This window comes from Amycolatopsis acididurans, assembly GCF_012328925.1.
GTDB classification, from domain to species: domain Bacteria; phylum Actinomycetota; class Actinomycetes; order Mycobacteriales; family Pseudonocardiaceae; genus Amycolatopsis_E; species Amycolatopsis_E acididurans.
This window is the reverse complement of record NZ_JAAXLS010000020.1, coordinates 1-56,435: the sequence shown is the minus strand read 5'-3', so window position 1 is coordinate 56,435 and position 56,435 is coordinate 1. Positions and strand designations below refer to the sequence as shown.

General features: G+C 66.5%; 56 protein-coding genes and 1 pseudogene. 40 read left to right on the top strand and 17 right to left on the bottom strand.

Annotation, left to right across the window (positions count from 1 at the left end; translation table 11 throughout):
- The first annotated feature begins 14 nt into the window (after positions 1 to 14).
- The 4 genes from HFP15_RS24930 to HFP15_RS24915 all read left to right on the top strand — a co-directional run bounded on the left by HFP15_RS24930 (position 15) and on the right by HFP15_RS24915 (position 3,786).
- Entirely contained in the window at positions 15 to 851 is an 837-nt protein-coding gene (locus HFP15_RS24930; protein ID WP_168519170.1) for a mycofactocin-coupled SDR family oxidoreductase, read from the top strand.
- A 24-nt stretch (positions 852 to 875) separates the two neighbouring features.
- Entirely contained in the window at positions 876 to 1,616 is a 741-nt protein-coding gene (locus HFP15_RS24925; RefSeq protein ID WP_168519169.1) for a class II aldolase/adducin family protein, read from the top strand.
- Between the two features lie 63 nt (positions 1,617 to 1,679).
- On the top strand, positions 1,680 to 2,894 hold the full coding sequence (locus tag HFP15_RS24920) for an amidohydrolase family protein (RefSeq protein WP_168519168.1): 1,215 nt from the start codon (positions 1,680 to 1,682) through the stop codon (positions 2,892 to 2,894).
- 58 nt (positions 2,895 to 2,952) lie between these two features.
- Positions 2,953 to 3,786, top strand: coding sequence for an enoyl-CoA hydratase/isomerase family protein (locus HFP15_RS24915; protein ID WP_168519167.1), 834 nt, complete (start codon positions 2,953 to 2,955; stop codon positions 3,784 to 3,786).
- A 3-nt stretch (positions 3,787 to 3,789) separates the two neighbouring features.
- On the opposite strand, the gene HFP15_RS24910 is transcribed toward HFP15_RS24915, so the two are convergent.
- A complete protein-coding gene (locus tag HFP15_RS24910) occupies positions 3,790 to 4,551 on the bottom strand; it encodes an enoyl-CoA hydratase/isomerase family protein (RefSeq protein ID WP_168519166.1) in 762 nt (253 codons plus the stop codon).
- 36 nt (positions 4,552 to 4,587) lie between these two features.
- The gene (locus tag HFP15_RS24905; protein ID WP_168519165.1) at positions 4,588 to 5,532 is read right to left on the bottom strand and encodes a dihydrodipicolinate synthase family protein; all 945 of its coding nucleotides are present in this window, start codon (positions 5,530 to 5,532) and stop codon (positions 4,588 to 4,590) included.
- A gap of 194 nt (positions 5,533 to 5,726) precedes the next feature.
- Here HFP15_RS24905 and HFP15_RS24900 point away from each other — a divergent pair, with 194 nt between their 5' ends.
- The 4 genes from HFP15_RS24900 (at position 5,727) to HFP15_RS24885 (ending at position 9,035) form a co-directional block, all read left to right on the top strand.
- On the top strand, positions 5,727 to 6,953 hold the full coding sequence (locus HFP15_RS24900) for a cytochrome P450 (protein ID WP_168519164.1): 1,227 nt from the start codon (positions 5,727 to 5,729) through the stop codon (positions 6,951 to 6,953).
- Positions 6,954 to 7,087: 134 nt separating this feature from the next.
- Entirely contained in the window at positions 7,088 to 7,882 is a 795-nt protein-coding gene (locus HFP15_RS24895; protein ID WP_168519163.1) for a FadR/GntR family transcriptional regulator, read from the top strand.
- A gap of 62 nt (positions 7,883 to 7,944) precedes the next feature.
- Complete coding sequence (locus HFP15_RS24890) at positions 7,945 to 8,283, top strand: hypothetical protein (protein WP_168519162.1); 339 nt, start codon at positions 7,945 to 7,947, stop codon at positions 8,281 to 8,283.
- Positions 8,280 to 9,035, top strand: coding sequence for an SDR family NAD(P)-dependent oxidoreductase (locus tag HFP15_RS24885; protein ID WP_168519161.1), 756 nt, complete (start codon positions 8,280 to 8,282; stop codon positions 9,033 to 9,035). Before HFP15_RS24890 ends, HFP15_RS24885 begins: the two co-directional genes overlap by 4 nt.
- Positions 9,036 to 9,123: 88 nt before the next feature.
- Here HFP15_RS24885 and HFP15_RS24880 read toward each other — a convergent pair whose 3' ends face one another.
- Positions 9,124 to 9,888, bottom strand: a complete 765-nt coding sequence (locus HFP15_RS24880; protein ID WP_312871739.1) for a glucose 1-dehydrogenase — start codon at positions 9,886 to 9,888, stop codon at positions 9,124 to 9,126.
- Positions 9,889 to 10,201: 313 nt separating this feature from the next.
- Between HFP15_RS24880 and HFP15_RS24875 the strand changes: the two genes are divergently transcribed.
- The 14 genes from HFP15_RS24875 (at position 10,202) to HFP15_RS24810 (ending at position 25,176) form a co-directional block, all read left to right on the top strand.
- Positions 10,202 to 11,359, top strand: a complete 1,158-nt coding sequence (locus tag HFP15_RS24875) for an acyl-CoA dehydrogenase family protein (protein WP_246272014.1) — start codon at positions 10,202 to 10,204, stop codon at positions 11,357 to 11,359.
- Positions 11,360 to 11,404: 45 nt separating this feature from the next.
- Positions 11,405 to 12,229: an SDR family NAD(P)-dependent oxidoreductase gene (locus HFP15_RS24870; RefSeq protein ID WP_168519158.1), complete on the top strand. Its 825-nt coding sequence runs from the start codon at positions 11,405 to 11,407 to the stop codon at positions 12,227 to 12,229.
- A gap of 11 nt (positions 12,230 to 12,240) precedes the next feature.
- Positions 12,241 to 13,152 (top strand): CoA transferase subunit A, encoded by a 912-nt coding sequence (locus tag HFP15_RS24865; RefSeq protein ID WP_168519157.1) that lies wholly within the window; start codon positions 12,241 to 12,243, stop codon positions 13,150 to 13,152.
- A gap of 15 nt (positions 13,153 to 13,167) precedes the next feature.
- Positions 13,168 to 13,992 (top strand): CoA-transferase, encoded by an 825-nt coding sequence (locus HFP15_RS24860; RefSeq protein ID WP_168519156.1) that lies wholly within the window; start codon positions 13,168 to 13,170, stop codon positions 13,990 to 13,992.
- Positions 13,989 to 15,575: an AMP-binding protein gene (locus HFP15_RS24855; protein ID WP_168519155.1), complete on the top strand. Its 1,587-nt coding sequence runs from the start codon at positions 13,989 to 13,991 to the stop codon at positions 15,573 to 15,575. Before HFP15_RS24860 ends, HFP15_RS24855 begins: the two co-directional genes overlap by 4 nt.
- The gene (locus HFP15_RS24850) at positions 15,572 to 16,363 is read left to right on the top strand and encodes a citrate/2-methylcitrate synthase (RefSeq protein WP_168519154.1); all 792 of its coding nucleotides are present in this window, start codon (positions 15,572 to 15,574) and stop codon (positions 16,361 to 16,363) included. Before HFP15_RS24855 ends, HFP15_RS24850 begins: the two co-directional genes overlap by 4 nt.
- A complete protein-coding gene (locus HFP15_RS24845; protein ID WP_168519153.1) occupies positions 16,360 to 17,379 on the top strand; it encodes a 3-keto-5-aminohexanoate cleavage protein in 1,020 nt (339 codons plus the stop codon). The genes HFP15_RS24850 and HFP15_RS24845 overlap by 4 nt, the downstream gene beginning before the upstream one ends.
- Complete coding sequence (locus HFP15_RS24840; protein ID WP_168519152.1) at positions 17,376 to 18,296, top strand: TIGR03619 family F420-dependent LLM class oxidoreductase; 921 nt, start codon at positions 17,376 to 17,378, stop codon at positions 18,294 to 18,296. Before HFP15_RS24845 ends, HFP15_RS24840 begins: the two co-directional genes overlap by 4 nt.
- Entirely contained in the window at positions 18,293 to 19,927 is a 1,635-nt protein-coding gene (locus HFP15_RS24835) for an FAD-dependent oxidoreductase (protein WP_168519151.1), read from the top strand. Before HFP15_RS24840 ends, HFP15_RS24835 begins: the two co-directional genes overlap by 4 nt.
- Positions 19,928 to 19,967: 40 nt before the next feature.
- Complete coding sequence (locus tag HFP15_RS24830) at positions 19,968 to 20,534, top strand: SRPBCC family protein (protein WP_168519150.1); 567 nt, start codon at positions 19,968 to 19,970, stop codon at positions 20,532 to 20,534.
- The gene (locus tag HFP15_RS24825; RefSeq protein WP_168519149.1) at positions 20,531 to 21,316 is read left to right on the top strand and encodes an HpcH/HpaI aldolase family protein; all 786 of its coding nucleotides are present in this window, start codon (positions 20,531 to 20,533) and stop codon (positions 21,314 to 21,316) included. Before HFP15_RS24830 ends, HFP15_RS24825 begins: the two co-directional genes overlap by 4 nt.
- Positions 21,294 to 23,027, top strand: a complete 1,734-nt coding sequence (locus HFP15_RS24820; protein ID WP_168519148.1) for a thiamine pyrophosphate-binding protein — start codon at positions 21,294 to 21,296, stop codon at positions 23,025 to 23,027. The genes HFP15_RS24825 and HFP15_RS24820 overlap by 23 nt, the downstream gene beginning before the upstream one ends.
- A gap of 169 nt (positions 23,028 to 23,196) precedes the next feature.
- Complete coding sequence (locus HFP15_RS24815; RefSeq protein ID WP_168519147.1) at positions 23,197 to 24,126, top strand: TauD/TfdA dioxygenase family protein; 930 nt, start codon at positions 23,197 to 23,199, stop codon at positions 24,124 to 24,126.
- Positions 24,127 to 24,213: 87 nt separating this feature from the next.
- Entirely contained in the window at positions 24,214 to 25,176 is a 963-nt protein-coding gene (locus HFP15_RS24810; protein WP_210717816.1) for an aldo/keto reductase, read from the top strand.
- 44 nt (positions 25,177 to 25,220) lie between these two features.
- Here HFP15_RS24810 and HFP15_RS24805 read toward each other — a convergent pair whose 3' ends face one another.
- Positions 25,221 to 25,805: a TetR/AcrR family transcriptional regulator gene (locus tag HFP15_RS24805; RefSeq protein WP_168519146.1), complete on the bottom strand. Its 585-nt coding sequence runs from the start codon at positions 25,803 to 25,805 to the stop codon at positions 25,221 to 25,223.
- 143 nt (positions 25,806 to 25,948) lie between these two features.
- Between HFP15_RS24805 and HFP15_RS24800 the strand changes: the two genes are divergently transcribed.
- From HFP15_RS24800 to HFP15_RS43935, 4 genes are read left to right on the top strand one after another with little or no spacing between them, the layout of a single operon-like run.
- Complete coding sequence (locus HFP15_RS24800) at positions 25,949 to 27,139, top strand: acyl-CoA dehydrogenase family protein (RefSeq protein WP_168519145.1); 1,191 nt, start codon at positions 25,949 to 25,951, stop codon at positions 27,137 to 27,139.
- Positions 27,136 to 28,170: a phosphotransferase family protein gene (locus HFP15_RS24795; RefSeq protein WP_168519144.1), complete on the top strand. Its 1,035-nt coding sequence runs from the start codon at positions 27,136 to 27,138 to the stop codon at positions 28,168 to 28,170. Before HFP15_RS24800 ends, HFP15_RS24795 begins: the two co-directional genes overlap by 4 nt.
- Positions 28,167 to 28,514 (top strand): SDR family NAD(P)-dependent oxidoreductase, encoded by a 348-nt coding sequence (locus HFP15_RS43940; protein ID WP_312871738.1) that lies wholly within the window; start codon positions 28,167 to 28,169, stop codon positions 28,512 to 28,514. The genes HFP15_RS24795 and HFP15_RS43940 overlap by 4 nt, the downstream gene beginning before the upstream one ends.
- Positions 28,511 to 28,933, top strand: a complete 423-nt coding sequence (locus HFP15_RS43935) for an SDR family NAD(P)-dependent oxidoreductase (RefSeq protein WP_312871737.1) — start codon at positions 28,511 to 28,513, stop codon at positions 28,931 to 28,933. Before HFP15_RS43940 ends, HFP15_RS43935 begins: the two co-directional genes overlap by 4 nt.
- 124 nt (positions 28,934 to 29,057) lie before the next feature.
- Here the strand turns inward: HFP15_RS43935 and HFP15_RS24785 are convergent, their stop codons facing one another.
- Complete coding sequence (locus HFP15_RS24785; RefSeq protein WP_168519143.1) at positions 29,058 to 29,699, bottom strand: TetR/AcrR family transcriptional regulator; 642 nt, start codon at positions 29,697 to 29,699, stop codon at positions 29,058 to 29,060.
- Positions 29,700 to 29,908: 209 nt separating this feature from the next.
- On the opposite strand from HFP15_RS24785, the gene HFP15_RS24780 reads away from it, so the two are divergent.
- From HFP15_RS24780 to HFP15_RS24725, 12 genes and pseudogenes are all read left to right on the top strand, one after another.
- Positions 29,909 to 31,333, top strand: coding sequence for an MFS transporter (locus HFP15_RS24780; RefSeq protein ID WP_168519142.1), 1,425 nt, complete (start codon positions 29,909 to 29,911; stop codon positions 31,331 to 31,333).
- Between the two features lie 44 nt (positions 31,334 to 31,377).
- Complete coding sequence (locus tag HFP15_RS24775; RefSeq protein ID WP_246272007.1) at positions 31,378 to 31,857, top strand: FAS1-like dehydratase domain-containing protein; 480 nt, start codon at positions 31,378 to 31,380, stop codon at positions 31,855 to 31,857.
- Entirely contained in the window at positions 31,854 to 32,306 is a 453-nt protein-coding gene (locus HFP15_RS24770; RefSeq protein WP_168519140.1) for a MaoC/PaaZ C-terminal domain-containing protein, read from the top strand. Before HFP15_RS24775 ends, HFP15_RS24770 begins: the two co-directional genes overlap by 4 nt.
- Positions 32,307 to 33,503: an acyl-CoA dehydrogenase family protein gene (locus tag HFP15_RS24765; RefSeq protein WP_168519139.1), complete on the top strand. Its 1,197-nt coding sequence runs from the start codon at positions 32,307 to 32,309 to the stop codon at positions 33,501 to 33,503.
- A gap of 27 nt (positions 33,504 to 33,530) precedes the next feature.
- The gene (locus HFP15_RS24760) at positions 33,531 to 34,658 is read left to right on the top strand and encodes an acyl-CoA dehydrogenase family protein (protein ID WP_168519138.1); all 1,128 of its coding nucleotides are present in this window, start codon (positions 33,531 to 33,533) and stop codon (positions 34,656 to 34,658) included.
- On the top strand, positions 34,655 to 35,410 hold the full coding sequence (locus HFP15_RS24755; protein WP_168519137.1) for an SDR family NAD(P)-dependent oxidoreductase: 756 nt from the start codon (positions 34,655 to 34,657) through the stop codon (positions 35,408 to 35,410). The genes HFP15_RS24760 and HFP15_RS24755 overlap by 4 nt, the downstream gene beginning before the upstream one ends.
- Positions 35,411 to 35,417: 7 nt before the next feature.
- Positions 35,418 to 35,771, top strand: a complete 354-nt coding sequence (locus HFP15_RS24750; RefSeq protein ID WP_168519136.1) for a nuclear transport factor 2 family protein — start codon at positions 35,418 to 35,420, stop codon at positions 35,769 to 35,771.
- 48 nt (positions 35,772 to 35,819) lie between these two features.
- Entirely contained in the window at positions 35,820 to 37,010 is a 1,191-nt protein-coding gene (locus HFP15_RS24745) for a thiolase family protein (RefSeq protein WP_168519135.1), read from the top strand.
- Between the two features lie 35 nt (positions 37,011 to 37,045).
- On the top strand, positions 37,046 to 37,474 hold the full coding sequence (locus HFP15_RS24740) for a Zn-ribbon domain-containing OB-fold protein (RefSeq protein WP_168519134.1): 429 nt from the start codon (positions 37,046 to 37,048) through the stop codon (positions 37,472 to 37,474).
- On the top strand, positions 37,467 to 38,654 hold the full coding sequence (locus HFP15_RS24735; RefSeq protein ID WP_168519133.1) for a CaiB/BaiF CoA transferase family protein: 1,188 nt from the start codon (positions 37,467 to 37,469) through the stop codon (positions 38,652 to 38,654). Before HFP15_RS24740 ends, HFP15_RS24735 begins: the two co-directional genes overlap by 8 nt.
- Before the next feature lie 95 nt (positions 38,655 to 38,749).
- Positions 38,750 to 40,122, top strand: a pseudogene (locus HFP15_RS24730) (aldehyde dehydrogenase family protein).
- Positions 40,123 to 40,157: 35 nt separating this feature from the next.
- Positions 40,158 to 40,907, top strand: a complete 750-nt coding sequence (locus tag HFP15_RS24725; RefSeq protein WP_168519132.1) for an SDR family NAD(P)-dependent oxidoreductase — start codon at positions 40,158 to 40,160, stop codon at positions 40,905 to 40,907.
- A 13-nt stretch (positions 40,908 to 40,920) separates the two neighbouring features.
- Here the strand turns inward: HFP15_RS24725 and HFP15_RS24720 are convergent, their stop codons facing one another.
- The 9 genes from HFP15_RS24720 to HFP15_RS24680 form a co-directional block, all read right to left on the bottom strand.
- Positions 40,921 to 42,141: an alpha-hydroxy acid oxidase gene (locus tag HFP15_RS24720; RefSeq protein WP_168519131.1), complete on the bottom strand. Its 1,221-nt coding sequence runs from the start codon at positions 42,139 to 42,141 to the stop codon at positions 40,921 to 40,923.
- Positions 42,138 to 43,124, bottom strand: a complete 987-nt coding sequence (locus HFP15_RS24715) for a hypothetical protein (RefSeq protein WP_168519130.1) — start codon at positions 43,122 to 43,124, stop codon at positions 42,138 to 42,140. The genes HFP15_RS24720 and HFP15_RS24715 overlap by 4 nt, the downstream gene beginning before the upstream one ends.
- Positions 43,121 to 44,704, bottom strand: coding sequence for a class I adenylate-forming enzyme family protein (locus tag HFP15_RS24710; RefSeq protein ID WP_168519129.1), 1,584 nt, complete (start codon positions 44,702 to 44,704; stop codon positions 43,121 to 43,123). Before HFP15_RS24710 ends, HFP15_RS24715 begins: the two co-directional genes overlap by 4 nt.
- Positions 44,701 to 45,957, bottom strand: coding sequence for an aromatic ring-hydroxylating oxygenase subunit alpha (locus HFP15_RS24705; RefSeq protein WP_246272001.1), 1,257 nt, complete (start codon positions 45,955 to 45,957; stop codon positions 44,701 to 44,703). The genes HFP15_RS24710 and HFP15_RS24705 overlap by 4 nt, the downstream gene beginning before the upstream one ends.
- 138 nt (positions 45,958 to 46,095) lie before the next feature.
- The gene (locus HFP15_RS24700) at positions 46,096 to 46,482 is read right to left on the bottom strand and encodes a RidA family protein (protein WP_168519128.1); all 387 of its coding nucleotides are present in this window, start codon (positions 46,480 to 46,482) and stop codon (positions 46,096 to 46,098) included.
- Positions 46,479 to 47,639 carry an alpha-hydroxy acid oxidase gene (locus HFP15_RS24695; protein WP_168519127.1) on the bottom strand — a complete coding sequence of 387 codons (1,161 nt, stop codon included), beginning with the start codon at positions 47,637 to 47,639 and terminating at the stop codon, positions 46,479 to 46,481. Before HFP15_RS24695 ends, HFP15_RS24700 begins: the two co-directional genes overlap by 4 nt.
- Positions 47,636 to 48,448 carry an ABC transporter ATP-binding protein gene (locus HFP15_RS24690; RefSeq protein WP_246272000.1) on the bottom strand — a complete coding sequence of 271 codons (813 nt, stop codon included), beginning with the start codon at positions 48,446 to 48,448 and terminating at the stop codon, positions 47,636 to 47,638. Before HFP15_RS24690 ends, HFP15_RS24695 begins: the two co-directional genes overlap by 4 nt.
- Positions 48,448 to 49,401, bottom strand: coding sequence for an ABC transporter permease (locus HFP15_RS24685; protein ID WP_168519126.1), 954 nt, complete (start codon positions 49,399 to 49,401; stop codon positions 48,448 to 48,450). Before HFP15_RS24685 ends, HFP15_RS24690 begins: the two co-directional genes overlap by 1 nt.
- Before the next feature lie 6 nt (positions 49,402 to 49,407).
- Positions 49,408 to 50,421, bottom strand: a complete 1,014-nt coding sequence (locus HFP15_RS24680) for an ABC transporter substrate-binding protein (protein WP_168519125.1) — start codon at positions 50,419 to 50,421, stop codon at positions 49,408 to 49,410.
- A 131-nt stretch (positions 50,422 to 50,552) separates the two neighbouring features.
- Between HFP15_RS24680 and HFP15_RS24675 the strand changes: the two genes are divergently transcribed.
- Positions 50,553 to 51,179, top strand: coding sequence for a TetR/AcrR family transcriptional regulator (locus HFP15_RS24675; RefSeq protein ID WP_168519124.1), 627 nt, complete (start codon positions 50,553 to 50,555; stop codon positions 51,177 to 51,179).
- A 6-nt stretch (positions 51,180 to 51,185) separates the two neighbouring features.
- Here the strand turns inward: HFP15_RS24675 and HFP15_RS24670 are convergent, their stop codons facing one another.
- From HFP15_RS24670 to HFP15_RS24660, 3 genes are all read right to left on the bottom strand, one after another.
- Entirely contained in the window at positions 51,186 to 51,830 is a 645-nt protein-coding gene (locus tag HFP15_RS24670) for a TetR/AcrR family transcriptional regulator (RefSeq protein WP_168519123.1), read from the bottom strand.
- A 29-nt stretch (positions 51,831 to 51,859) separates the two neighbouring features.
- Positions 51,860 to 53,275 (bottom strand): MFS transporter, encoded by a 1,416-nt coding sequence (locus HFP15_RS24665; protein WP_168519122.1) that lies wholly within the window; start codon positions 53,273 to 53,275, stop codon positions 51,860 to 51,862.
- A gap of 164 nt (positions 53,276 to 53,439) precedes the next feature.
- Positions 53,440 to 53,958: a PaaI family thioesterase gene (locus HFP15_RS24660; RefSeq protein ID WP_210717815.1), complete on the bottom strand. Its 519-nt coding sequence runs from the start codon at positions 53,956 to 53,958 to the stop codon at positions 53,440 to 53,442.
- Between the two features lie 354 nt (positions 53,959 to 54,312).
- Here HFP15_RS24660 and HFP15_RS24655 point away from each other — a divergent pair, with 354 nt between their 5' ends.
- A complete protein-coding gene (locus tag HFP15_RS24655) occupies positions 54,313 to 56,295 on the top strand; it encodes an acetoacetate--CoA ligase (RefSeq protein WP_168519121.1) in 1,983 nt (660 codons plus the stop codon).
- The last annotated feature ends 140 nt before the right edge of the window (positions 56,296 to 56,435 follow it).

Below are 56,435 nucleotides of genomic sequence, written 5' to 3'. Positions count from 1 at the left end.
AAGGAAGTGGGCCAGTGGGGCGACTGACCGGCCGGGTCGCGCTGATCACCGGCGCCGCGAGAGGGCAGGGCCGAGCGCACGCCGTGCGGCTCGCCACGGAGGGCGCGGACATCATCGCCATCGATCTGTGCGAACAACTGCCTGGTTCACCTTACGAACTGGCCACCGCGCAGGACCTCGCCGATACCGCGAAGCTGGTGACGGAGATCGGCCGGCGGATCGTGTCCGTCAAGGCGGACGTGCGAAAGCAGGCCGAGCTCGAGGCCGCCGTAGCGGAGGGTACGGCCGCACTCGGCCGGCTGGATGTCGTTGTCGCCAACGCCGGATACCTGTCGTTCGCATCGTTCGTCGAGATGACCGACGACCTCTATCACGAGATGATCGACGTTCAGATGCACGGCATGTACTACACCTGCAAGGCGACGGTGCCCTACCTGATTGAGCAGGGCACGGGCGGCTCGATCGTCATCATCAGCTCGATCGCCGGACTCCGTGGATTTCCGAACCAGGTGCACTACAACATGGCGAAGCACGCCGTGGTCGGGCTGATGCGTTCGCTCGCGAACGAGCTGGCGCCCCATTTCATCCGCGCGAACTGTGTCCATCCGAGTTCGGTCAACACGAAGATGACGCAGAACGAGGTCATCTGGCGGCTGTTCGCGCCGGACCGGCCGGATCCGACCGCCGACGACGTCCGGGCCGCCTTCACCGAGCTGAACCTGTTGCCCGTCCCTTGGCTCGAGGCCGAGGACATCGCAGGCGCGGTGGCGTGGCTCGCGTCCGAGGATGCTCGCTACGTCACGGGAGTCACGCTGCCGGTCGATGCCGGCTGGACGGCCAAATTCAATTAGCACGACCGAGGGAGATGACGGTAGATGGTCAATGCCACTCAAGTCGAGATCGCGGCCGGTCGCCGGATTCTGTTCGCGGAGGGTTGTGACAGCCAGTCGGCGGGGCATGTGACGGTACGCGCTGCCGACATCGACAATGCCATGTGGACGACGGTGTTCGAGTATTTCGACGAAACGCTCCCGGACGGTGTCGTGAAGATCGGCTACGACTTCACGTTGCTGGAAGGCGATCTCGGTGGGCGGATGCTCGCTCCGGTCCTGGACTTCCATGCCTCGATCTACCGTCAGCGGCCCGATGTCAACGCGATCGTGCACCATCATGGTCACTACACGGCTGTGGTGGCCAGCACGGGCGGCACTATCGGCATGTTCAACCTGTTGTCGTACCTGTTCTACGACGACCAAGCGGTCATCGTGGAGGAGGAGGCGAGTGACGTCACCGATGCCGAGCGGATCGCGCGGACGCTGGGCCGCAAGAGCGTGCTGCTGATGAAGAATCACGGTTGCATCGTCGTCGGTGCGACCCTGGGCGAGGCAATCGTGAAGTCGTTCCTCCTGGAGAAGGCGGCCAGGTACCACTACGAGGCAAAGCTGATCGGCGGCACGGAGCTGACGGACGAGCGTCATCTTCGTAACTACCAGCGCGATCTCAACCGGCTGGTGGTGGGCGAGACATGGGCCGCTCAGCTTCGCAGGCTGCGCCTGGCATCCCCGGAGGTTTTCGCCGAAGACGCCGCGCTGCAACCGGCAGGCGCGGCAGGCTAGTGCCGTGCGCGCGGCGCGTCCGCCGTATCCCGACCAGAAGCCCTTTCCCATGGGAGGTCTGCCATGCCCGATTCCACTGCCGCAGGTTTGCCCCTGATCGTCTCGGTGGACGATCACGTGTTCGAGCCGCCCGACCTGTGGAGCGCACGGCTGCCGGCGAGATACCGTGACAGCGGGCCGCGCGTCGTCCGAGAGGTGAGTGGCGCCGCCGCCGACCCGCGCGCCGACCGTGTCCCGGTGGATGTCTGGTGCTATGAGGATGTCCGGATTCCACTGAACTCCTCGTTCGCGGCCGCCGGCAAGGGCGCGGCGGAGGTGGACGGAACACCGATCACATTCGATGCCATCCGGCCTGGCTGCTACGAAGTCACCGCGCGCCTGGCCGACATGGATCTCGATGGGGTGGAAGCGTCGCTGTGCTTCCCGAACATGTTCGTTCGATTCTGTGGCCAGCGGTTCCTGGAAGCGCGCGACAAGAAACTCGCGAAGCTGTGCGTCGAGATCTACAACGATTGGGCCATCGAAGAGTGGGCTGGTGCGTCGGCGGGCCGGCTGCTCGCCTCGCCGATCGTCCCGTTGTGGGACGTCGATCTCGCTCGCGCGGAAGTTTTCCGCAACGCCGCGCGCGGTGTGACCTCCGTGTGCTTCTCGGAGATTCCCGCGAAACTCGGCCTGCCGTCGATGTACTCCGGATATTGGGAGCCGTTATTCGCCGCGTGCGCCGAGACCGAGACCGTCATCAATCTTCACATCGGTTCGAGTTCCACCACCAACAAAACGTCCCCCGACGCACCCTTCATCATCCACACCAGCAACCATTACGGCAATTCGTCGCTGTCGCTGAGCGACTGGCTGATGTCCGGCGTGTTTCTCCGGCACCCGACATTGAAGGTGGCGTTCTCCGAGGGACAGGCCGGCTGGATACCGTACCTGATGAGCCGCCTGGACGGGATCTGGCGCGCGGGCAACGCGTTCATGGGCGGGGACGCATTGCCCGACCCGCCGAGCAGCTATCTCGCGGAGCACGTCTACGCGTGCGTATTCGACGATCCCGCGATTTTGCGGTTCCTGGACGACGGGCCGCTCCCACTTGACAACATCTGCTTCGAAACCGACTATCCGCATCCGGATGGATCATGGCCGAACTCGCGAGCCTCGGCGCAGGCCCAGACTCGGACACTGTCCGCGGAGGACCAGCTGAAGGTATTGCGGCTCAATGCCGCGCGTCTCTACCGCATGGAGCGGATCACGGCCGACGCCGCCGAACCGGCCAGATAGCGCGTGCTCGAGCTGCCACCACCGGTCGGCCGTACTGTCCCGAAGACGGGGTACCCAGGTGACTGACGACCTCATCGTGGAAAAAATCCGCCACACCACGGTTTTCACCATCAACCGGCCGGAACGCCTGAACGCGCTCGGCGGGACCGTGCTGACCGATCTCACAGCGGGAATCAAGGAGTTCCAAGCTGATCCCGGTCAATACGTCGCGATCATCACCGGCACCGGAACTCGAGCTTTTTCCTCCGGTGCCGATCTCAAGGAGATGGCCGGTCAGGTGCCTGACGGCGCGGGCCTGCCGTTGGCGGCATCACCGGACATGTGCGGCCTCGGCTCCTGCAACAAGGTGACCATCGCCGCGGTCAACGGTCTCGCAGTCGCCGGCGGGCTCGCGTTGTGCATCAGCTGTGACATCAGGATCGCATCGGATCGCGCCTGGTTCGCACTGCCCGAGGTGCGGCACGGCATTCTCGCCGGGCGTGCGCTGACGGCACTGCCACGCCTGCTGCCGTTCGGCACCGTGGCCGATCTGATGCTCACGGGTGACGGGCTCGATGCCCAGAACGCGTTGCGCCTCGGCCTGGTGCAGCAGGTGGTCCCACAACACGCGGTGCTGGCGGCCGCGGTGGAAAAGGCCGATACGATCGCCCGGAACTCGCCCGCCGCGGTCTGGGGTACCAAACAGGTCCTCAACATGTGGCGGAACTTCCTGAGCGCCGAGACGCACAACTACTACCAGGCCATCGCACACCAGGTCTTCGGCAGCGGTGACGTCATCGAAGGATCGCGAGCATTCGCCGAGAAGCGACAGCCCGAGTTCGTTCAGGCGTGGCCGGGGACCGCCGCGCGCGGAATCGCGAATGGCCGCGCTGGGGAGCGGCAGACCTGGTGAAGATCACGAGTATGGATTGCTCGCCAGCTTCGCCAGGCCTTGTAGCCCCAAGCCAGTGCTGATCCCCGCTTGCAGCAGCCGCTTGTATTCCAATGTCAGCACCTCGCGCGCATAGCGGCGGGTCAGGAACGGCCTGGCCGCGAATTCTCGGGCGATTTCGCGCGCGCGGGGGAGTACCTCCGGCGTGGGCAGCACCTCGTTCACCACGCCGAAGGAGAACGCGGTTCGCGCGTCGAGTTCTTGCCCTGTCAAAAGGAAGTAGCGCCCGCGATTCGGGCCGAGCAGGTGCGTCCACACCACGTGCGATCCGTCGCCCGGAACCACCCCGGATTTGTAGTGAAGGTCTTGGAAGGCAGCGGTTTCGGAAGCGATCACGATGTCCGACATGGCGGGAATCTCGGCGTGGAACCGAGCGGGCCCATTCACGGCTGATATCACCGGGACGTTGATCGCCAGGAGGTTGGTGAGCAGGCGTCGGCCGTCGTAAAGGATCCGGTCCCACTCCTGCGGGGTGGATGACGAGAACGTCGCGTGATCGAGGCTATCGCAGAACGCGTCGCCGGCGCCGGTGAGGATCACGACCTTGTTTTCCCTGTCCGCCGCGATTTCGTCGAACAGGTAGGCCAGTTCGTCGTGAATGCGCAGCGTCCACTGCAGACTCTCGCCATCGGTGTGGAAGGTGAGTTCAAGGATGCCGTCGCTGCGCGTCATCGCCACATTGGCGTACTTGTCCGCGTAGTCCTCGAACTTGGGTGTGACCGCCATTGTTTCCCTTCATGACCAAACCCCTCGGTGGGCGTTTCACCTGGCGGCGTACTCCGTCTCCCATGCCGGGACACCGAGTTCCGCGAGCTGGGTTCGCATCCTTGCCTCGGCCTGCTCGTCGGGGAACAGATAGGGACGCCGGATGACTCCGTTGCCGCCGGGTAGCCCGAGGATCTTCAGGGCCAGCTTCTCCCACGCCGCGCCGGCCATCGTGTGGACGAAGGCCGAGTAAAAACGCTGCAACCGGGTGGCTGCCAGCGACGCCGCCTTGAGGTCCCCAGCGGCGAAGCATCGGCCGAGTGCGGCTGTCGTATGCGGTACGACGTTGGCCGCCGCGGAGAGCATGCCGGTCGCGCCCAGCAGCCACGCTTGCACAGCCGTGGTCTGGCCACAGAACAGGCGCACGTGATCGGGCAAGCGGTCCCGGCACTCGGCGACATATCCCAGCGGCGTCTCGAATACGTTGACCGCGACAATTCGCGGAAACTCCCGGCAGAGCCGTTCGAGAAGATCGACCGACGCGAGGTAACCGGCCACGGGATTGCAGCCGATGATCACCGGATGGTCGGTTTCCCGGATTACGTCCCGGAAGTAGGCGTACAGCTCGGGCGTCGTCGGCGTGAACCCGTGCCCACCGTCGATCTGGTAGATCTGGACAGCGTCGACGCCGGCCGCCACGGCGATGCCGGCGATTTCGAGCATGCTGTCGACGTCGCGCGACTCACGGGGATTCGCGCACACCGGTACTTTCCCCCGGCACTCCTCGACACCGATCTCGTAGACGCGACGTGTTTCGGTGACGGTGAGGGCGTGACCTTCACCGGAACCAGGGCTGGCCAGGTAGACCCCGACGTGAGCGTCGATCAGCCGGCGCAAATGAGCGCGCAGTGCGTTCTCGTCGACGTTCCCATCGGGGGTGAACGGCGTGATGGACATGCACATGATCTGCGGTTCATCGGGGAAGAGATCAGCGGCCGTCACGAATGACCTCCTGCCTTTTCGCGTTGCGGCGCCTGCCAGGACTCATCATAAGTCGATCGTCCGGGCCGGTGTCAAACGTAAGACGTTAGCAGCGCGCTCGGTTCCAAGCGCTGTCTCACCGGGTGGTTGCCCGCGTTGACCGGGAGTTGTCAGACAGTTTATCGTTGGATGACGGATAGGTCTTGGAGGTTCGCATGACATCCCAGCCTGAGGTGGAGATCGGCTACTTTCCCCCGCCTCGTGACATCGGCGGATGCCCGTTCGATCCGCCACCCGAGGTCATGCGCCGTCAGCGGGAAGAGCCCGTCAGCCGGATGCGGATCTGGGACGGCCAGGAAGCCTGGGTGATCACCCGCTACTCCGACGGCCGAGCGGTCCTCAGTGATGACAAGCGGTTCAGTGCGGATCCTGTTCATTCCGGTTTCCCCGAGAAGAACGTGGCCTACAAGACGACCCTCGGCAAGGACCGCACGATCCGGGCGATCGACAACCCGGAGCATGATCGTCAGAAGCGGATGATGATCCAGGATTTCACCGTCAAGCGGGTCGCCCAGATTCGCTCGAAGGTCGAGGACCTCGTCGACCGGCTGCTGGAGGAACTGCTCGCCGGCGAACAGCCCGCTGATCTCGTCTCGCGGCTCGCGGTCACCATTCCGACGATGGTGATCTGCGAACTGCTGGGCGTGCCCTACGGTGACCGCGAGTTCTTCGGTCGTCGTGCCAAGGCGCTCCTTGCCGCACCAACTGCCGAGCGGGCGGCGGCCGCCGAAGCCGATCTGCTCGACTACTTCGAGCGGTTGATCGACCTCAAGACCGACTCCCCGGCGAACGACCTGATCAGCCGCATGGTCCACCAGCAGGTGCGGCCCGGCCATTTCGCCCGCGCCGATCTGGTGCGGCTGAGCCGGCTCCTGCTCGTCGCCGGGCACGACACGACCGCCGGCATGATCAGCCTCAGCGTGCTGCTCCTGCTCACCAGGCCGGAAGCGCTCGCGGAGGTCCGGGACAGCGACGATCCCGCGTTCATCGCCAATGCCGTTGACGAGATGTTCCGCTATCTCGGCACGACGCACGCCGGCCGCCGGCGGGTGGCGATCGCGGAAGTCGCGATAGGAGACAAGGTCATCCGGCCCAACGAGGGTGTCATCGTTCTCAACAACGTGATGGATCGCGACGAGACGGTTTTCGAAAATCCGAACGAGCTGGATTTCCATCGCCCGAACACCCGGGCCAATGTCGCCTTCGGGTACGGCATCCACCAGTGCCCCGGCCAGTTGCTGGCGCGCATGGAATTGCAGGTCGTGCATGCCAAGCTGTGGAAGCGGGTGCCGACACTGGCGCTCGCGGTGCCCATGAGCGACCTGACCTTCGTCGAGGATGGATCGAATTTCGAGGTCGAAACGCTGCCGGTGACGTGGTGACTGGTGGAGGTGGTCGGGAGCCGGCCCCGGTGGCTGACGTCACCGTCGCCCTTGGCCTGCTTTGGTCAGACTATAGACTACGATGACATGGGCTGAACGTCGTACAGATGAGGGCCGTGCCGGAGGAGGCACCGATGAGGACCAATGCCGCAGCCGACGCTGTGGGTGTTTCGGACGGATTCCGGCCCGAACCGGTGATGCGGCCACGCCAGCAGGTCGAAGCGCAGCTTCGTGCCGCCATCCTCAGTGGAGTCTTCGGTCGCGGCGAGCGTTTTCCCAGTGAGGCGAAACTTGCCGAGCAATTTCAGGTCAGCAGGGCCACGATCAGGGAAGCCTTGCGGGCACTGGTCTCCGCGGGACTGATTTCGACCGTTCCCGGCGCGAGCGGTGGATCCTTCGTCACTTATCTGGACCATCACAAACTCGGCGAGCTCGTTTCGGAGCGGCTCAACAACACGTTGGAACTGGGCAGCATCCGATACGACGAGGTGGCCGAGTTCCGGAACATGCTGGAGATTCCGGTCGCGCGTCTGGCCGCGGTGAATCGCACCGAGGCTCACCTCACGCGCCTGCACGACATCATCGAGCGCGAGAAGTATGCCAGTGTCGACGATCCGGAAGTACCGAACTTCAACGCGGAGTTCCACGGCGTCGTCGCAGATGCGTCCGGCAACCGGCTTGTCGCGACCTTCGTCGCGGCTCTGCACCGCGTGGCGCATCCGCTCGGCTTCATCGAGACCTCCGAGGAGGTCGGCCGGGACGCGGTGCGTCACCATATCGCGATCGTCTCCGCGATCAAGGCTCAAGATCCCGACCTCGCGGAGAAGCGCATGACTCAGCATCTGGAGTATCTGCGCGAGCACGTCACGCCTCCCGCGGATTCGCGTCCCCGTCGCAAAGCCGCGCGTGTGGCTCCATCCGCGGAGTGACACGGGATAATCGCCGGGCGTTGTGGGATTGAACCAGCACACTGTCGTGTAGAGGAGGTTCCGTGGGCACACAGCCGCCGGCACCGTTTGTCTACGTTGTGTGGTGCGAGTTCGCACCTGGAGAAGATCTGCCCGATTGGCATCGGTGGTACGACGAGGTGCACATTCCTGGGATGTTGTCGGTGCCAGGGATCAGTGCCGTTCACCGCTGTCAGCTGCTTGGCCGGGAAAACCAGTTCCTCGCGATTTACGACATCGAATCGCCCGCGGTGTTCGACCATCCACGGTATGCGGAGGTCCGGGGCTGGGGTCCGTGGCAAGGGCACATCGTGTCCTGGAGCCGTGAGGTGCTGAGCCGGACCGGTGCGATCGGCGAAGCGACCGGCCGGCAAGCGACATGATGCAGTGCGATCTGAGCGGGCACGTTGCCGTTGTCACCGGTGCCGGTTCAGGGCTCGGTGCGAGCACGGCGATCGCTCTGGCGCGATCGGGTGCCACGGTCGTGTGCGTGGGCCGTCGGCGCGCGCCGCTTGAGCACACGGTCGAAACGGTGTGCCAGGGCGGCGGGCGCGGCGTCGCGTACAGCCTGGACGTGCGCGATCAGGATGCCGTCGCCGCGGTATTCGGGCAGATCATCGACCGGTTCGGCAGCCTCGACGTCCTCGTGAACAATGCCGCGGTCGTGCACGAGGCCGATGCGGTCGAGGTCAGTCCCGGCGATTGGCGGCAGGTGGTCGACATCAATCTCACGGGCGCCTTCTTCTGTGCGCAGGCGTTCGCGCGCCAGTCGCCGGATCGCGAACGCACGATCGTGAACATCTCGTCGATCGCCGGCGCATCGGGGGTGGCCGGCCAGGCGGCCTATTCGGCCAGCAAGGGCGGCATCGAAGCATTGACCCGCTCGCTTGCGATCGAGTTCGTGCGGCGGCGCATCCGGGTCAACGCGGTGGCGCCGGGTTATCTCGACACCGAGATGCCCGCGGCCATCGTCGCGGATCCCGAGCAGAACAGGCGGCTGATGCGCAAGATCCCGATGTACCGGCTCGGCCAGCCGGACGAGGTAGCGCCGGCGGTCGTATTCCTCGCATCACCGCTCGCGAGCTACGTAACCGGTGCGGTCCTTGCCGTCGATGGCGGCTACGCGGCCAGATGACCGGGCCGACCCTCAGACGCGAGAAATGGGCCCAGGCGCAATGAGTCGCGGCTGAGGCCTTCATCTCGGCGGCGGTGTGCACGACCGGTCACGAGCGACGTACGGGGCCCGCGAGCGCGCCACCATCGGCAACGAACTCGCTGCCCGTGCAGAATGACGATTCGTCGCTCAACAGGAATGCGGCGAGGCTCGCTATCTCTTCGGGCTGTCCGATCCGGCCGAGTGGAACGTAGGTGAAACCGCCGGGGGAGTGCGCTGCCCAGTCTTCGTTGCCGCGGCTCATGGCCGTGTCGACCGCGCCGGGATGCAAAGAGTTGACCCGGATATTGAACTGACCCAGTTCGACCGCGGCGGCCTTCGTCATTCCCCGCACGGCCCATTTGGCGGCCGTGTACGCGGTGATTTCCGGCAAACCCCAGAACCCGCTTGTCGAGGAGATGTTGACGATCGATCCGCCACCTGCCTCGATCATCGGACGGACGGCCGCCCGCATACCGAGGAACGTGCCGGTCTGGTCGACCGCGATCACCGTGTTCCAGTCCTCCAACGTCGTGTCCGCGAGCGGCGAGTACCGCAGGATTCCCGCGTTGTTCACCAGCCCGTCCAGCTTTCCGAATGCGGCAATGGTCTTCGCGACCGCGGCGGACCAGTCGTGCTCCGACGTCACGTCGAGGTGGAAGTACCGTGCCGAGCCGCCGAGTTCCCGAGCTGTGGCCTCACCTTGTTGGTCGCGTACGTCGGCGAGCACGACGTTTGCGCCTTCGGCGACGAAAGCCCTTGCCTCGGCCGCGCCTTGCCCTTGGGCGGCGCCGGTGACCAGAACAACTCGTCCCGCCAGCCTGCGTGAAGACACTCGTTCAGCCTCCGGAAACTCATGGACCAAGGCCAAGAAGCGGTCTAACATTAGACTTCTGGACGGTCAGACGTCAAGGTGGCGGCGTGCGGCGCCGGAAGACCGTTTACTGCTGGTTCATCGGCGACTACGGAAACAGTGCGGTTGTTTTGGCAACTCCGCCGACGGCGACGTGCGGGCCGGCCAAGGCCGTGCTGTATCAGTCAGACAATTGTCAGATGTTGCATTGTCCTGCTATTGTCGAAGCCGCTGCTCGGTCAGAACTCGTTCGCTCCACGCCGTGCGGGAGCCATAGGGTCGAGGTGATTGCGTGATGTGGTGGTCCGGCTCGCTCGATTCGGAACATCGGGCCATCGTCAAATCACTCGACGCCCTCGCGGCGAGCCACATCACTTCGGAGCAGTGCGCCGACTGGGATGAGCGTGGGGCTTATCCGCACGAAGCGATGGATGCCCTCGCCGCGGGATCGTGGGCCCGGCTGCCGGTGCCCGAGTCCTACGGCGGGGCCGGCGCGAGTGCCCTGGATCTCGCCGTCGTCCATGAGGCCTTGGCTCGGCACAGTCTGGCCGTCGCCCAGTCCTATTACTCGCTCTGGGTTCTCGGCGCCGAGGCGATCAATCGCCTGGGAACGGAGCAGCAGCGTGCGCACTGGCTGCCACTGCTGGCCGACGGGCGAGCTCGCATCGCGTTCGCATTGACCGAGCCCGGCTCGGGGTCGGACGCATCCGCCATGCGCACCCGGGCCACCGTGACGAATGGTGGCTTCTCGGTCACCGGGCAGAAGGTCTTCATCACCGGGGCGAAAGTGGCCGACCGCATCATTACGGCGGTCCGGACGAAAACCGGGGAGCGCCCGCAGGATGGCATCACGCTCCTGATGATCGATCCGAACTCCTCCGGTGTCACGATTCGGCCGTTGCGGAAGGTCGGACTGCGGGCGCTGGATCTGTGTGAGGTCTTCTTCGATGACGTGCCCGCGTCCGAGGCGGACATTGTCGGGCCACGGCATGACGCATGGCGCGCGCTACGGGCCGGGTTGAGCAAGGAGCGGCTTTTCCTCGCAGCCATCTCGGCCGGCGCGCTGTTCGACCTCGTGGGTCGTACGCTCGAGCATGCCCGGACGCGCACCACGTTCGGCAAGACGATCGGTTCACACCAGCTCGTCGCGGAGAAGATCGTCCGTATGCGGCTTGCCGCCGACGCCGCGGCCGCCATGGTCAAGGAGGCGGCGGTCGCGGTCGATCTCGGCGACCGCGATGCGGCAGCTACCGCGTCGGCGGCGAAAATGTACGCAAGCGAAGCGTATGTCAGCGCCGCACGCGAAGCCGTCCAGATCTTCGGCGGTTATGGCTTCACCGAGGACTATCCCGTCGCACGTCACTACCGCGACTGCAAATACCTCGAGATCGGGGGCGGCACCTCGGAAATTCAGACCATTGTCATCGCTCGCTCCATGGGGCTCCTTGCCTGACTCGGCGATTGAGCCAGAACATGCTGGCGGGAACGGGAGTACGAAGTGACGAATTCGCAAAAGCGGCGCGTGATCATCACCGGTGCCGGCGGCGACATCGGCTCGGCCGCCGCCCGGCGCTTCGCCGGCCCGGCCACCTCGCTGGCACTGTTCGACCGTAAGGACACGCTCACGGTCGCGGTCGCGGACGAATGCCGAGAGCTTGGCAGCGAAGTGATCACGATCGCTGCGGACCAGACGGACCGGGACACGGTCGACGACGCGGTTTCGGCTGTCGTCGCCAAGTTCGGCGGGATCGACGTCCTTTTCGCGAACGCGGGGTTTGGCAAGTTTCAGGGCTTTCTGGACCAGAGCGACGCCGACTGGCGGCGGCACGTCGACGTGAACCTCAACGGCACGTTCGGGGTTTGTCATGCGGTGGCACAGCAGATGACGAGTCAGAACGAGGGCGGGTGCATCGTTGTCAACGCGTCCTCCGGCGCTGTTCAGTACACCACGCTGCTTTCGGCCTACTGCGTGACAAAGGCGGCGCTGGGCATGCTGGTACAGGCGATGGCGGCAGAACTGGCCGCGTTCGACATCAGGGTGAACGGCGTCATGCCGGGCGTGATCGAGACAGGTATGACAGCTCCGGTCCTGGACCACAACGAGCGCCAGCGCCGGGGTTTGATCCGGCGTACCCCGGCCGGACGGCTCGGCCGCCCCGAGGACATCGCCAACGCTGTGGCCTACCTGTGCTCGCCAGAGGCCTCCTTCGTCACCGGGCATTCGATCGCCGTCGACGGCGGGCAAACGGTGCTCGGGCAGCCGCAATGGTATGTCACCGATTACAGCCAGAAGCGCGAAATGAATTGGAGCCCGACGGAATGACGGGGAGTCAGGTGTCCACAGTGGAGGGTCACGCCCGCCGGTCGCGGCTCGTTTCGGAGGCCGATGCGGTTGCCGCGGTCGCGGATGGGATGACCATCGGTATCGGCGGCTTCATCAATTCGGGACATCCCATGTCGATCGTTCGTGAGTTGATCCGATCCGGGCGGCGTGATCTGACCGTCGTCGGCGCCGCGTCGGCCGGCCTCGAGATCGATCTGCTCATCGCCGCCGGCGTGGCCGCCAAGGTGGTGACACCGTATGTCGGCGCCGAGGGGCTCGCCGGGGTCGGGCCGGCGTTCCGGCGGGCGGCGCAGACCGATTCCATCGAAGTGTTCGAACTCGACGAGGCTCACTACTACGCCGGGTTGCGGGCATCCGCGCAACGCGTTCCTTTCAACCCCTGGGTGGCCGGCGTCGGCACGTCCTTGCCCGAGGTGAATCCGGCGTTGAAGGTCTTCCAGGACCCGATCAAGGGAACACCGGTGATCGCGGTTCCTGCGATCGAAATCGACGTCTGCTTCCTGCACGTCGCCTGTTCCGACGCTTACGGCAATGTGCAGCACAACGGAACCGCATATGGTGACGTCGCGATCTCCGCCGCGTCGGAGCGTACCTTCGTGTCCACGGAGCGGATCATTCCTTCTGAGCAGATCCGTGCGGCTCCGTGGCTCACCACGATCGATGGCGTCACGGGAGTCGTCCGCGCTCCGTTCGGCGCGCATCCGTTCTCGGCGGAGGGGTATTACCGGCCCGACGAACAGCATATTCGTCGCTATATCGCGGCGGCGGAATCATGGCTGCGGAAAGATTCGCGTGACGGTATCGACGAATACCTCGACCACTACGTACTCGGTCCGGCGGACCATATGGACTACCTTGACCGCATTGGCGCGCGCCGGCTTTTCGACCTTTATGAGTACTGAGGGAAGGGCACTGCCATGACCAAGCAGCTCCTCGAAACCGGGCCGGAGCAGGCCGAGCACTCCCCGGCCTCGCCGAAAGAGGTAATGGCCGCGGTCATCGCCCACGACCTCAACGACGGCGAGTGGGTCGAGGTCGGCGCCAACCTGCCGGTGGCCAGAGCCGGTGCGTTGCTGGCTCACCTGACACACGGGCCGAACATGACCGTGATGCTGGCGATGACGAAGGCGTACCTGCGCGACGAGCCGGTCCTCGAGGAGTACGAGTTCATCACCGATGTGCGGGCGATGCGGTGGGCGGAGGCCTACTACCGGCACGATCAGCTGCTCAGCGCGCAGCGTCGCCGCGCGAACGGTGTGTTCTATTGCGGCGGCGTCCAGATCGATCGCTTCGGTAACTCCAACCTGATCGGCGTCGGCGAGGACTACCGTAAGCTCGATTTTCGCGGTCCCGGGCCCATTGGCACCACGAACGCGACCGCGCAAAGCGGTCGCTGGCACCTCATCACGACCTCGCACTCGCCCAGGGTTCTGGTCGACCGAGTGGACTTCATCTCCGCGCTCGGCTACGGACGGGGGGAGCCGAACCACCGGAAACGGGTGGGGCTCACGAATCCGGGACCGTCGAGCATCATCACGCCGTTGTGCGTTTTCGACTTCGATCCGCGAACGCGCGCCGCGCGGCTGGCGTCGGTGCATCCCGGTGTTGCGGTGAGCGAAGTGGTGGCCAGAACCGGGTTCGATTTCACGGTTCCCGACGAGATCCGCGAAACAGCCGGGCCGTCCGCGACCGAGCTTGAAATACTGCGCAACCGGATCGATCGTGGTGGTGCCCTAGCATGAGCCCGGCAGAGCTTGACCACGAAGCGCGGACCCCGGCGGCGCTACTGCGGGCGCAGGCGCTGCGGAACCCGGACGGCACGTTCGTCATCACGGATCGTGACCGCGTGTCCTGGCAGGAAATGTGGGAGCGCGTCGGGCTGATCGCCAGTGGTCTCGCTGATTTGGGCGTGGTGGCGTGCGACACGGTCGTACTGGCCATGGACAACCGGATCGAACTGCTCGAAAGCTGGCTCGCCGTGGCCTCGCTCGGTGCGATCGAAGTTCCACTGAACCCAGAGATGCTGGGCGAACGACTGCTGTATCTGCTCAACCATTCGCGGGCTCGGGTTGCCGTCGTCGACCCCAGTGTCGCGGCGCGGATCGAATCGCTCGCGCCCCACCTCGACCATCTCGAACGGATCGTCACGGTCGACACTCCGTTGCGATCTTCGTCCGGAGGTCCCACTCTCGGGGCGCTGCGGGCCGGCAGCCGTCCCCTGTCCGAACCTTATCCGGCCGATGAGGCGCAGGTAAGCGCGATTCTTTACACGTCCGGCTCGACCGGCCCACCAAAGGGCGTCATCGTGCCGAACGGTCAGCACCTCGCGAACGCGCGCCAGGGCGCGGCCGCGGCGAACCTCGGCGCGGACGACGTCATGTATCTGTGCCTGCCGCTGCACCACAACATGGCACAGGGATATGGGATCATGCCGGCCCTGCTGACCGGGTGCTCGGTGCGCCTGGCCGCCAAATTCGACCGGTCCGCCTTCTGGGATGAGGTGCGCGGGTGCGAAGCCACGGTATGGCCGTTCGTCGGTGGGCTGCTCGCGCTGCTCGCCGATCTGCCCGTCAGCGAAGACGACAAGGACAACCCGCTGCGCGTCGCCTACGGAGTTCCTGTCCCCAAGCATCTGCACCGGGCCTTTGAGAGCCGCTTCGGACTCACGTTGGTGCACGGCTACGGTTCCACCGAGGCGACGATTCCCGTGTGGTCGGACGAGAACAGCCCGCCGGGCGCGGCCGGCACGGTGCTTCCCGACTATCGCGTGCGGGTGGTCGACGAGACCGACCACTGCCTACCGCCCGGCACCGTGGGTGAGATCTGTGTGCGTCCCGAGCGACCGAACACGATGTTCGCGGGATATTTCCACGACCCCCAAAAAACCGTGGCCGCATGGCGCAACCTGTGGTTCCACACCGGAGACCATGGCTGCTTCGACGATGCGGGAAACCTCTGGTTCCGGGGACGGGCGGGCGACGCGATCCGTCGCTTCGGCGAGTTCGTCGACGCCGAAGAGGTCGAGGCCGCGGTCCTCGCGCACGACGCGATCAGCCAGGCCGCATGCGTGGGAGTGCCGGATGCGGTGGCCGGTGAGGAAGTCCTGGTCTCGGTGGTGCCGCGGCCCGGTGTGGCGGTTTCGCCCGCCGAGCTCCGGCGATGGCTCGACCAGCGGCTGCCTCGGTATGCGCGCCCGCGCTATATCTCGGTTGACGCCACCATCCCGCTCACGCCGACCGGCAAGGTGCAGCGATACAAGGTGCGCGAACGCGGAGTGCCCGCGTCGGCCTATGACTTCCTCAAGAAAGAGAGCGTGTCCCATTGAGTGCATTTGAGACCTCGGTCAGCGAAGTCGGCGACGGCGTCGTCAACTTGCGTGGCTACTCGCTGGGCGACGTGATGACGAGCCTGTCGTACACCGAAGGCGCGTTCCTGTCGATTTTCGGCCGCCTTCCGGCTACCGGTGAGCGCGTCATTCTCGACGCGGTTCTCAACAGCCTGCTGGACCATGGCTTCGTGGCCTCCACCGTTTCGGCCGCCCGGTTCATCGCATCGGGAAACCCGCAGCTGGTCCCCGCGGTGGCCGGCGGCTTGCTGGCGTGCGGGAGCAACACGGTGTCGCCGCAGCACAGCTTCGAAGTGCTCGATCAGGCCGAGGAGCTCCGTGTCGCGCATGGGCTGACCTGCGCCGAGGCCGCGGAACAAATCGTCGACCGCTACTTGAGCGCCGGGCGCCGGATGCCGGGATTCGGGCATCCCACGCACAAGAAGAGTGATTTCCGGGCCGATCTGCTGTTCGCGGTCGCTCGCGAGCGCGGGATAGCCGGTCCTGGGGTCGAACAGTTCACCGAGCTGCATCGAGCATTCACGGCGCGCACCGGCAAGCGGCTACCGATCAATATCGACGGAGCGATGGCCGCCGTGGCGAAAGACCTCGGCTGGAGCGCGGAACAAGTGGTGGCGCTGGCCATGATCTCGGTGCTGCCGGGCCTGATCGGCCACGTGATCGAGGAGCTGCACAACGGAAAACCGCTGCGGCACATCACCGACGGGACCTATACGGGCGAGCCCATCCGGTCGTTGCCCGGCAGGAATGGAGGAGGCAAACGGTGACTACCGGCAACATCAACTGGGACCTTGTCGCCGAGGGCGTCGAGCGTGCGAGGCGGCGCATCGTCTGGAAGCCTTATGGCGCACCGGAGATCATCGATCCGGAACACTCGGCCTTCCACTCCGCGAACATCCAGCCGCCGTGGGAAGTGCCGCGGAAGATGATCGTGCAGTCCGCGATCACCGGCGCGTTCTTCAGTAAGCGCGGTAACCCGAACCAGCCGATCTCGGTCGAGGAGATACTCGACTCGGCGCGTGAATGCGCTGCCAACGGCGCGAGCGCGATCCATTTGCACGTCCGCGACGAACGTGGCTACAACGTGCTGGACGTCGAACGCTTCCGTGCGGTGGTCGAACCGTTGCGTGAGGAGTTCCCCGGCATCTCGATCGACGGCTGCTACGTATGCGCGCTCGACGGTGAATGGGAGAACATGCGGCGGGCGCTGGAGGAGCGACTGCTGGACGCGGTTCCGATCAATACCACGGCCGTCTTTCAGGGTGACGCCCTGTTCGCGAAGCCGGTCCCGTTGTTGCTCGAGAAGACCCGGATGATCATCGACAGCGGCACCAAGCCGATCGTCGCCGTCTACGCCGATTCCGACGTCAGCAATGCCGACCGCTACCTGTTCCGCAGTGGCCTGCTCGACGCCGGGCAGATCTGGTGTTTGCTGCCCGCGCTGCCCGGATGCAGCCCGATGGATTCGCCACGCCAGATGATCGACGGGTTGCTCCGTATCTCCTCGCTCATTCGCGACGTCGATCCGGACGCCAAGATCCTGGTGTGCGGGGCCGGCCGGGCGTCCAGCTACCTGGCGACCGTCGCGGCGTCACTGGGCCTGCACCTGCGGGTCGGCATGGAAGACACCGTCTGGCGGTGGCCACATCGCTCCGAGAAGCTCGAGTCCAACCTGCAGGCATTGGAGTCGGGGAAGCAGATCGCGGACATCCTGGGCCGTGACGTGGCGACGTTCAGCGAATATCGGCGCATCGTGGGCCTTCCGGAAAAGCACGAGCCGTGAAGATCGGGATTCACCTGCCGCAGTGGGGCCCCTCGGCCAGCCGGGTCGGCGTCCTGGATGTCGCGCGTACCGCGGAGTCCGCCGGCTTCGACTCCGTCTGGGTGGCCGACCACATCGTGTACCCGTCGAAGTCGGCCAGCACCTACCCCTACCGATCGGCCGGACTGCCCTTCACCGCCGAGGACGGCTTCCTCGAGGCGCTGACCACGCTCGCCGTCGTCGCGGGCGCCACCGAGCGGATCGGGCTGGGCACCAGTGTGCTCGTTTTACCGATGCGGGAGCCGCTGCTGGCGGCGAAGACGATCGCCTCGCTCGATGTGCTTTCCGAAGGGCGGGTGTCCATCGCGGTGGGCGCCGGCTGGTGGCGTGAGGAGTTCGCCGCCGTCGGCGCGCCGTTCGCCGGCCGCGGCGAGCGTTTCGACGAGCAGTTGAGGCTCCTGCGCCGGTTGTGGACCACGGGTGCCGGGAGCGGCGAGCGCGAATACCGGTTCGACGAAGTCACGTGCCGGCCGCTACCCGTTCAGTCCGGCGGCCCGCGGTTGTGGATCGGTGGCACGGGTCCGGTGTCGTTGCGGCGGGCTGCTCGCCTCGGGGACGGCTGGCACGCGGTCGGCCGCGATATCGATGCGCTGGTTCGGGGGCGCCAGGAGGTCGAACGGCTGGCGCGGGAGTACGGGCGCGATCCCAATACGCTCGCGATGAGTACGTCCACGGGGCTCGGCCGGAGCCCGGCACATACCCACGAGCGTCTGCTGGCGCTGCGGCAGGCTGGGCTCGATCAGGTCGTTGTGAACGCCGGTGGCCCGGACGCGAGCGCGTCGACGATCTGCCGGGAGATCGAAGTGTTCGCGAGCAAGGTCAGCCCGGCGCTCGCGCCGGAGGCAGCGATTTCCGGATCGCCGGAGGGAGCAGCATGAGCGAGACATACGACATCGTGATCGTCGGATCGGGTGGGGGCGGACTCAGTGGCGCGTTGCGCGCCGCGCAGCAAGGCGCGCGAGTGCTGGTAGTCGATGGCGCGGACAAGGTCGGCGGGACCTTCGCGTACTCCGCCGGGCTCGTCTGGGTTCCGGGCAACCATTTCATGGCCGCCGCCGGATTCCAGGACTCGGCTGAGGAGGCGGCGGCCCATATCCGTGAGCTCAGCGGCGGTCGCCACGACGAGGCCGTGCTGACGAGCTTCCTCCGGAACGCGCCGACGGTCATCCAGTGGCTCACCGACGAGATGGGCGTTCCCTTCGAACTGGTCGGGAGCTACCCGGACTACTATTCCGACCGAACCGGCGGCAAGGCAGGCGGACGCCATCTGGCCGTCAAGACGTTCGACGCGCAAGCCGAGTTACCGCCGGAATGGCGTTCACGGCTGGCGAACTCGCCGCATTTCGCCGGTCTGCCCGCATCCTGGCTGGAGATTCAGGAGTGGGGTGGGCTGGCCTCCATGTCCACTTGGGACTGGAACGAGATGGCGCGGCGCCTGTCCGCCGACTACCGGGCGTTCGGCTCGGCCATCGCGGGCTACCTGCTCGCCGCCTGCCTGCGCGATGGCGTGGAGTTCCGGCTCCGGACCACCGCGATCGCCCTGACCACCTCGGACGGCGCGGTGACGGGCGTCAGGATCCGGTCCGAGGGCGGCCAAGAGTCGGTCGTGACAGCCGAGCGGGGTGTCCTGCTGGCCACCGGCGGCTACGACTCCGACGACGCCATGAAACGCCGGCTGGATCTCTACACCAACACCCATGGGATCGGCTCGCCGCTGGTCAACGGGTCTGGCCTGGTCATGGCGCTGGAAGTCGGCGCGGCATTCCAGGTCTTCGACGGGCAGCTCACAACGCCAACGTTCCAGATTCCGGGCGAGGAGGCAGACGGCCGTCCGCTGTACCGCAGCGCGGTCCGCGAGCCGGCGTTTCCCGGCGGTATCGTCGTCAACAGCGCCGGCAAGCGATTCTGCGACGAGACCTTCTACCGGTCGTTGTGTCACGAGATGTCGCGTTTCGATGTCCGGTCGCAAAGCTACCCGAACGAGCGTGCGTACCTGATCTTCGACCAGGCATGGAAGGACAGCTACGCACTGGGGCCGATCACCCCGGGGGAGGTGCCCCCGTGGCTGGCCAACGGGGACACGGCCACGGAACTGGCGGAGATCATCGGAGTCGCTCCCCGCGCTCTGGAGGAGACGGTGGCGACCTACAACGCCGATGCCAAACTCGGGGAGGATCCGGCCTTCGGCCGCGGTTCCACAATGTACGGCCGGAACAACGGCGACCGCACGGTCACGCCGAATCCGTGTGTGCGGCCGCTCGAAGGACGTCTGTACGCGATCCGGTTGCACCTCGGATCGTCGGGGACCAACAGCGGAATCGTGTTCAACCGGTTCGGTCAGGCCGTCCACCTCCGCGGTCACACCATCGCTGGCCTGTATGTCGTCGGTAACGTCGGCGCGAACCTGATCGAGGGGCTGTGGTACAACAGCGGCTCCTCCAACGCCAAGGCGCTCGTCTTCGGTCACCTCGCGGTGGACGCGATGCTCAGCGGCTCGCCAGGCTCCTGATCCGGCCGAGCGCACACCCAAGCTGTCATGGAGGCAGAGCATGCCCGAAGTCATTTCTTACAAACCAGTCCCCGCCGGCCCGGAAGCGATCTGGGACTACGTCCATGACATGAACAAGTGGGCGACGTTCATCATGGGCTATCAAGGCCATGAAGCGATCGACGACCGGCGATCGAAGTGGACGGTCAAGGGCGAACTCGGCGCTCTTGCCCGCGTCGTCCAGTTCGAGGTCCTGATCACCGAATGGGTCGAGCTGGAACGGGTCCGGTTCACGATCACGGGCCTGACCGAGCGGTTCGACGGTGAGGGCACCTTCCTGATCGGGCTGCGCACCGACGCCGCCCCCCGCCGTCGGCCGGGCCGGTTCTTTTCCCTGCTGCGCAAGCTTTTCCGCCGACGTGCCAACTGGGACACCGCCGGTGCCGGCGAGGCGGGCAGCGGATTCACGTGCACTCTGCGGCTCCAGGCCGGCGGGATGACCGGCCCGGTGGTCAACGCGATGCTTGAACCGCTGATGAGGCGTGCGGCCGACGATCTGGCGGGCAACCTCGCCACCCAGATCGTGGACCGGACGGCACTTCCGGATACGAGCCGGCCCCAGTCATGAACAATCAGCTCCGCCAGTTGCTCGAGGCACCGGCGGCCGGACACGGGATCTCGGTCAACATTCCGGATCCGGTCGTCGTCGAGCTCGTCGGACTCGCCGGCTTCGATTTTGTGTTCATCGACCTCGAACATTCGAGCATCGGCCTCGAGCGGCTCGAGTACCTTCTCCGCACCGCGAAGGCGTCCGGGCTCGCGACGCTCGTCCGTACCCCGGGACCGCGCTCGGAACTGACCGCGCGAATCGTGGACTCAGGTGCCGACGGCGTGCTCATTCCCCAGGTGGAGTCCGTGGCCGACGCGGACTACGCGGTCCAGGTGACCCGTTTTCCTCCGTTGGGCCGCCGTGGGATCGCCGAAGCGAGCCGGACCATGGACTACGGCGCCCATCGTGGGGAGGATGGGCGGCTCGATCTCGTGAACCGGACGCAGGTGCTCGGGGTCATGATCGAGACCGCGGGCGCCGTGCGGGACATCGACGGGATTCTCCGCCTGCCTGGCCTCGATTTCGTCTTCATCGGGCCAGAAGATCTCGCCGCCTCGATGGGCTTTCCCGGCGAGCGCGGACACCCCGACGTCGAGGCCGCGGTCCGGCGGGTGATCAAGGCGGTGCGGGCCGCCGGGCTGCGGTTCGCCATGGGGGCCGGCCATCCGGCGGTGTCGATCACGCGCGAGGAACTCGCCGACGGCGGCGCGAGCCTCGTACTGGCGGGCCGCGACTCCAACGTGTTGCTCGGCGGTCTTCGGGAGCTGCGCGCGAAAGGTGGCTCCGGGAACCAGTTTTGACCGACGCGAGGCGATTCCGATCCACAAGGAGGTAGCGGGCAAGATGAAGGTTTACCACGTTCTCGCCGAGGCGCTGCTCGAGCAAGGCGCGACGACGGTCTATGCCTTGATGACGTCGGACAACATGAGCCTGCTCGGTGTGCTGGAAAGCAAGGGCGTCACCATTGTCCGCGCGCGTAGCGAATACGGAGCCGTCTGCATGGCGGATGGACATGCGCGACAGACCGGCGACGTCGGCGTCGTGGCGATCGGGGCGGGCCCGTCGGCCGCGATGACCGGGACCGCGCTGGTCACCGCGGCGCGCCGGCGTAGCCCGCTGGTCGTGATCGCCGGTGACGTCGCGCCGACCGAACGCGATCACCTCAAACGGTTCCCTCAGCACGACTTCTTCGAGCTCATGGCGGGCCATTGTCTTTCCCAGGTCTCGCCGGGAAGCGTCGTGCGGGATACGTTCGAAGTGTTCCGCAGGGCCCGATCGGGGGCGGGCCCCTCTGTACTGAACATTCCGGTGAACCTGCTGGAAGCCCCCATCGACTTCCGGGATGTCGAGCGCGATTCGCGGTACATGACGCCCGCCGTTGCGGTCGCGCCGCCCGAGCCCGCCGCGGCGGCGGTCGACGCCGCGGCGCATATTCTTTCGACGGCACGGCGACCGATCATTCTCGCCGGCCGGGCCGCGGCCGGCGCCGAATGCCGCGACCTCATGATGAAGATCGGCGACCTTGTCGGCGCACTCTACGGCTCCTCGTTACAAGGCCAGTATCTGTTCGACAGCCCGTATGACGTCGGTGTGGTGGGGACCCTCGGGCATGCCACCGCCAGCCGGGCGATGACCGAAGCCGACTGCGCGCTCGTGGTCGGAGCCAGCCTGAACAGCTATACCGTGGCGCACGGCCAATTCCTGGCGTCGGCCAAGATCATCCAGGTGGACATCCGTCCCGGCGCGTTCGGCGACACCACGCCCGTGGACGTCGCCATCTGCTCGGACGCGGCCACCGGTCTCAACCGGATCCTGGCGGCCCTGCAGGACCTGGGGGCCGGTGGCCGATCGGAATTCCGCGGCGACGACATGGTCAAGGCGATCGCTGAGGACTTCGCGCAGCTGAGGCACTACCAGCCCGCCAGCGGTGCCCTGGATCCACGGCTGGTACTGGACACGGTGAACCGGTGCCTGCCCAGGCGACGGCGGATCGTTGTGGACGCCGGGCATTTCGCGTTCTTCGTCGTCGATCACGTGCGCTCCGGCTCGCCCAGCGAGCGCGTCTGGACCGGAGACTTCGCGTCCATCGGATTGGCGGTACCGGTAGGACTCGGCGTGGCCACGGCCGCCGGGGCCGAAACCCGCACTGTCGTGTTCGTGGGCGACGGTGGTTTCGCGATGAGCCTCGTCGAGTTGGATACGGCCGTCCGCCATCGCATCCCGGTCGCGATTGTCGTGATCGACGATGACGCTTACGGGGCAGAGGTACGGTACCTGGAAAACCGCGGCGAGTCCGCCCACCTCGCTCGATTCGACAGCCCCGATTTCGCGGCCATCGCCAGGGGATACGGATGTGAGGCCAGGACGGTACGCACGCTGGAGGACCTGACGTCGGCGTGTGACCGGATCCGCGATGCGAGCGGGCCGCTGGTCATCGACGTCAAGGTGAATCCGGATGTGGTGAACCGCCAGTTCCGGGGCCGGACCGCGTCCGCGGCGAGTATCGAATGACGTGGCACGACAACGGGTGCGGCGCGGCGACGAGACAGGCCGCTGACCTTGACTGAACCCGGCCTGACACCTAATGTCAGACAGTAGATCGAGTGGCGGCCGGTGATCGCCGCGAACGCAGACGTCCGCACTTGCGGTGACGCTGTATCGACTGCGAGGAGGAAGCTCAGTGTCAGATATCAAGATCAGGCCGGTCGGTTACGCCCTGGGCGCGGAGTTGAGCGGGATCGATCTCAGCCGGCCGCTGAGCACCGCGGATTTCGAGACGATCAAGCGCGCCCTCCAGCAGCACCTGATGCTGTGTTTTCCCGGCCAGCAACTGTCCCGCGACAATATCGTTGATTTCGCTTCCCGTTTCGGACCCGTCGACGACAACTCGACGGTCAAGCACCGGGACCCGGAGAACCCGCGCGTGACCATGCTGAGCAGCAAACCGTTCGCAGGTAAGCCTTGGGATACCTTCAAAAACGGAGACCACTGGCATTCGGATCGATCGTTCCGGCCGGACCCGACCGCGTACACGTTGCTCTACGCGGTCGAGATGCCCGATGTCGGCGGAAACACCATGTTCGCCAATCAGTACATGAGTTACGAAACAATTTCGCCGAAGCTTCAGGCCTTCCTGGAACAACTCGAGACGGTCCATTTGCAGACCCGCAAGGCGTCGGCAATGATGGCCAAGCAGTTCCCGGCGGTCGTTCACCCGTTGATCCGGGTTCACCCCGACACGGGACGCAAGGCGCTGTATCTCGGCGAGCACGCGCGTGGCTTTGTCGGGATGACCGAAGAAGAGAGCCAGCCGCTGCTCGATTACCTGACCGCGCATGCCACTCGTCCCGAATTCGTGTACCGGCACGCCTGGCACGTGAACGACTTCGTCATGTGGGACAACCGTTGCCTGATGCACATCGCGGTGCGCGACTACGACATGTCTCCCGGAGGGCCAGCGCGCCACCTGCTCAAGTGCAGCGTCCAGGGTGAGTCGATCGGCCGCTGGTACGAAACCGTCACCGGCCACAAGTACGATCTCGAGATCGCCGAGCGTTCCGGCGTTTCGCAGGATCAGGCGGCGGCCGTCGTAGGCGCTTCCTCGTCGTGACATCAGCGCTTAACCGGTGACACCTACCTGGTGGAGCCTTTGCCGGAAACGGCTCTGTGAGCATGGACATCCGAACAGGAGATTTGCGTGACAGCGAAGCGGGTGCTGCCAATTCGTCAGTTGGGTGAATTGGCCGTCGGGGCGATCGGGTTGGGATGTACCGCGATGTCGGCCTGGTATGGCGATGTCGACGAGTCGGAGTCGGCGAAGGTGCTGCGGCAGGCGCATGAATATGGCGTGACCCTGATCGACACCGCCGATGTTTATGGCCCGCACACCAGTGAAGAGGCGATCGGGCGCGCGATCCACGGCATCCGGGACTCGGTTGTGCTTGCCACCAAGGGCGGGCTGTCTTTTGCCGACCGTGAGAATTACCGGCTCGAGCGGGATGGTTCGCCTGAGCATTTGCAGCAGGCGTTGGATGCGTCGCTGCGGCGGTTGCGCGTTGATCACATCGACCTTTACTACCTGCACCGCCTCGATCCGAACGTGCCCATCGAGGAAAGCGTCGGGTTCCTCGGCAAGCAGGTCGCGAACGGCAAGATCCGCGCCATCGGACTGTCCGATGTAGATATCGCGATCCTGGACCGGGCCAATGCGGTGCATCCCATTTCAGCGGTCGAATGCGAACTGTCGCTCTGGACGCGTGAGCCGCTCAGCGACATCGTCGGATGGTGCGAGCGGCACGGTGCCGGATTCGTACCCTACGCTCCGCTGGGCCGCGGTTTCCTGGCCGGAAATGTGGCACCGCGGGCCACGTTCGCCACCGGTGATTTCCGGGCGAACAACCCGCGGTTCACGGCCGAGGCGATCGAACACAACATGGTGTACGTGAAACGCGTCCGCGCGATCGCTGAACGGCACGGCGTAGCGCCGGCTGTCATCGCACTGGCGTGGCTGCTGCACCAAGCGGGCCACATCGTCCCCATCCCCGGCATGGAGAAGATGGCCTACCTCGAAGAAAACGTCAAGGCGGCTCGGCTCACCCTGTCAGCGGCCGAGCTGGAGGACCTGGACACCCTCCCACCGGCGTTCGGTGCGGCCCGCTGACGCACCCTGGCAGGTCCTGGCCCGTGTGAGCGGGGCGGGGTCGTTCAGCTCTGCGCGCCGACTATGCCGAGCGCGAATTGGCTGTACTGCCAGACAAGGATGTCCTCGGTGAGCTCGCCGTCCGCGCGGTACCACGCAGAGACGCCCATGCCGAGATCGAGGATGGCGTAGGAGGCGAGCCGGGCCGATGTGACGCGGAAGCGGTCGGCCTTGATGCCGTCACGGACGAGGTCCCGGAAGCAGTGTTCGTACTCGGCACGCAGAGCCAGCACGTGGCTGCGGTGGGGTTCGACGAGACTGCGAATCTCGCGGTTGCCGACGAAGGCCTCGTGGAGGTGACGCGCGTGGTAGCGCACGTGTGCCTCGGTGGCGCGGCGTAGCCGTTCGGTAGGGTCCTCGGTAGTCGCGACCGCGGCCCGATGCGCGGTCAGCAGGTCCTGCATCGTGCCGACCATGATCTCAGCCAGCAGGTCCTGTTTGGACGCGACGTGCTTGTAGAGGCTTGGGCCCCGGATGCCCACGGCGGCTCCGATATCGGCCATGGTGGTCGCTTCGTAACCGTGCCGGGTGAACAGCTGCAGCGCGGCTGCTCGGATATCGGCGGAGCGCGATGAAGCGGAACGGGCCAAGGCTGTCTCCTGTCGTACGCCATGCTAGCCAAGGATAGCTCCTACGCCCTGGTTCGGGCCGGGAAACCTGGCCCTTAGTTGCTGTGCGGCGAGATGTGGCGTTAGCATCATGGCTAATAGGTGTTAGCCCCGATGGGAGAGGCATGGCTGTCGACTTCACTTCCGACCCTGCTGTCGCTGATCTGGCACGCCGCACCGCGGACCTCGTCCGGGAGGTGGTGATCCCCGTAGAGGAGCGATGCGGTGGTGTCGCGCACACCGAGGAAACCCGGGTGGAGCTCCAGCGGGCCGCGAAGGATGCCGGTGTCTTCGCGCCACATGTCGGCCGCGACCTGGGGGGCCACGGCCTCGACATGCGCGGCCGGGCCGTCGTCTTCGAGGAGGCCGGGTATTCGCTGCTCGGTCCGCTCGCGCTGAACATCGCCGCGCCCGACGAAGGCAACATGCACCTGCTCGAAGTCGTCGCTACGGCGGAGCAGAAGGAGCGCTATCTCCGACCGCTCGCCGCGGGTGAGGTCCGCAGCTGCTTCGCCATGACCGAACCCGCACCCGGAGCGGGATCCGACCCCAGCGCGTTGACCACGCGCGCGACGAAGGTGCCGGGCGGCTGGCGCCTGGACGGGCGGAAGTGGTTCATCACCGGCGCCGACGGCGCGAGCTTCGCGATCTGCATGGCCCGGACATCGGGTGAGCCCGGCGACGGCGGGGGAGCGACCATGTTCCTCGTCGATGCCGCCAACCCCGGTATGAAGGTGCTCCGGCACATCGAGACGCTTGACGAAAGCCTGTACGGCGGTCATATCGAACTGCTCTTCGAGAACTGCGTCGTCGGCGACGACGCAGTTCTGGGTGAGGTCGATGAGGGCTTCAAATACGCGCAGGTCCGCCTGGGCCCGGCACGTATAACGCACTGCATGCGATGGCTCGGGCTCGCCCGGCGCGCGCAGGACATCGCACTGGACCGGGCCGCGGAACGCGAGGTGTTCGGCTCGCGCCTGGCGGAGCTGGGCATGGTGCAGCAGATGATCGCGGACAACGAGATCGACATCGCCGCCGCCCGCGGCCTGATCCTGCGCGCGTGCTGGGAGCTCGACCGCGGCGAGCGGGCCGGACAGAGCACGTCGGTCGCCAAGACGTTCTCTGCCGAGGCGGTGTGGCGGGTGGTGGACCGGTCGCTGCAGATTTGCGGGTCCCTCGGGGTGTCCGGCGACATCCTGCTCGGCCGGTTCCTGCGGGAGGTCCGGCCGTTCCGGATTTACGACGGCCCGTCGGAGACTCACCGCTGGTCCGTGGCGCGCCGCGCGGTGCGGCAGCGCTCAAGGAGCGCACGATGACCGACGTCGAGGGCCTGAACATGCCCGCGCTCGAGCGGTTCTTCTCGGAGCAGGTCGCGGGGTTCGCCGGAAACCTGACGGCGGAGCTGGTCACGGGCGGCCGGTCGAACCTGACCTACCGCCTCACCGACGGTGCGAGCGAGTGGATTCTGCGGCGTCCGCCGCTGGGTGGGCTGACCCCGTCCGCACACGACATGAAGCGCGAGTACGAGGTCGTCGCAGCGCTTGCCGGCACGGGCGTGCCCGTCGCCCGGGCGTGCGTGCTCGGTGACGCCGAGGTGCTGGGTACGCCGTTCTCCGTGGTGGAGTACGTGGACGGCCTGGTGATTCGCACCAAGGAGCAGCTGCATGTGCTGCCTGGTGAGGAAATCCACCGCTGCGCGTACGGCTTGGTCGACACCCTGGCTCGCCTCCACGCGGTCGACCCGGTCGCCGTCGGTCTCGGCGGATTCGGCAGGCCGGAAGGGTATCTCGCCAGGCAGATCAGGCGCTGGAACGATCAGTGGCACCGGGTGCGGACCCGCGAGCTCGCGGACGTCGATCGCCTGCACTCGCTTCTCGCCGAGGCGTGTCCCCCCGAGAGCGGTGCTGCGATCGTGCACGGCGACTACCGCATCGACAACGCCATCATCGACCCCGATGACCCGGGCACCGTGCGAGCCTTGGTGGATTGGGAGATGGCCACCCTCGGTGACCCGCTGTCCGACCTGGGGTTGCACCTGGTGTACTGCGACCCGGCGTTCGAACCGGTCCTCGCCGGTTCGGCTGCGTCGACCAGCCCGCGGCTGCCCGGCGTCGAGGACCTCGCGCAGCGCTACGCAACCGTAAGCGGTCGCGACCTGGGCAGGATGCCCTTCTACCTGGCACTGGGCTACTTCAAGATCGCCGTTATCGCCGAGGGCATACACGCACGGTTCGTGCAGGGCATGACCGTTGGCGCGGGGTTCGACACCGTCGGCAGCGCCGTGGCGCCGCTCGCGGCAGCCGGTCTGCGCGCCATCGCCGACACGACCGCACGGGAGCCACGATGAATCACGTCCTCGATCGCTTCCGCCTTGACGACAAGGTCGCCGTCGTCACCGGGGCAAGTTCGGGGCTGGGCGCCGGTTTCGCGCACGCCCTCGCTCAGGCGGGAGCCGACGTCGTGCTTGCCGCGCGTCGCGCGGACCGGCTGGACGACGTCGTGCGGGGCGTGCGCGGTCTCGGGCGTCGCGCGACCGCGGTCCGCACCGATGTCACGGACCCTGGCCAGTGCGAAGCTCTCGCCGAGGCAGCGCTGTCCGAGTACGGCCGGATCGACATCCTCGTCAATAACGCCGGAGTCGGCACCGCCGTCCCCGCCGTCAAGGAGTCGCCGGCGAGTTCCGCCGCGTGATCGACCTGAACCTCAACGGCGCCTACTGGGCCGCGCAGGCCTGCGGCCGGCGCATGGAGGCCGGCTCGAGCATCGTCAACATCGCCAGCGTCCTCGGCCTGATCAAGTCCTACGCACCGCAGGCTGCTTACGCCGCGAGTAAGGCCGGCCTGATGGGCCTGACCCGGGATCTCGCCCAGCAGTGGTCGGGACGTCGCGGGATCCGGGTCAACGCCATCGCACCGGGCTACTTCGCCAGCGAGATGACGCAGGATGTGCCACAGGAGCCGCTGATGACCTTCATCCGGCAGACCAGCCCGCTCGGTCGGCTCGGCGCGCAACACGAGCTCGACGCCGCCGTGGTCTTCCTCGCCAGCCCGGCCGCCTCCTACATCACCGGAGCCACGCTCGCCGTCGACGGCGGCATGTCGGGACACTGACCGCGCCGGTGTGATCGGTGTCAGCTGATCGGGTAGCTTCCCCAGGCCTTCGGCCCGTTGCGAACGGCGACCCCGTGCGGCGCGGCGAGGCCGTGGACCATGGCAGGAAGGCCGAGGCGGTGGATCAGAAGGGGATCGCGTCGCCCTTGGCCTTCAAGCCTTCGAAGGTGATCGCGATCAGGGTCTCGGCGATCAGCTCCGGGTGCTTGCGTTCCGATTTCGGCCATTCCGCGGACCGCATGATGGCGCTGAGTACCAGCCGGCGGGAGATGCCCGGGTGCAGGTCGGCGCGGAGCTCGCCGCTGGCCACCGCCGCCGCGAACATGCGGTCCCAGAACGTCGCCGTGGCGACCGTTTTGTGCCAGTAGGCGCCCTGCATGCTCGTGGGCAGCTGCCCGAGGACTCGCACTGCCGAGGCGATGAAGTCATCGGACGAGTGGATCTCGACCGTGAACGCCCGGAGGCAGGCTTCGAGTCGTTCCAGCGGTGTGGCCGATTCCGGTAGTGCCTTCGCCGCTTCATCGGCGACGTCGTTGAGCTTGCCCAGCCCGATGTTGGTCACCTCGTTGACGAGATCGTCCTTCGAATCGAAGTGGTAGTAGAGGCTGCCCGTCTCCATGTTCGCGACCTTGGCGATGTCACTGAGCCGCAGCTCGGCGTAGGTGTGGGTGCGCATCACCTGCGCGGCCGCCGCCAAGATCCGCGACCGGGTCTGCTCGGACCTGGTGCCTCCCGTGGCGGTCCGTCGAGCCTCGGCCTTCTTCATGGTTTCCCCGTCTCACTCGGTGCATCGCGTCTAACGGTGCATCGACAACGATGCGATCTCTCGAGCATACCGGGCCAGTTTGTCTAACTGTGAGTCGGCGCCGACGCTGAGATCACCAGCTAGACACGCTTGACCCTCGCACGATTCTGACTATGGTTAGAAATGTCGAGGCCACGACGAGGTGGCTCGATGACCCGGGAGAGATGCCTATGTCTGAATCGGCCACGCGGGCGGTCGAGCACCTGAGTGCCCGGCTGGATCGGCTTCCCGTCGCGACGAAATCACACAAACGGTGGATCGGGTTGCTGGCCCTTTTCTTCTTTTTCGACAACTTCGACATCGTGGCTTTCTCGAACACCGCACCCGCGATGAAGAGCGAGTGGGGACTGACCGTCGGTGAACTGGCGCTGGCCACGGCGACGCCGTTCATCGGGATGTTCGTCGGGTCGGTGGTCGGGGGCCGGCTGGCCGACCTCTACGGCAGGCGGCCGGTGATGTTGATCATGGTGGTGTTCTACTCGGTGTTGACGCTCGCGATCGCCGCGGCGCCGAACATCGAGACCGTCGCCGTACTGCGCGGAATCGCGGGATTTGGCTTGCAGGCCTTCGTCGGGCTGGCCCTGGTCTTCGTATCGGAGGTGTTCCCACGTCATCTCCGTGGGCGATACATGGGCATGGTGCTCACCCTCGCCACGATCTCGTTGCCGGTGTCGGGTCTGCTTTCTCGCGTGATCGTCCCGCAGGGGGCGGGTATGTGGCGGTGGATCTTCGTGATCGGCGCCCTCGCCGTGGTCGGCGTCATCTACGGAATGGTGCGGTTGCCGGAGTCGCCGAGGTGGCTCATCCTGCGCGGCCGGACCGAGCAGGCGGAACGGGTTGTGTCGGCCCTCGAGGACGAAGCTCGAGCGGCCACGGGTGCCGAGCTCCCGCCGCCGGTGGTCGAGGCACCGGTCAGCGACGGTTCCCTGCGTGAGCTGTTGAAACCTCTGTACGTCAAGCGAATCAGCGTGGCTTCGATCGTCACGGTCGGTGTGATCCTGGTCCTCTACGGATTTGGGCAGTGGTTGCCGACGCTGCTGGTGGAGCAGGGCTACAGCGCCTCCGCCGCGTTGACGACCTACACGATCATCTCGTCGTTCTATGTCGTCGGTGCTTTCCTGGCTTACCTGCTCGTCGACCACATCGAGCGCAAGACGTTCCTGGTCGTGCTGGCCACGATCATGGCCGCCGGACTGGTCGTCTTCGGGTTCGTGGACAGTCCGGTCGTCACGGCGGTGATCGGGTGTGTCGTCGCTTTGGTTCTGCAGACGTGCCTGGCCACGATGTACGTGTACAGCCCGGAGATCTTCCCCACGCACCTGCGCGGAGTCGGATCGGGGCTGACGAACGGTCTTGGCCGGCTGGCGGGGTTCGCCGGTGCGTTCATCATCGCGGCCATTTTCAGTGCTTTTGGCTTTACGGCGGTCTTTTTCTACTTGGCGATCGTCAGCCTGGTGTTCGGCCTCATCTTGTTCCTGCTGGGCGAGCGCACGACGAAACGAGGGCTGGAGGCCATTTCCGAAGGGGCCACCCTGGCCGATGCGGACGCGAAAACGCGCGTGCGCAAGGAAGATGTGCAGCCCAGGAGCCGTTGAGAACCGGTTTTCTGCTCGCAGTGAGAACGGAGTGAAGGGTGTCGATGGGTGGGAATCGCTGGCAGGACTGGATCGGCCGGAAAGGCGAGGTCATCGAGTCAGAATTCTCGGTGAGTGAGGCTAGTATCGCCTATTTTTCCGAGTTCTCCGAGAATGGTCGCCCCGACTACTTCGGTTCCGATCCCATCGCGCCGCCCACGATGTTGATGACGGCGACGCGTGGTTCGGCCTGGCGGCCGGGTCAGGAGGTGGCCGTGCCCTACTACTTCGCGCTCGATGTTCCGCTCGACGCGCCGCACTCGATCAATCTGTCGATCGAATTCGAATTCGGCAAACCGCTCCGGCCGGGAGATCGGGTCAGCCGTCAGAGCACCATCGCCGACATCGTCCCGAAGACGTTGCGGCTCGGTGACGGGTTCATCGTCGTAGAGCACATCGATTACTGGAACCAGAACGGCGAGCGCCTCGGCCGGCTGACGAACTCGCTCTTCCGCTACACGAAGAAGGAGGCTGTCCGCGCATGACGTCCACCACCAGGGAACCCAGCACGGTGTCGTGGGCCGACGTGCGGACCGGCGACGAGCTGCCGTCGGTGAGCCTGCCCGTCGACATGCGGCGACTCGTGCTCGCCGCCGGGGGAGGACGCGACCTGTCCCCCCTGCACTACGACGTCGAGTTCGCACAGGCAGCGGGCAACCGCACGGCCTTCGCGAACACCACCCTCCAGATGGCCTTCGCGAACCGGGTCGTCGACGACTGGGTCGGTAGCGCGGGCCGGCTCGTCGGTCTCAAGCTCCGGATGAAGGCACCGATCTACCTCGGCACCACGATGACCTCGCGGGCGAGGGTGACCGGAACCCGTTCGGACGGCGACGGCGATTTCGCCGACGTCGTACTGGAGATCTTCACCGAGGACGGGTTGTGCACCACAACGGAACTCGTCGTGCGCTTCGAGCATCAGGGCGAGGCGTAGATGTTCGACTTCACCAAGGAGCAACTCGAGTGGCGCGATGCAGTCCGGGACTTCATCGCCGGCTTGGACCCGGGGTCTCGCGCCGAGAACGTCCACGTGGCCTCGGAGCTCAAGGGGGACAACACATGGCTGGCGCAGCTGCGCCGGAAGGGCTGGCTCGGTATCGGCTGGCCTCGCGAGTACGGCGGCCTCGGCAAGTCGATCGTCGAGCAATGGATCCTGATCGATGAGCTGACGGCAGCGGGCCTGCCGAGGCTGGGCGATGGCGTGAACATGATCGGGCCCGCGATCATCGAGGTCGCCAGCGAGCAGATGAAACGGGACTGGTTGCCGCGCATCCTCTCGGGGGAGGTCGAGTTCGCGCTCGGCTACTCCGAACCGGAGGCCGGCACGGATCTGGCCAGGCTGCGTACCCGCGCCGTTCCCGACGGTGACGAATTCGTCATCAACGGTCAAAAGACGTGGAACAGCAGCGGGCACTTCGCGACACACGAATGGCTCGCCGTGCGGACCGATCCGGACGCGCCCGCTCGTGAGGGCATCTCGATCCTGATCGTTCCGATCGATTCCCCTGGCATCACGGTATCCCCGATCTGGACGTGGGGCGGCGCCAGGACCAACGACGTCTTCTTCGACAACGTGCGTGTTCCGCGGGCCAATCTCGTCGGTGAGCTGAACAAGGGCTGGTCCTATGTGATGACCGCGTTGAACCTCGAAAGGTTCGCCATCGGCGGGGTCGGTGAGCTCCGGGCGCAGTTACCCGTCTTGGTCCGCTTCCTCGCATCGACCTTCCGGGGCGGTCGCACCCTCTGGGACGACCCTCGGGTGCGCGAGCGGATCGCGGACCTGGCCAGCCGCTTGCACGCGGCCCGCCTCCTGTCACTGCGCAACGTGCGGTTGATCGACCGCGGCGAGGTGTCGGCGGCCGAAAGCTCGATGGTCAAGGTGTGGGCGTCCGAACTCCGGATGGAGTTCGCCGACACGGTCACCGAGATTCTCGGCGCGGCGGGGCAGCTGACCGCGGGCGATCGCCGGGCACCCTTGCGTGGCGAATACGAGCACCTGTACCGCAAAGCGTCGCACTACCGATTCACCGGCGGTACCAACGAGATCCAGCGGGATCTCATCGCACGCCGTGGGCTCGGACTGCCCCGGCAGAGCGTGGGCCGGCGAGGCTCGCCGACCCCGAAGAACTGAGATGCGAGCCGTGGAAAGGAGAGACCTGTGCGGTTCACCCACACCGAGATGTCGGCCGATCTGCGGGACGCCACCCGGAAGCTGCTGACCCGAGAGTGGTCCGTCGACGCGGCCAAGCGCAGTGCCGCCGGCGAGAACGACGACGCTGAGAAGCTGTGGAAGCATTTCGCCTCGCTGGGCTGGCCGGGTATCGCGGCACCGAGTGCATACGGTGGCGGTAGCGGTAGCCTGCTGGACCTGGCGGCCGTGGCCGAGGAGATGGGCCGAGCGGTCGCGCCCACTCAGCTGTATTCGACCGTAGTGGCCGCCGAGGTATTGGGCGCGTTCGGCACGAAGGACCAGAAGGACGCGTACCTCCGTACGATAGTTGACGGCTCGCTGCGCGCGACGGTCGCACTCGACGAGCCCGCGCTGACGGCGCAGCCCGACGACGTGCCGGTCAGGGCAGTGCGCAACGGCGGCTGGCTGCTCACCGGCACCCGGTGGTTCGTCGCCGAAGCGGTTTCGGCCGACGTCATCCTCATGGCTGCTGCGACCAGCGGAGGACCGGCGCTGTTCATCGTGCCCACGCAGACGGACGGCCTGACGCTGACCCCGCTCGCGACCACATCCGGGCCAGGCCAGGCGGTCGTTACGTTGTCGGGCGTCCGCATCGGAGAAGACCAGATCGTCGGGTCGAAAGGTGCGGGGCCCGCGGTGCTGCGTCGCGCGCGGGAGTGGGCACAGTGCCTGCAACTCGCGGACGTCGTGGGTGTCGGGGCATACGTGCTGGAGAAGACGGTCGCCTATGTGAAGCAGCGAATCGCCTTCGGGGTTCCGATCGGAAGTTTCCAGGCTGTGCAGCACCATCTCGCGAACATGAGCACCGAGCTGGACTGTGCCGAGATGCTCGCGTTCGAGGCCATCGAGTTGGTGGACCGTCGCGACCCCGCGGCCACCATCGCATTGGCGCGGGCGCAATCCTTCGCGCCGGCCGCCGTCAAGCGCGCCACGCTCACCGCGCACCAACTCCACGGCGGCGCCGGCGAGGTGCTCGAGGACGACCTGTACCTCTACTCGAACCGGGCGAAGCGGGCCGAGCTGACATGGGGAACCCCGCCGGAGCACCTGGCGAGGGTGGCGGAGGAACTCGCGGCGGAAGCGGGTGTGTCATGAGTCTTGACGGCAAATGTGCGTTCATCACCGGGGCGGCGAGCGGGATCGGCCAGGGTGTCGCTGTCCGGACGGCCGCTCGCGGGGCACATGTCGTATGCGCCGATATCCAGGACGCGTCCGTCACCGTGAAGATGATCCAGGAGGCCGGCGGATCCGCCGAGCCGGTGCTGATTGACGTCTCCTCGGCGCAGGATTGGACCGAGGCTGTTTCGGCGGTGGTGGGCCGGACCGGGCGCCTCGACCTGCTGGCCAACGTGGCAGGAATAACGCCGGGAGCAAGCGGATCCGCGGGCGACACGGTGCTGAATCTGGACGAGGCCACGTGGTCACGCGTTCTGGACATCAACCTGAAAAGCGTTTGGCTGGGGATGAAGGCCGTCATTCCGCACATGAGAGAGGCCGGCGTGGGGCGCATCGTCAATACGAGCTCCATCTCGGCGCTGCGGGGCATGCCCGGCATGGCCGCCTACGCCGCGTCCAAAGGCGGAATTCAGGCGCTCACACAGCAGGCCGCGGCGGAATACGCCGCCGACGGAATCCTTGTCAACGCCATCGCTCCGGGCATGATCCTGACGCCGGTGAAGCTATCCAATGTGGACATTTTTCAAGAGGTGGCCGCGGAAAAGCATCTCGTCCCGAGACTCGGTGAGGCCACCGAAGTCGGCGATGTGGTCGTCTTCCTTTTCGACGAGGCGACCTTCATGACAGGGCAGGTGCTACCGGTCGACGGTGGCTGGACCGCGCGGGGGTGAGCACGAGATGACCGATCGCAGATCACGGCACAACGTGGTGAACGACTACTTTCGCCTGCTGTGCGAGGGAAAACCCGAGCAGGTCGTGAAGTTGTTCGCGTCGAACGCGGTTGTCCGTCCGTCGCCGATGCCGGAGACCGGACCAGTGCGCGGACGAGACGAGTTGATCGCACTGTATCGCGGCATGCTCAGCAAGCCGGTGGTGTTCTCCAGTATCCGGTTCCACGACACCGCGTCGACCAGTGTCGCTGAGGTCGAGGTCGATGTGGGCGCGGGAAATCCCCCGGCGGCGATAGTCGACGTTTTTGATATCGACGACTCAGGGCTGCTCGCGAGAATGGGCGTCTACAAACGGTCCTAGCGCACACCCCAGCGATAGTGATGTCTACCGAGAGAAAGCGAGTTCACCGTGGCTTTTCCTGGTCGTGGCGCCGCGATCGTCGGCGTCTACCTGACAGAGCAAGCGAAGAAAATCGAGGGGCGGACCAGCACCGAACTTCAGATCGAGGCTGTCAAGGGCGCGCTGGCCGACGCCGGCCTGTCGGTCAAGGATGTCGACGGTATCGCGACGATGGACAAGGCATCCCCGGTCAGCGGCTCCTATCATCCCCACCACTACTGGGCCGAGCAGCTCGGACAGCTTCCGATGAGCCTCATCGAGACCGGCCAGGGGGCCGGCGCGATGGCGAAAATGGCGGCCGCCGTGAGTGCCGGGCTGGCCGACACCGTTGTCTACGTGTCGGGTAAGGCCGGCGAGGGCATCAACCCGGCACGCAAGGCGGTCCCGAAGAAGGCACCGCGGGTCGGGGAATGGCAGTACAGCATCACCGGTGGGACGCACCCGGCGTGGTACGCGGCGTGGGCGCGCCGGTACATGCACGACTTCGGCGTCACGAGTGCGCAGCTGGCGGAGGTGGCGGTCGCCGCACGACACCACGCCACGCTCAACCCGGAGTCGCTCATGGGCTCGAAGGGCGAGCTGACGATCGACGACGTGCTCAACTCCCGCATGATCGCGGACCCGCTGCACCTGCTCGACTGCTGTCTGGACAACGACGGCGGCTATGCGCTGGTGATCACCTCCCTCGATCGGGCCCGTGACCTCAAGCAGAAGCCGGTGCAGATCCTCGGTGGAGCCGAGTGGTACGGAATGGACTACTACCTCAACATTCCGCATCCCTGGATCAACCCCGAAGGGTCGGCGGTGTCCAAGGCCGCGGACCGTGCCTTCGGCATCGCCGGTGTCTCCCGCGACGACATCGACGTCGCCGGGCTGTACGACTGCTTCACCATCACCACCATCCGCGATATCGAGGAACTCGGCTTCTGCAAGGTCGGCGAAGGAGCCGACTTCGCCCAGGACGGCAACATCCGGTTGGGCGGCCGGCTGCCGGTGAACACCCACGGCGGGTTGTTGTCCTGCAGCCACAACGGCATGGGCGGGCCGGCCGGCCTGCACACGATCGAGGTTGTTCGCCAGCTGCGGGGCGGGAACGTGGAGCCGGAGCGGCAGGTGGACGGCGCCAGGCTGGGCGTCACGCTGTCGCAGGGCATGTCCGTGCACGGCGGTGGTGGCGTGCTCGTGCTGGGTGTCGACTGAGAGCAACCGACCACAACAGTTTGGAGGAGCAGACGATGACCGCGACCTATGTCCGACCATTGCCCACCATCTCGCCGCAGAACCAGGTCTTCTGGGATGGCTTGAAGGAGCGGAAATTCCAAGTGCCCCGCTGCGACTCGTGCGGTGCCTGGAACTGGAGCCCGTACCCGGCCTGCCGGGAATGCCTGTCCACCGACCAGACCTGGACCCAGGTCAGTGGACGGGGAACCGTGTACAGCTTCGCGATCGTCACCCGGGCCCCTTCGGCATTCGCGGACATCGCGCCGTACGTGTGGGCGTGGATCGAACTGGAGGAGAAGCCGCGCACGATGCTCGTGCAGGCGAACGTCATCAACTGTGACCCGTATGCATTGAAGATCGGGGACCCGGTGCGGATCGCCTTTGAGGACGTTCCGGGGGAGGACATCACGCTCTACAAGTTCGAGCCGGCCGGCCATGAGTGAGGCGACCGGCAGCGCGTTCGCCATTCTGGACGGCGTTCGGGTGCTCGACCTCAGCCGCATCATCGCCGGTCCCTACGCGGCGCAGATGCTGACCGACTTCGGCGCGGAGGTCATCAAGGTCGAGCGACCCGGTATCGGAGACGATGCCCGGCAGTACGGACGAGGGATCGCCGGAGGTCGTCCAGTCAGTCCCGCCTTCGGTGCGCTCAACGCAGGCAAGCGCAGTGTCTGTCTCGATCTCCGATCGGAGGAGGACCGGGCGATTCTGTTCCAGCTCGTCGATTCGGCCGACGTACTGATCCAGAACTTCCGTCCCGGTCTGGCCGAGAAGCTCGGGATCGACGCGGAGACCCTGCGCACCCGCAACCCGAAACTGGTGTACTGCACCGTTTCGGGCTTCGGGGAGACCGGTCCGTTGCGGATGAGGACCGCCGTCGACGCCGTGGGCCAAGCCTACGGGGGCTTGATGGGGATCAATGGGGAGGACGGACGCCCGCCGGCGCGGGTCCCCGTGCCCATCGCCGATCTGGCTTCGGGCCTCAACGCGACGATCGCGATCCTGGCCGCGTTGCTCCGGCGCGCGAAGACCGGTCGCGGCGCCACTGTCGGCGTGTCCCTGCTGGAAAGTGTCGTCGGCCTGATGAGCCATCACATCACCGAGACGCTGATCACCAAGGTTCCGATGCGGCGCATGGGGTCGCGCACCCGCGTCGGCGTGCCGAACCAGGCGTTCCAGACCTCGGACGGTTGGGTCATGCTGTCGGCGACCAACGACTCCATGTGGCGCGTCTGCGCCGGAGCGCTCGGAAACGCCGCGCTGGCTGACGATCCGCGCTTCAGGACGCAGGCCGCGCGAGCCGAGCACGAGGACGAATGCGCGGACGAGGTGGAAAAGCTGACCTCGGCGCTGAGCACGACCGAGGTGTTGGAGAGGCTCGAAGTGGTCAACGTGCCATGTGCGCCGTTGCTGACGATCGAGGAGCTGATGCGGGATCCGCAGATCGAGGCACTCGGATTGATGACGACGGAGGATTATATGGGCGTAACCGTTCCGGTGGTCGCCGGCCACTTCCGCCTTGATGGCGAGCGATCGCGGCCGGGCCGCGTACCAGAGCTCGGTGAGCACACCGGCGAGGTCCTCGCCAGGCTCGAGCCGGACCGCGGGGTGGTGCGGTCGTGAGAGATGCTGCGATCGAGCGAGCCCGGGACTTCGTCAGGCGCGACCACCTATTGCTGATCGGCGGTCAATGGCACAAGCCGCTCTCCGGTGCCAGCATGCCAGTCTTCGATCCGTCGACCGGCGAGATCGTCACGCACGTCGCCGAAGCCGGGGTCGCGGATGTAGACCAGGCCGTGCGTGCCGCGCGGGCAGCGTTCGACGACGGTCCATGGTCCAGGATCAAGGCTCGCGACCGGTCGAGGCTCCTGCTCCAGCTGGCCGCGGGGCTGGATTCGGCCGGAGACGAGATGGCCGTGATCGAGACGATCGACAACGGTCGCCCGCTGCGGCTCAGCCGGAGTGAGCACGTCGGCAACGCGGTCGAGATCTTCGAGTACTACGCAGGCTGGGCGACGAAACTGTCGGGTGAGACGCTGGATGTGTCGGCTCCGGGGGAGCACCTCGCGTACACGGTCCGGGAACCGGTCGGGGTCGCCGGACTGATCACCGCGTGGAACGTGCCGCTGCAGATCGCCGCCATGAAGCTGGCGTGCGCGCTGGCCGCGGGATGCACGGCGGTACTCAAACCCGCCGAGCAGACCCCGTTGTCGGCGCTGCGCCTGGGGGAGCTGGCCGAGGAGGCGGGCTTCCCGCCTGGGGTGATCAACATCGTCACCGGCCCCGGCCCGGTCGCCGGCGCGGCGCTAGTCGACCACCCGGGCGTCGACAAGATCTCCTTCACCGGCTCGGTCCCGACCGGTCAGGCGATTCTCCCGGCGGCGGCGGGAAACCTCAAGCGCGTGACGCTTGAGCTCGGCGGAAAGTCACCCGTCATCATCTTCCCGGATGCCGACATGGAGACGGCGATCCCGGCGGCGGCGTCAGCCGTGTTCCACAATTCCGGTCAGGTCTGCGCCGCCGGCACCCGGCTGTTCGCTTCGACCGTGTGGTAGAAGGGATCGGCACCGTGGCCGGCAAGCTGCGGGTCGGCCCGGGGCTGGACGAGACCAGCGACCTCGGTCCGGTGGTCTCGCGCGATCAGCTGGAGCGGGTTCTGGGATTCATCGCGGCGGGGCGGCACGACGATGCCGTGGCCGTGGTCGGTGGTTCGGCGCTGCCACGCCCCGGGTACTTCGTCGAACCGACGGTGCTCGCCGGCGTCCGGCCGGACATGTCCGTCATGCGCGAGGAGATCTTCGGCCCCGTGTTGTGCGCGATGCCCTACCAGGACGAGGACCTGGACAAGCTCGCGGCGGCGGCCAACGACACGATCTACGGGCTGAGTGCGCGGATTTTCACCCGGGACAGCGGCAAGGCACATCGGCTTGCCCGCCGGATCAGGGCGGGATCGATCCGGATCAACGGCGGTGCGCCCGACGTCGCCGTCCCGTTCGGCGGTTTCAAGCAGTCGGGCTGGGGACGGGAAGGAGGGTATGCCGGCGTCGAAGGCTTCACCGAGGTCAAGACGGTCATCACCAAGCTTTCGTGAACGCTTGAGGCGACATTGGAGGGTGGAGAATGGGAATGAGGGGTCTCGCGGGCAAGATCGCGATCGTCACCGGCGCCGCCGGTGGGATCGGATCCGCCGCCGTGGCGCGATTGCTGGCGGAAGGCTGCCGTGTCGTCGCTGTCGACCTCGACGAGGACGACATCGTCAAGGCCTGCGGCGAGGTCGACGGCGACAGGTTCGTGGCCGTCGCCGCGGACGTGTCCACTCCGGATGGTTGTGCTGCCTACGTCAAGCAGGCCGTACACCGTTTCGGTGCGGTGCACCTGTTTTTGAACAACGCCGGGATCATGGGTGTGCGAATGCCGATCGTCGACATGCCGGTGGCGGAGTTCGATCGCATCATCGCCGTCAACCTGAGAGGCGTCTTCCTTGGCCTGCAGGCGGTGATCCGGCAGATGATCGCTCAGGGCGAGGGAGGAGCGGTCGTCAACACTTCGTCGGCGGGCGCGCTCAGGCCGTACGTGAATTCCGCGGGCTACGGGACGTCGAAGAACGGTGGCATCAGCCTGACCAAGGTCGCCGCCCTGGAGAACGGGTCGCACGGAGTCCGGGTCAATGCCGTGTGCCCAGGCTCGACCGCGACACCGTTGCTCACGGCCGCGTTCGGGGCGGAAGGCGCCGAGAAGTCCGGCGACCACCTCCCGCTTGCGAGGGTCGCGTCGCCGGATGAGATCGCGGCGTTGATGGTCTACCTGCTCAGTGACGATGCCAGCTACCAGACCGGCGGCGTGTACACCGTGGACGGTGGCCTCATGCTCACCTGAAACCCGAAGATTCCTACCGCTCATGGGCCATGCTCACGTGATCCGGGTGCAAGGCGTCCAGGCTGGCCGCACCGAGCAGCCGCATGGTCGTGGTGATCTCGTTGGCCAGGATCTCGACCGCACGGGCCACACCGCGCTGGCCACCGGCCATGAGACCGTACAGGTACGCGCGGCCGATCAGGCAGGCGGTGGCGCCGAGAGCCCGCGCGGCGACAATGTCGCCACCGCTGAGGACACCACTGTCCACATAGATCTCGGCTCGGTCGCCGACTTCCTTGACAACGCTGGGAAGTAGTTCGAGCGGTGCGGGCACGCGGTCGAGTTGGCGCCCGCCGTGGCTCGACAACACCAGGGCGTCGGCGCCGTTGTCGGCCAGTCGAATCGCGTCCGGCAGCGTCTGGACGCCCTTCACGATGAGCGGGCCCGGCCAGCGTTCCCGCACCCATGCGAGATCGTCGATGGTGGCGCTGGCGTCGAAGAGTCGGCCGGCGAGATTGCCGAGTACCCCATCCGAGGTCGCCAGGGACGCGAACCTGAGTGGTTCGGTGGTGAGCAGGTTGAACCACCAGGCGGGGTGCCTCGCGCCGTCGATGAGGGTACGCAGGGTGAGCGTAGGCGGGATGGTGAGACCGTTGCGGGCGTCGCGTAACCGCGCGCCCGCCACGGGCGTGTCGACCGTGAGGATGAGGGCCTCGTAGCCGGCGTGGCGGGCCCGCGCGATGAGCTGCTCGCTCGCTTCCCGGTCCCGCCAGAGATACAGCTGGAACCACTTGCGCGCGGTGGGTGCCGTCGCCGCGACGTCTTCGACCGACGTGGTGCCCATTGTGGACAGTGCGTACGGCACACCGGTGTCCTGCGCTACGCGTGCCACCGCTCGCTCGCCCTGATGGTGCATCATCCGGGTGAAGCCGGTCGGAGCGAAGACGAACGGCCACGACGCGGGCTTTCCCAGAATCGTCGCGCTCGTATCGACCTGGGAGACGTCTTGGAGTACCCGGGGATGAAATCGCACTTGAGCGAACGCCTCGCGTGCGCGAGCGAGGCTTATCTCGCTCTCTGCGGCGCCGTCGGTGTACTCGAATACCGCGCGCGGCGTGACGGAACGCGCGACTGCGCGAAGGTCGGCGATGCTATGGGCTTTACCGAGTCGACGGGCGACTGGATCGAGGCGGATCGGCGCTGGTCGCAGCAGTTCTCGCAGATATTGCCAACGTGGCCACTGCCGCTTCGTCATCGCGAGTTTCCTTCGCTCGTGGATGCTGCCGGTGGCCAGGTGTAGCAGATGTCGGTCTGATCGTGTGCGAAGCCGAGTGTGCGGCACATGTTCACCAATTTCTCGTCGGCCGGGTTCACGTAGATCTCGGCGATCTGTGCTTCGCGGTCACGTGAACAGGCCAGACCACGCGCCAGCAATGCCAGCGCGGTCTCCCTACCCTGCTCGGCGGCTCTGATCGCCAGTGTCCGGATCGAGCTGACCCCCGGCGCGACGTCGTCGTGGGACACGGCCAGGGCGCCAACGATGCCGCGTGATTTTCGCAATGCCACGAAGAACTGTGCGGAACGGATATCGGGTTCCGGGCGGGGCTGGCTGCAGGGGACACGGTTGCGGATCGCGGCGACCAAGTCCGTCACTTCCTCGGCCAGACCCGGCTCGTCCGCCGAGACTGGCCGGACAACGACGTCACCTGCCTGCGCTGGTAGCGGTGATGTGTCGAGTCCGGGCCCGGTCAGGGGGCGGCACAGCCGCCACAGCCGATGCGAATCCGTCGCGCCGAAGCGGGCCGCCATGCGTTGTGCCGCCGGATGGCTCCCGTGTGCCCAGGCCTGCACGCTCACGACACCCGTGGCGGACCAGCCGGCACCGGCGCTGGTATCGAGTGCGAGCAGCTCGAACAGCAGGGTGGCGATGCCCAGGGAGCGAAACTCCGGCCGCACCACGACGTGCGCGGTTCCCGTATCGTGCACGCACGAGACGTCGAGCCGGAGATACGTCACGAGTGGCTGTGCCGGCCAGCGCCGGTTGTGCGTGAGGCGAGTCAGCAGGTGGTAGGTGCGGGGCTCTGGATCGAACAGCCGTGACCCGGTGCCGCCGGCGCGTCTCAAGGTGACCTTGGAGAATCCCATCTCCTGGTCGAACGCCGCCGCGCTCGCCACGAGGTCGGCGACCTCGCGCTCGATGGGCGGGTCAAGGCGGTCTAGCCATTCGTAGCCGATCACGACGGTTTCCCCACGGCGGCGGCGCGGAGCAAGTGTTTCTGGATCTTGCCCGAGGCTGTTCGCGGGAGGGCGTCGACGATACGCCATTCCGTGGGGATCTTGGCTTTGGCGAGGTCCTGGGTGAGCATGAAGCTCGCGAGTTGTTCGGGTGTGGGTGGGGGTGTGCGGGGGCGCGGCACGACGAACGCGCACACTGCCTCGCCGAGGCGCTCGTCCGGAACGGGGATCACCGCGGCGGCGGCGACACCGGGGTGGCGATGCAGGACATGCTCGATGTCCACGCTGGAGAACTTCTCTCCGCCGCGGTTGATGATGTCCTTGGCTCGTCCGGTGATCCGCACCCACCCGTCGGCGGTGACGAAGCCGATATCGCCGGTGTCGAACCAGCGCTCGGCATTGAACTGGGCGCGATTGAGTTCGGGGTCGGTGTACCCGAGCGCCAGCTGGGTGCCGCGGATGGTGATGACCCCCTCCGCCCCGGGCGGCACCGGCCGCCCGGCCTCGTCCACGACACGCGCTTCGGCGTTGTCGGCGAGTTGCCCATCCCAACGGGCGCGCCGTTTGAGCGGCGCGTCCCGTGGTGCGAGCGTGACCACCCCGGCGGCTTCGGTCATGCCGTAGGTCCGCGCGGCCCACATACCCAGGGCCTGCGCCCGCTCGATCAGCTCCGGGGCGGTATTGGCGCCGCCACTGACGAAGAAGTTCAGCACGTGCAGCCCCTCGACGCGGCGCCGCTCGTATTCCTCCACCATGTCCTTGAGGAACACCGCCGCCCCTAGCGACCAGGTGACCCGCTCGTCGTGGATCACCCGCACCGCGGCCGCGACCTCCCAGCGGGGCAGGAGCACTGCCCGCGCCCCACATGTCAACGGCACCAGCAAGGCCGCCAGCAGACCCGCGATATGGGCCACCGGCGCCAGAGCGAGGCCGGTATCGGCTTCGCCGATACCAAGACGATGCCGGAACTGCTCCGCGCCGAAGATCACCGACCGCGAATGCAACCGCACCCCCTTCGGCGCGGAGGTCGACCCCGACGTATAGAGGCGCAGGCACTCCTGCTCGGGTGCGGAGGGATCCGGCAGGGTCAGCCCCGGAACCGGTGTTTCTCGCCCTGGCAGCGGTTCCCACTCGCCACGCGGCCCGTCGTCGTCGACAAGATACCGCGCCATCGGTTCAATACCGGCGGCGGCCAGGCAGGAATCCAGTTCGTCGGCAAGGCAACGCTCCGCCAATCGGACCGCCGTCACCACCGCCGCGGGCCGGCAGTCCCGCACGATCGTCTTCAACTCGTGCGTCCGGTAGATCGCCACCACCGGCACCGCGACCGCCCCGATCCGCCACGCCGCTGCCGACACGGCCAGCACCTCGATCCGGTTGACCAGCAACATCATCACGCGGTCTCCGCGCCCAACGCCCCGCGAGACCAGGTCCGCGGCGATCGCGCCAGCCCATTGGTGCAGACCGGAGAACGTCAACGTGATCTCCCCGAACCGCGCGCATTCACGATCCCCCCACCGGGCCGCGGCCACGGCGGTCAACTCACCAACGCGGTCGACACCCACTCCGGCGGGGGCGCTCATGCTTGCCAGCCGCCCGCTTCGAGCAGGCGGGCGATCTCGCGATGAAAGATGTGGTTCACGGTTTCGTTGCGTCCCAATACGAGCGGTCCGGCACTCCGGCTTTCCATCGCGCTCTGCGAGCCCCGCAGCAAGGGGAAGTCCTCACCGTGCAAGACGGTCAGCAGGATCTTCCAGTTCTTCTCCCAGAGAGCGTGCCAGGCATCGTTGTCCAGTTCGGTGTCCTCGGCGCGGGGGACCAGCAGGCGCATCTCCATTCGGGAGCGACCTGGTTCGGCCGGATCCGGACGGAACGTCAGCAACTCGCAGTGGTCTCGCTGGCGGATCAGTGTGCTGTTGGGGAGGAGCAGATGGTTGTCCGTCACGTGGGCCGCGAGGTTCGCGTTCCCTGGATCTTCGGCCAGCCAACGGTCGATCGTCTTGCGCAACGCGGCGAACCGGCAATGGCGGCCGAAGTCCTCGACCGTCATGACGTTGGTATGGATGGCCTTGCCCGCGGTGTTGGGGTGCGCGTACTGCAAGTGGTAGACGTCGATGAAGGCGTCCTGCATGATCTTCCAGTTGGTCGGCTCGTCATAACCTTCGGCGCGAAAGCACGTCAGCTCGTCCATCCGGTAGCCGCGCAGGGTCTCGTCCATTTCGGGGCCGAGCCACGCCGCGACATCGATCTTCGCTTCGGCCGCGTCGACGATCCAGATGAAACCGTGACGTTCCTCGGTGGGAAGCTCGATCAGCCCGTGCTGCGACCGGTCCATGTCGCCGAAGGTGTTCTCCCGCGTGATGGCGCGCAGCGCACCGTCAGGATCGTAGGACCACCGGTGATAGCCACAGGAGAACAGCCGGCAGCTCCCCGAAGCCCGTGGCTCGAGCAGGGCGCCCCGATGCCGGCAGATGTTGACGAAGCTGCGCACGCCGCCGTCTCGTTGCCGGACCACGAGCACCTTGTTACGAGGCATCTGCAAGGTGATGAAGTCGTTCGGGTTCGGGATCTCCGAGCCATGCGCGACGATCGACGGAACGGTGCCGAAGATCAGTTCTCGCTCACGGTGTGCGAGTTCCGGATCGGTGTACCCGGACGGAGTGAAGGACCTGATTTGCGAATAGGTGTCCGTGGTCTTGTTGCGTAAGTGGCCGAGCGCGCGCTGGACCCGGTCCTCGAGTGCCGAGTTTGGTGGAATCATCTCATTCTCCATCGCAAGCTGATGAAATTGCCGAGCAGGACAACATGAGTTTCGCGATGATAGAATCTTCCACATTGAAGATTTGGTAGTGCGGCCTGCCCGCTTAACTATAGCGGACAGGCCGCACTACCAAGTCACTATTCCTCGTAAAATCTGGAAACGCCGGCCGTGACGCCGCGGAAATTGCGTCGTAACCATTTCGTGGAGCCGTTCCTATGCGGTGCCAGGGATACCGGCGACCGCCTGGATCTCGATCAGCAGGCCGGGTAGCACGAAACCCGCGATCAGTGTCGTGCGCGCGGGCGGATCAACCGGGAACCTACGCTGGTAGATCCTGTTCCACGCGGGAAAGTCACCTGCGTTCGCGAGGAAGCATTCCAGGCGCAGTACATGACTGAGGTCGCTGCCCTGGCTTCGGAGCAGCTCGTCCAGTTCGCCGATCGCCAGCGTCGCTTGCTCTTCGATATCGCGGCCAAGCACCTCGTGGTTGCCCGGATCGACGGGTGCGATTCCTGAGCAGAACAGCAGATCGCGCCAGCGCACCGCGGCGGATATCGGTGCCGCACCCGCGCCGGCCGGAATCACGACTCGGGCCGTCATCCTCGCCTCACCGCCGGTTGAAGCGCGCTGCCGTCCAACGACACGACGTCCGGACGTCCCAGCAAGGTCATGACATTCACCATCTCGTCCCGCAGTAGCTCGAGCATGCGAAGGACACCATTTTGGCCGCCCGCCGCCAACGCCATTGCTATCGGCCGGCCGAGTACCACGACATCCGCGCCGAGTGCGAGCGCCTTCACGATATCGGCGCCACGCCGTATTCCGCTGTCGAGCGCGATATCCACCTCGGCGCCGACCTCGGCCACGATCTCGGGCAACTGGTCAAGCGAAGCGGGGGCACCGTCGAGTTGGCGTCCGCCGTGGTTGGACACGAGGATCGCGCTCGCGCCGGCGCTGACCGCGGCGCGAGCCTCCTCCGCCGTGAGAATTCCCTTGGCCATAAAGGGAAGTTCGGCCTGTGCGAGGACGTCGGCCACTCGATTCCAGGTCCACTGCCGTTGCGGGTTGAGGAAATGCCCGGCGAATTCAGCCCCGTGCGCCGTGTAGTTGCCGGTGACCAGGTCGTGTCGCGGGCCGTAACGGTTGCGCCGGTTGCGCTCCCGCCAGCCGCCGGCGGGGCAGTCGCAGGTCAGGCAAAGAGCGGAGTAACCCGCGTCGGCTGCCCTGCGTGCCATCCGCAACACGTCCGTGTCGGTTCCCATGGGATGTAGCTGGAACATCCGGGCCGCTTCGGGCGCGGCCTTGGCGACGGCTTCGAGCGAGAAGGAACTGGCCTCGGGAACGATCGACCACGTGCCTGCCCGCTGATTGGCCCGCGCGACCGCGCGGTGCCCCTCGGGATCGAACAGCCTGTCGGCGCCGAAAGGCGCGCTGAGTACCGGCAACGACAGTGGCAGGCCGAGAAAGGTCGTGTTGGTCGTCGGCTCCGCGATGCCGGTCAGCAGCTTGGGGCGAAACTTCCAGCTCGTGAACGCCGCGCGGTTGTCGAGCAGGGTCACCTCGTCGCCGGAGCCGCCGTCGAGGAAGTCCCACACGTGCGAATCCAGTGCCGCCCTGGCGGCTTCCTGGATCTCGCTGATGGTGGCGAACCGGGCGCCGAGATCGTGTTCGGACAGTCCGGCGAACCCCTCGGGTAGTTCGCCATCCGCCGCGACCCTGGTTTCGATGATCTTCTCGCCGTTGAGCTCGGTACTCATGCGCTTTCCTCCAGCAACATCCGGTCGCTGACCACGTCGCCAGCGCCGGTAATGTGACCGACCAGTTCCGGCACGGTCAGGCGCGCCTTTTCCTCGGCATCGAAATCCGCGATGACCCGGCCACGGCTCATGACGAGCAGCCGGTCGCCGACCGTGATCGCGTGTTCCATGTTGTGCGTGACCATGATCGTCGTGCAGGCGAGGCGCCGGACCAGTCCCACTGTCAGGTCCAGGACCCGGCTCGCCGTGCCGGGGTCCAGCGCGGCGAGGTGCTCGTCGAGCAGTAGTACCTCGGGGCTGGTGAGGGATGCCATGACCATCGTCAGGCTTTGCCGCTGGCCCGCAGACAGCAGGCGGACGGGATCATGGAGGCGGTTTTCCAGCCCCAGCCCGAGGTTTGCCAACGGTGCCCGCATCTGCTCGCGGCGCTGACGCGTCGTGGCCAACCGGAGCCCACGGCGGCGTCCGCGAGCCATGGCCAGCGCGAGGTTCTCCTCGATGCTCAGTTCGGGGACGGAACCGGCGTGCGGATTGTCGAAGACCCGGCCGATCCTGCCGGCCCGCCGGTGCTGGGGCTGACGGGTGACATCGGTTCCGGCGATGACAACCCGGCCAGTGGTCGGCCGTACCGCGCCGGACACCAGTTGGATGAATGAGCTCTTTCCGGCGCCGTTCGACCCGACGACGGTGACGAACTGACCGGAGGGGATCGTGATATCCAGACCAGCCACGGCGACGACTTCGGTCGTGGTTCCCTCGTTGTACACCAGGCGCACGGCCCGCATTTCCAACATGAAAGGCTCCTTCATCAGGACGCGCGCGTCAGCTGCGGCGCGGCGTCGTCCGGGGACGGGCCGCGGCGTGCGCGCCGTCCGAGTTCGGTGAGGCGTTCGCTGATGCCACGCCCGGCGAGCTGCGCGCCGACCGCCAGGATCAGCGTCACGGCGGTGACGAGTTTGAGGTCCGTGGCGGCCAGGCCAAGGCGCAGCGCGAGCACGATGATCAGGCGGTAGGCCACTCCGCCGACGAGCACCGCGATCATGGCGCGGCCCACCTTCGAGGGAGTGGGCCGCAGCAACAGTTCGCCGAGCAGGACCGCACCCGCGCCGGCGATGAGTGTGCCGGTGCCGGCGTTGACGTCGACGAATCCCTGGACCTGCACCGTGAGCGCGCCGGCGAGCGCGGTCAACCCGTTGGCGATGGCCAGGGCGATGGCGACCACGACCGTGCGGCTCACGCCTTGAGCCGTGGCCATGACCGGGTTGACGCCGGTGGCGCGAATCGCGAGGCCGATCTCGGTTCGCAGGAATACCAGGAGCACGCCGAGCACGACCGCGTCGATGGCGAGCAGCGTGCCGGCGACGGCCAGGTCGGCGGCCGGCCCGTCGAGATCGGCGAACGGTGCGAAGATGCCGCTGTCACCGAGCAGGCTCAACGTCGGCACGTTCATGACGCGCAGGTTGATGCTGAACAAGCCCATCGACATCACCAGGCCGGCCAGCAGGATGGGGATCTTGAAGGCGACGTGCAGGCTCGCGGTCAGTAACCCGCTCAACGCGCCCGCGATGACACCGAGGAGCACGGCCGGGACGGCTGGAACTCCGTTGAGTGCGGTGACGGCCGATACGGCCGCGCCGAGGGTGAACGAGCCGTCGACGGTCAGGTCGAAATCGTTGAGGATGCGGAAGAGCAGGTATATGCCGGCGATGCCGGTGATCATCGGCAGTCCGGTCACCAGTGTGTCGAGCGCGATCTGTCCCATTTGGCGTTACCCCACCCCGGCCGGCAACTGGACGCCGAGCTGCGCCGCCGTGTCCTTGTTGACCGACCATTCGATCTTGTCGGGCTTGGCGAACGGGACGTCGCCCGGCGCCGCGCCGAGTGCGACCTTCGCGGCGACCTGTCCCGCGTGCACGCCCAAGGTCTGGTAGTCCGGGCCGATCGAGGCGAGTACGCCCGGCACGGTGGCGTCCCCGCCCACCAGGAAGAGCCGCTGCTTGGCATCCAGTGCATGTTTGCCGATCGGTGCGAGACCGCTCGTCGCATCGGCGTCGGGGCCGATGACGATCGTGTCGGCGCGCCCGGCAAGGGAACGCGCCGCGGCGTCCACATCGGACGATGACGCGATCGTCGCCTCGACGGGCGCTGGGAGTCCCTTCGCGGCCAAGGTGGCCTCGAGTGCCTTGACCCAGACCTGGCTGTTCTCGTTCGACGGGTTGTAGATGGTGGCCACCTTGCTCGCGGGAGGCTGCACCTTGCTGATCTCGTCGAGGATCAGCGACGGATCGATGTAGTCGATGCTTCCGGTGACGTTGCCGCCGGGATGCTCGAGGCTTGCGGCCACCTTGCTGCCCACTGGATCGCCCATCGCCACGGCGATGATCGGCTTCTTCGTCTCCGCTTTGGCCTGCGCGAGGACTGCCGGCGTGCCAACCACCTCGATCATGTCGACGTCGGCGCGGGCGAACTTTCGCGCGATGCTCTGCACGAGGTTCTGGTCACCCTGCGCGTTCTCGGTCTCGAACTCGACCTGGTCGGCTCGCCAGCCGGTCGCCGCGAGGAAACCGGATTCGAAACCGGCCTTCATCTGCTCGATGAGCGACGACGAGACCATCAGGAACACGCCGACCTTGTAATGTTTGCCGCTGGTGCCGGCGGAACTCGAACCGCTCGAGGTGCTACAACCCGTCACCAAAGCCACGCAGAGGAGGATGCCGAGGGCCACCGAGCGGGTGAAACCACCGCGCGCCGGGGGACCAGTTAGATGCGAATACGTTCTCATGTAAGTAGAGTGAAGAGGTACTGTTACTCCCGGATGAACGGTGAGGCCGGGGATGGTTACGCGCTACCGCAAGGTGTTTCGGGCAGGTATCGCGTTCCGACGGCCGCCCAGCCGAGTACTGGTGGATGACCATGGTTGAGGGGCGCGCGCGGCGCCGCACCCGCAGTGACACTCTTGCCACGCGCAAGACATTGGTCGTCGCGGTCGCGGAGTTGATCGCGGAGCGGGGTACCGATTTCCAGCTCGCGGACGTGGCGAAGCGCGCGGGAACGAGCACGGCGACGGCCTATCGCCATTTCGCGACCAAGGAGGCCGCCATCGAGATGGCCTTCGCGGCGTGGATCGACGACCTGCTCGGCGCGATCGCCACCGCCGCCGAGGGGCTGCACGGCTGGGCGCGCGTACGGGCCGTGTGTGACGCCTGGGTAGCGGCGGCCGTGCATTTCGCGCCCGCGACCGCGCGACTGCGCTCGTCCGTGGGTCTGCTGCGCCGGCTGGAGGATGAGGACCACGTCGTGACGCAGGTCTGGAAGCTGCTGGAACCGATCCTGGGCGAGCTGATCGAGCGGGAACTGATCCCCCCGCACGACAAGGAGTTCCTGTTCTTGTGCTGGAACAGCCTTTTCGACGAACGCAATCTGCTCGACCTGCACGGCACCATGGGATGGCCGGTCGAGCGGATCAGCCGGACACTCGGCGACGCGCTGGTGGCCGTGCTGAGCCACCCGCCAGGGGGGCTGCGGGAGAACTCGCGGTAACCCGGTTCAGCCTCGCCCGGTGGTGATTCTTTCGAGCTGCCCCAAAGTCACGGGGCGGTGCGGCAGATCCGTGTTGGCGGCTCGAAAGCCCGCCATGATGACGTCCAGGTGGCGTTGCCAGGCGTCCGGCGCGATCGTGCCCGCCGTTTCGATGACTCCACGCAGGGACCAGATGGCCAGCGCGACATCGGTCACGGTCAGCTGATCGTTGGCGACGCCGGCCTCTTGCGCTTGCCGTAGCAGGCCGGCGGTGAGATCCCGCAGATGCCGGACATGCTCGCGGCGCGCCAGTTCGGTCCATGCCCGGGGCAGGAACCCCCGGCTCGCCGCGAGATGCCAGCCCGCGGTCCGCAGGAACTGTTCCAGGCCCTCGCCGGGTGGACGGTTCGTGGCTTCCTCGGCAAGGCGGACGAGCTTGTTGTGGAAGTCGGACACGAGTGTGGCGACGAGGGCGTCCTTCGTGGGAAATCGGCGGTACAGGGTTGCCGGGCCCACGCCCGCCATGCGCGCGATGTCTTCCATGCTCGCCGCAAGCCCGCGTTCGCCGAACGCGAGGGCGGCGGCCTTCAGGATGCGCTCGCGGTTTCCGGCGGCGTCGCGGCGCAGCGTCTGGCGGGTCGCGCGGTTTCGGGTGTCGTCTCCAACGGCCATCGGGCGCCCCCTTTCCATTTCGCCGGACCTTACCTTTCGGTGGCGGGGGCCAGAGTGGCGGCGCCGTGGCCGACTGTGCGCACCGCGATCGCCGCTGCGACGGCGACCACGGAAATCACGGTCAGCAGCACAAAGCCTGCGACGAAGCCCGTTTCGCGGGCGATGCCGCCCTGGCCAGGATGAGCGGTCACGACACTGGTCATGGCCGCCGTTCCGATCGCGCCGCCGATGGTGCGGATGTTGGCGTTCATTCCGGTCGCGACCCCGGTCTGGTGGGCGGGCACGTTACGCACGATCAGATTGGCCATCGCGGAGAAGGCGAGGCCTATGCCGAGCCCCAAGGTGCCCACGGCGACCGCGATCTGCCAACGTTCGTGGTGCGCGAGAGCCAGCACCGCGCAGGCGACCACGCTGAGCGCTGAGCACGTCACCAATTGCGCCTTGGGGCTGAAGAGCCGGTCCACCCTGCCGCTGAGAAAGCCCGCGATGAACATGCACACGAGCATCGGAAGCATGAGCAGGCCGGACTCGGTCACGCTCGATCCGAAGCCGTAGCCCGCGGACGTGGGGGCCTGGGTGAACACCGGCACGAAGGCGAGAACGGCGAACATGGCCGCGCCGAACAAGAGCGCGACCAGGTTTGTCGGCCACACCGCGGGCAAGCGCATCATGCGCATGTCGATGAGGGGATTGGCCGACCGGGTCTCGACGGCGATCCACCCGGCGAGCAATGCGGCCGCGATGATCAGCAAGCCGATGACGCGGGCGGAACCCCAGCCCCACGCGGCGGCTTTGCTGACCGGCAGCAGAAGGGCGATCAGCCACGATGTCAACAGCGCGGCGGCGGGCCAGTTCACCCGGCCGGCGGTGCGGACGGGCGATTCCGGCACGCACCACCGCGCGGCCACCGCTGTGAGTGAGACGACGATCGTGGGAATCCAGAACAGCCAATGACGTCCGAGAGACGAGACGATCGGGCCGGCGAGGACGATGCCAAGGCCACCGCCCGCGGCGATGATCGCGGATATCGTGCCGACCGTGGCTGACACGCGCTCGGACGGGAACTCGTCGCGGATGATTCCGAACGAAAGCGGGAATACCGCGCCGCCGGCCCCTTGGATCGTGCGGGCGACGAGCAACACGGTGATGTTGGGTGCCACCGCGGCCAGTAGGCAACCCAGGGCGAGCACCGCCAGAGTGGCGACCAGGGTGCGCTGCTTGCCCACCATATCGCCGATCCGTCCCAAGATCGGCGTGAAGATCGACGCCGAGAGCAGGTAGCCGGTCTGCAACCACGTCACGGTGCTTTGGTCCGTGTGCAGGTCGTGCTGGATGGTCGACAGGACCGGGCTGATCAGTGATTGCAGTACCGCGAAGGAACCTGCCCCCGCCGCCAGAACGGCGAAGGTCCGTCCGGTCGAGGTGAGCCTGGCGGTCGAGGTCACGGACTGCCCCTGTCGTTCTAAGTGATAAATGGACTCTCACTTAGAAGCTAGCACAAAGGTTGCCTTCAGCGGGTGTGGCTCAGCCCAGACGAGATGGTTGGCAGTTGCCGGCGGCATGCGGAAGCCGGATGGTGGTGCCTTACGTGTGGCGGTGCCGCAGCCGTTTACGGTTGCCCTGGCCGGAGTGCGACGAAGAGCCCGTGCGCTTCGGCGCACACCCGCTCGTTGTGCCTTATGGCGCCGCGCAGAACGCGTTTGCGGCCCTCCTCGCGTTCGAACCAGGCCTCGAACTGGAGGTCTTCGTCGATCGGCGTGATGGACCGGTAGTCGATGTGCAGGTACGCGGTCCGGGACTTCGGCCGGCCGCCGACGAGCGCCAGGCGGCCGAGTAGGTCGTCGAAAAGCAGCGGAATGGCTCCGCCGTGGACCGCGCCGTTGTTGCCGAGGTGGTGCCGGCCGAATCGCACGTGACCGGCTGCCCGTTGATCATCGAGCTCCTCGACTGTATACGCGGGGGTGAGCAGTTGGGCCCGGCCCGGTAAGTCGATCAGTTGGCCGGCCACCTGGTTGTACTCCGCGACCTCATGGGATTGCAGGCGTGCGTTGAACTCCGCGGCGAGCTTGGTGATCTCGTTGACGAGATCTGGCGGTGGTACGGCGGCCGCGACGCGGTCGAGGAACATCCGAAGCTGGTCCACCATCTCGGGATAGCCATCGGGCACTGGCGTCCCGGACCTCGTGACGGTCCAGGTGGCGTTGGGATCCGATCGCGCGAGCGGGCTCGGCAGTGGCTCCGGAAGGGATTGCCCGGCATCGTGACCCACGACGGCTCCTCACGGCGGCACGCTCGGCCGCTCACCTAGTCATGGTTCACCATGTTGCCCGGCCTGGCAGCTGATCGTGCATATTGTCACGACAGTTCGCAGGCGGCCCTGGGCACGCGGCGACCGGCTAAAGTGAATCGTCACTAGGTTGGGTGGGTTGGCCGGCTGACGCCGCCGCCGTCCCAACGAGAGGTCGAGGAGGAGATGTTGCTCATGGCCGACACCGTTGTTCCCGAGATCCTGTGGTCGCCGTCCCCGGAGTCCGCGTCCACTACCGCGTTGGCGGAGTTCGCGCGGTGGGTGCGGGAGACTCGGGGTGTCGCGTTGTCGTCGGACACGGACTACGCGCAGTTGCACAAGTGGTCCGTGCGGGATCTTCCGGGGTTCTGGTCGGCGGCGGCGGAGTTTCTGGGAGTGCGCTTCCGTGACCGGCCGACTGCCTCGCTCGCTTCACGGCACATGCCAGGGGCGCAGTGGTTTCCCGGTGGCACGCTGAACTACGCCGAACACGCGCTGACACCGGGCCCCGGCAGGCAGGACACCGACATCGCGATCCGGTTCGCGCGGGAGGATGGCCTGGAGCGGACGGTGACTCACGCCCAGCTGCGGGACCAGGTCGCGCGGGCGAGGGCGGGACTCATGGCCGCGGGCGTCGGCAAGGGTGACCGGGTGGTGGCCCTTGCCCCGAACTCGGTGGAGACGCTGGTGATGTTCCTGGCAACGGCGTCACTGGGCGCGATCTGGTCGTCGTGTTCGCCGGACTTCGGAGTCCGGGCGGTGCGCGACCGGTTCGCCCAGATCGAGCCGGCCGTGCTGCTGGCGGTGGACGGCTACCGGTACGGCGGGAAAGCGTTCGACATCCGGAACACCGTGGCCACCTTGCGGGAGCAGCTGCCCACCTTGCGGCAGACGATCGTGGTTCCCTACCTGGACGAGGCCGCGACGTTGGCGGGCACCACGCCGTGGGCGGAGTTCACCGCGACTGCGGGGCCGCTGGAATTCGAGCCCGTGCCCTTCGACCACCCCCTGTGGGTGCTGTATTCGTCGGGGACCACCGGACTGCCGAAGGGGGTCGTGCACGGACACGGTGGCATCGTTGTCGAGCACATGAAGGCGTTGCGGCTGCATTACGACCTGGCGCCGGGGGAGGCCTTCTTCTGGTTCACCACCACCGGCTGGATGATGTGGAACTTCCTTATCGGCGGGCTGCTGGTGGGGGCTACGGTCGTACTGTTCGACGGCAGCCCTGGCTTCCCGGATCTGGGGGCGCTGTGGGCGTTGGCGCAGCGTTACGAAGTGGCGGTGTTCGGGGTCTCGGCGCCGTACGTGCAGTCGTGCCTGAAGGTGGGGCTGCGTCCGGGGGAGGCCTACGACCTGTCCCGGATGCGCGCACTCGGTTCCACCGGCTCCCCGCTGTCCGTCGAGGGTTTCCGGTGGATCGCCGACGCCGCGGGCGAGCACATCCAGATCTGCTCCGTCTCCGGCGGCACGGACGTCTGCGCCGGTTTCCTGTGTGCGGCGCCGACGGTTCCGGTGTGGCTGGGTGAGCTCTCGGTCGCGGCCCTGGGGGCGGATGTCCACAGCTACGACGAGCAGGGCAATGACCTGAGCGACGAGGTCGGCGAGCTGGTGATCACGCAGCCGATGCCCTCGATGCCGGTGATGTTCTGGAACGACCCCGACGGCTCCCGGTTGCGTGAGGCCTACTTCGAGCAGTACGCCGGGTTGTGGCGGCACGGGGACTGGGTACGGGCCACACCGCGCGGTTCGTTCGTGATCTACGGCCGCTCGGACTCCACGCTCAACCGCGGCGGGGTCCGGATGGGCACCGCCGACTTCTACGCCGTGGTCGAGGGCCACGACGAGATCACCGATTCACTGGTGATCGACACCACCGAACTCGGTGCGACCGACGAGGGCGCGCTGCTGTGCTTCCTTGTGCTGGCACCTGGGGTATCGCTGGAGCAGGTGGAGCCGAAACTGCGCAAGGCGCTGCGCTCGGAGCTCTCACCTCGGCACGTGCCAGACCGGTTCGTGCCGGTCGCCGCCGTACCCCGGACGTTGAACGGCAAGAAGTGCGAGGTCCCGGTCAAGAAGATCCTGGCCGGGGTAGCCCCGGATGCGGCCGTGAGCCGGGACGCCTTGCAGGACCCGGACGCCCTCGCGCCGTTCCTGGAATTCGCCGAGGGACGGTGACCGCAGCCCTCCGTTCCCGGCAGAGGTTCCTAGCCTAGTGAAAATTCACTAGAGTAGGCTGCGGTAAAGGCGAAGCGGCACGAAGGAGTACCGATGGCCGAAGAGAAGTTCGATGTCCTGGTGGCGGGGGCGGGCCTGGG

What these genes read in the sequence shown, in the direction of transcription:
- HFP15_RS24925 (WP_168519169.1), top strand. Translation starts at nt 876, where the DNA reads ATGGTCAATGCCACTCAAGTCGAGATCGCGGCCGGTCGCCGGATTCTG.
- HFP15_RS24920 (WP_168519168.1), top strand. Translation starts at nt 1,680, where the DNA reads ATGCCCGATTCCACTGCCGCAGGTTTGCCCCTGATCGTCTCGGTGGAC.
- HFP15_RS24910 (WP_168519166.1), bottom strand. Translation starts at nt 4,551, where the DNA reads ATGGCGGTCACACCCAAGTTCGAGGACTACGCGGACAAGTACGCCAAT.
- HFP15_RS24900 (WP_168519164.1), top strand. Translation starts at nt 5,727, where the DNA reads ATGACATCCCAGCCTGAGGTGGAGATCGGCTACTTTCCCCCGCCTCGT.
- HFP15_RS24895 (WP_168519163.1), top strand. Translation starts at nt 7,088, where the DNA reads ATGAGGACCAATGCCGCAGCCGACGCTGTGGGTGTTTCGGACGGATTC.
- HFP15_RS24885 (WP_168519161.1), top strand. Translation starts at nt 8,280, where the DNA reads ATGATGCAGTGCGATCTGAGCGGGCACGTTGCCGTTGTCACCGGTGCC.
- HFP15_RS24875 (WP_246272014.1), top strand. Translation starts at nt 10,202, where the DNA reads ATGTGGTGGTCCGGCTCGCTCGATTCGGAACATCGGGCCATCGTCAAA.
- HFP15_RS24860 (WP_168519156.1), top strand. Translation starts at nt 13,168, where the DNA reads ATGACCAAGCAGCTCCTCGAAACCGGGCCGGAGCAGGCCGAGCACTCC.
- HFP15_RS24855 (WP_168519155.1), top strand. Translation starts at nt 13,989, where the DNA reads ATGAGCCCGGCAGAGCTTGACCACGAAGCGCGGACCCCGGCGGCGCTA.
- HFP15_RS24835 (WP_168519151.1), top strand. Translation starts at nt 18,293, where the DNA reads ATGAGCGAGACATACGACATCGTGATCGTCGGATCGGGTGGGGGCGGA.
- HFP15_RS24830 (WP_168519150.1), top strand. Translation starts at nt 19,968, where the DNA reads ATGCCCGAAGTCATTTCTTACAAACCAGTCCCCGCCGGCCCGGAAGCG.
- HFP15_RS24825 (WP_168519149.1), top strand. Translation starts at nt 20,531, where the DNA reads ATGAACAATCAGCTCCGCCAGTTGCTCGAGGCACCGGCGGCCGGACAC.
- HFP15_RS24800 (WP_168519145.1), top strand. Translation starts at nt 25,949, where the DNA reads ATGGCTGTCGACTTCACTTCCGACCCTGCTGTCGCTGATCTGGCACGC.
- HFP15_RS24795 (WP_168519144.1), top strand. Translation starts at nt 27,136, where the DNA reads ATGACCGACGTCGAGGGCCTGAACATGCCCGCGCTCGAGCGGTTCTTC.
- HFP15_RS43940 (WP_312871738.1), top strand. Translation starts at nt 28,167, where the DNA reads ATGAATCACGTCCTCGATCGCTTCCGCCTTGACGACAAGGTCGCCGTC.
- HFP15_RS24785 (WP_168519143.1), bottom strand. Translation starts at nt 29,699, where the DNA reads ATGAAGAAGGCCGAGGCTCGACGGACCGCCACGGGAGGCACCAGGTCC.
- HFP15_RS24780 (WP_168519142.1), top strand. Translation starts at nt 29,909, where the DNA reads ATGTCTGAATCGGCCACGCGGGCGGTCGAGCACCTGAGTGCCCGGCTG.
- HFP15_RS24775 (WP_246272007.1), top strand. Translation starts at nt 31,378, where the DNA reads ATGGGTGGGAATCGCTGGCAGGACTGGATCGGCCGGAAAGGCGAGGTC.
- HFP15_RS24770 (WP_168519140.1), top strand. Translation starts at nt 31,854, where the DNA reads ATGACGTCCACCACCAGGGAACCCAGCACGGTGTCGTGGGCCGACGTG.
- HFP15_RS24765 (WP_168519139.1), top strand. Translation starts at nt 32,307, where the DNA reads ATGTTCGACTTCACCAAGGAGCAACTCGAGTGGCGCGATGCAGTCCGG.
- HFP15_RS24755 (WP_168519137.1), top strand. Translation starts at nt 34,655, where the DNA reads ATGAGTCTTGACGGCAAATGTGCGTTCATCACCGGGGCGGCGAGCGGG.
- HFP15_RS24750 (WP_168519136.1), top strand. Translation starts at nt 35,418, where the DNA reads ATGACCGATCGCAGATCACGGCACAACGTGGTGAACGACTACTTTCGC.
- HFP15_RS24740 (WP_168519134.1), top strand. Translation starts at nt 37,046, where the DNA reads ATGACCGCGACCTATGTCCGACCATTGCCCACCATCTCGCCGCAGAAC.
- HFP15_RS24735 (WP_168519133.1), top strand. Translation starts at nt 37,467, where the DNA reads ATGAGTGAGGCGACCGGCAGCGCGTTCGCCATTCTGGACGGCGTTCGG.
- HFP15_RS24725 (WP_168519132.1), top strand. Translation starts at nt 40,158, where the DNA reads ATGAGGGGTCTCGCGGGCAAGATCGCGATCGTCACCGGCGCCGCCGGT.
- HFP15_RS24720 (WP_168519131.1), bottom strand. Translation starts at nt 42,141, where the DNA reads ATGACGAAGCGGCAGTGGCCACGTTGGCAATATCTGCGAGAACTGCTG.
- HFP15_RS24710 (WP_168519129.1), bottom strand. Translation starts at nt 44,704, where the DNA reads ATGAGCGCCCCCGCCGGAGTGGGTGTCGACCGCGTTGGTGAGTTGACC.
- HFP15_RS24705 (WP_246272001.1), bottom strand. Translation starts at nt 45,957, where the DNA reads ATGTGGAAGATTCTATCATCGCGAAACTCATGTTGTCCTGCTCGGCAA.
- HFP15_RS24700 (WP_168519128.1), bottom strand. Translation starts at nt 46,482, where the DNA reads ATGACGGCCCGAGTCGTGATTCCGGCCGGCGCGGGTGCGGCACCGATA.
- HFP15_RS24695 (WP_168519127.1), bottom strand. Translation starts at nt 47,639, where the DNA reads ATGAGTACCGAGCTCAACGGCGAGAAGATCATCGAAACCAGGGTCGCG.
- HFP15_RS24690 (WP_246272000.1), bottom strand. Translation starts at nt 48,448, where the DNA reads ATGAAGGAGCCTTTCATGTTGGAAATGCGGGCCGTGCGCCTGGTGTAC.
- HFP15_RS24685 (WP_168519126.1), bottom strand. Translation starts at nt 49,401, where the DNA reads ATGGGACAGATCGCGCTCGACACACTGGTGACCGGACTGCCGATGATC.
- HFP15_RS24680 (WP_168519125.1), bottom strand. Translation starts at nt 50,421, where the DNA reads ATGAGAACGTATTCGCATCTAACTGGTCCCCCGGCGCGCGGTGGTTTC.
- HFP15_RS24675 (WP_168519124.1), top strand. Translation starts at nt 50,553, where the DNA reads ATGGTTGAGGGGCGCGCGCGGCGCCGCACCCGCAGTGACACTCTTGCC.
- HFP15_RS24670 (WP_168519123.1), bottom strand. Translation starts at nt 51,830, where the DNA reads ATGGCCGTTGGAGACGACACCCGAAACCGCGCGACCCGCCAGACGCTG.
- HFP15_RS24660 (WP_210717815.1), bottom strand. Translation starts at nt 53,958, where the DNA reads ATGTTCCTCGACCGCGTCGCGGCCGCCGTACCACCGCCAGATCTCGTC.
- HFP15_RS24655 (WP_168519121.1), top strand. Translation starts at nt 54,313, where the DNA reads ATGGCCGACACCGTTGTTCCCGAGATCCTGTGGTCGCCGTCCCCGGAG.